At 33.7% G+C, this 57,671-nt stretch carries 59 protein-coding genes and 1 tRNA gene (2 of these 60 cut by a window edge); 32 read left to right on the forward strand and 28 right to left on the reverse strand.

Annotation, left to right across the window (positions count from 1 at the left end):
* The 3 genes from CHLWT_RS07115 to CHLWT_RS07125 all read left to right on the forward strand — a co-directional run.
* On the forward strand, window positions 1-513 hold the 3' end of the coding sequence (locus tag CHLWT_RS07115) for a DUF262 domain-containing protein (RefSeq protein WP_111968553.1). 1,149 nt of this gene lie to the left of the window's left edge; the window shows 513 of its 1,662 coding nt (coding positions 1,150-1,662); its start codon lies beyond the left edge, outside the window; the stop codon is at window positions 511-513.
* Window positions 514-692: 179 nt separating this feature from the next.
* Entirely contained in the window at window positions 693-1,319 is a 627-nt protein-coding gene (locus CHLWT_RS07120; protein ID WP_111999895.1) for a DNA methyltransferase, read from the forward strand.
* A 7-nt stretch (window positions 1,320-1,326) separates the two neighbouring features.
* Window positions 1,327-4,086 carry a DEAD/DEAH box helicase family protein gene (locus CHLWT_RS07125; protein ID WP_111999896.1) on the forward strand — a complete coding sequence of 920 codons (2,760 nt, stop codon included), beginning with the start codon at window positions 1,327-1,329 and terminating at the stop codon, window positions 4,084-4,086.
* A gap of 333 nt (window positions 4,087-4,419) precedes the next feature.
* On the opposite strand, the gene CHLWT_RS07130 is transcribed toward CHLWT_RS07125, so the two are convergent.
* The 5 genes from CHLWT_RS07130 to CHLWT_RS07150 are packed head-to-tail and all read right to left on the reverse strand — an operon-like array spanning window position 4,420 to window position 8,638.
* Window positions 4,420-4,662, reverse strand: a complete 243-nt coding sequence (locus tag CHLWT_RS07130; RefSeq protein ID WP_063997831.1) for a hypothetical protein — start codon at window positions 4,660-4,662, stop codon at window positions 4,420-4,422.
* A 10-nt stretch (window positions 4,663-4,672) separates the two neighbouring features.
* Window positions 4,673-5,491, reverse strand: a complete 819-nt coding sequence (locus CHLWT_RS07135; RefSeq protein ID WP_244948769.1) for a DNA ligase — start codon at window positions 5,489-5,491, stop codon at window positions 4,673-4,675.
* Window positions 5,488-6,546 carry an NAD-dependent epimerase gene (locus CHLWT_RS07140; protein ID WP_112000689.1) on the reverse strand — a complete coding sequence of 353 codons (1,059 nt, stop codon included), beginning with the start codon at window positions 6,544-6,546 and terminating at the stop codon, window positions 5,488-5,490. Before CHLWT_RS07140 ends, CHLWT_RS07135 begins: the two co-directional genes overlap by 4 nt.
* A gap of 9 nt (window positions 6,547-6,555) precedes the next feature.
* Entirely contained in the window at window positions 6,556-7,773 is a 1,218-nt protein-coding gene (locus tag CHLWT_RS07145) for a nucleotide sugar dehydrogenase (protein WP_111985692.1), read from the reverse strand.
* Window positions 7,774-7,828: 55 nt separating this feature from the next.
* Window positions 7,829-8,638 (reverse strand): 3'-5' exonuclease, encoded by an 810-nt coding sequence (locus tag CHLWT_RS07150; RefSeq protein WP_063997828.1) that lies wholly within the window; start codon window positions 8,636-8,638, stop codon window positions 7,829-7,831.
* A gap of 95 nt (window positions 8,639-8,733) precedes the next feature.
* Between CHLWT_RS07150 and CHLWT_RS07155 the strand changes: the two genes are divergently transcribed.
* The 14 genes from CHLWT_RS07155 (at window position 8,734) to CHLWT_RS07220 (ending at window position 21,273) form a co-directional block, all read left to right on the forward strand.
* Window positions 8,734-9,615 carry a lysophospholipid acyltransferase family protein gene (locus tag CHLWT_RS07155; protein WP_111970728.1) on the forward strand — a complete coding sequence of 294 codons (882 nt, stop codon included), beginning with the start codon at window positions 8,734-8,736 and terminating at the stop codon, window positions 9,613-9,615.
* On the forward strand, window positions 9,608-10,504 hold the full coding sequence (locus tag CHLWT_RS07160; protein ID WP_112000688.1) for an ELM1/GtrOC1 family putative glycosyltransferase: 897 nt from the start codon (window positions 9,608-9,610) through the stop codon (window positions 10,502-10,504). The genes CHLWT_RS07155 and CHLWT_RS07160 overlap by 8 nt, the downstream gene beginning before the upstream one ends.
* Window positions 10,501-11,589, forward strand: a complete 1,089-nt coding sequence (locus tag CHLWT_RS07165; RefSeq protein ID WP_112000687.1) for a glycosyltransferase family 4 protein — start codon at window positions 10,501-10,503, stop codon at window positions 11,587-11,589. The genes CHLWT_RS07160 and CHLWT_RS07165 overlap by 4 nt, the downstream gene beginning before the upstream one ends.
* A complete protein-coding gene (locus CHLWT_RS07170; RefSeq protein WP_112000686.1) occupies window positions 11,586-12,758 on the forward strand; it encodes an O-antigen ligase family protein in 1,173 nt (390 codons plus the stop codon). The genes CHLWT_RS07165 and CHLWT_RS07170 overlap by 4 nt, the downstream gene beginning before the upstream one ends.
* Window positions 12,755-13,570, forward strand: coding sequence for a polysaccharide deacetylase family protein (locus CHLWT_RS07175; RefSeq protein WP_111949929.1), 816 nt, complete (start codon window positions 12,755-12,757; stop codon window positions 13,568-13,570). The genes CHLWT_RS07170 and CHLWT_RS07175 overlap by 4 nt, the downstream gene beginning before the upstream one ends.
* Window positions 13,567-14,553 carry a glycosyltransferase gene (locus tag CHLWT_RS07180; protein ID WP_112000685.1) on the forward strand — a complete coding sequence of 329 codons (987 nt, stop codon included), beginning with the start codon at window positions 13,567-13,569 and terminating at the stop codon, window positions 14,551-14,553. The genes CHLWT_RS07175 and CHLWT_RS07180 overlap by 4 nt, the downstream gene beginning before the upstream one ends.
* 9 nt (window positions 14,554-14,562) lie before the next feature.
* Complete coding sequence (locus CHLWT_RS07185) at window positions 14,563-15,768, forward strand: O-antigen ligase family protein (RefSeq protein ID WP_112000684.1); 1,206 nt, start codon at window positions 14,563-14,565, stop codon at window positions 15,766-15,768.
* Between the two features lie 8 nt (window positions 15,769-15,776).
* The gene (locus tag CHLWT_RS07190; RefSeq protein ID WP_176320872.1) at window positions 15,777-16,832 is read left to right on the forward strand and encodes a glycosyltransferase; all 1,056 of its coding nucleotides are present in this window, start codon (window positions 15,777-15,779) and stop codon (window positions 16,830-16,832) included.
* On the forward strand, window positions 16,829-17,812 hold the full coding sequence (locus CHLWT_RS07195; RefSeq protein ID WP_112000682.1) for a glycosyltransferase: 984 nt from the start codon (window positions 16,829-16,831) through the stop codon (window positions 17,810-17,812). The genes CHLWT_RS07190 and CHLWT_RS07195 overlap by 4 nt, the downstream gene beginning before the upstream one ends.
* Complete coding sequence (locus CHLWT_RS07200; protein ID WP_151062143.1) at window positions 17,809-18,588, forward strand: polysaccharide deacetylase family protein; 780 nt, start codon at window positions 17,809-17,811, stop codon at window positions 18,586-18,588. Before CHLWT_RS07195 ends, CHLWT_RS07200 begins: the two co-directional genes overlap by 4 nt.
* On the forward strand, window positions 18,585-19,328 hold the full coding sequence (locus CHLWT_RS07205; RefSeq protein ID WP_111969447.1) for a glycosyltransferase family 2 protein: 744 nt from the start codon (window positions 18,585-18,587) through the stop codon (window positions 19,326-19,328). Before CHLWT_RS07200 ends, CHLWT_RS07205 begins: the two co-directional genes overlap by 4 nt.
* Window positions 19,325-20,365, forward strand: a complete 1,041-nt coding sequence (locus CHLWT_RS07210; RefSeq protein ID WP_112000570.1) for a glycosyltransferase family 4 protein — start codon at window positions 19,325-19,327, stop codon at window positions 20,363-20,365. Before CHLWT_RS07205 ends, CHLWT_RS07210 begins: the two co-directional genes overlap by 4 nt.
* 141 nt (window positions 20,366-20,506) lie before the next feature.
* The gene (locus tag CHLWT_RS07215) at window positions 20,507-20,821 is read left to right on the forward strand and encodes a c-type cytochrome (RefSeq protein WP_112000571.1); all 315 of its coding nucleotides are present in this window, start codon (window positions 20,507-20,509) and stop codon (window positions 20,819-20,821) included.
* Window positions 20,822-20,958: 137 nt separating this feature from the next.
* Window positions 20,959-21,273: a c-type cytochrome gene (locus CHLWT_RS07220; protein WP_063997815.1), complete on the forward strand. Its 315-nt coding sequence runs from the start codon at window positions 20,959-20,961 to the stop codon at window positions 21,271-21,273.
* A gap of 53 nt (window positions 21,274-21,326) precedes the next feature.
* Here CHLWT_RS07220 and ccoS read toward each other — a convergent pair whose 3' ends face one another.
* Together ccoS and CHLWT_RS07230 are read right to left on the reverse strand one after the other, a co-directional pair.
* On the reverse strand, window positions 21,327-21,557 hold the full coding sequence (ccoS, locus tag CHLWT_RS07225) for a cbb3-type cytochrome oxidase assembly protein CcoS (RefSeq protein ID WP_034962355.1): 231 nt from the start codon (window positions 21,555-21,557) through the stop codon (window positions 21,327-21,329).
* Window positions 21,558-21,559: 2 nt separating this feature from the next.
* Window positions 21,560-23,920 carry a heavy metal translocating P-type ATPase gene (locus CHLWT_RS07230; RefSeq protein ID WP_112000572.1) on the reverse strand — a complete coding sequence of 787 codons (2,361 nt, stop codon included), beginning with the start codon at window positions 23,918-23,920 and terminating at the stop codon, window positions 21,560-21,562.
* Between the two features lie 182 nt (window positions 23,921-24,102).
* Here CHLWT_RS07230 and CHLWT_RS07235 point away from each other — a divergent pair, with 182 nt between their 5' ends.
* From CHLWT_RS07235 to CHLWT_RS07255, 5 genes are all read left to right on the forward strand, one after another.
* Window positions 24,103-24,984 (forward strand): aldo/keto reductase, encoded by an 882-nt coding sequence (locus CHLWT_RS07235; RefSeq protein ID WP_244948770.1) that lies wholly within the window; start codon window positions 24,103-24,105, stop codon window positions 24,982-24,984.
* Window positions 24,985-25,164: 180 nt separating this feature from the next.
* On the forward strand, window positions 25,165-26,502 hold the full coding sequence (gene rho / locus CHLWT_RS07240; RefSeq protein ID WP_059425916.1) for a transcription termination factor Rho: 1,338 nt from the start codon (window positions 25,165-25,167) through the stop codon (window positions 26,500-26,502).
* 8 nt (window positions 26,503-26,510) lie between these two features.
* The gene (locus CHLWT_RS07245; protein WP_112000573.1) at window positions 26,511-28,076 is read left to right on the forward strand and encodes a DNA polymerase III subunit gamma/tau; all 1,566 of its coding nucleotides are present in this window, start codon (window positions 26,511-26,513) and stop codon (window positions 28,074-28,076) included.
* Window positions 28,077-28,247: 171 nt separating this feature from the next.
* Window positions 28,248-29,225 carry a permease gene (locus tag CHLWT_RS07250; protein WP_112000574.1) on the forward strand — a complete coding sequence of 326 codons (978 nt, stop codon included), beginning with the start codon at window positions 28,248-28,250 and terminating at the stop codon, window positions 29,223-29,225.
* Window positions 29,213-29,542, forward strand: a complete 330-nt coding sequence (locus CHLWT_RS07255) for an ArsR/SmtB family transcription factor (protein ID WP_063997810.1) — start codon at window positions 29,213-29,215, stop codon at window positions 29,540-29,542. The genes CHLWT_RS07250 and CHLWT_RS07255 overlap by 13 nt, the downstream gene beginning before the upstream one ends.
* 23 nt (window positions 29,543-29,565) lie before the next feature.
* Here CHLWT_RS07255 and fabI read toward each other — a convergent pair whose 3' ends face one another.
* From fabI to gap, 4 genes are read right to left on the reverse strand one after another with little or no spacing between them, the layout of a single operon-like run.
* On the reverse strand, window positions 29,566-30,390 hold the full coding sequence (fabI, locus tag CHLWT_RS07260) for an enoyl-ACP reductase FabI (RefSeq protein WP_112000575.1): 825 nt from the start codon (window positions 30,388-30,390) through the stop codon (window positions 29,566-29,568).
* Between the two features lie 2 nt (window positions 30,391-30,392).
* Window positions 30,393-31,070 carry a triose-phosphate isomerase gene (locus CHLWT_RS07265; protein WP_112000576.1) on the reverse strand — a complete coding sequence of 226 codons (678 nt, stop codon included), beginning with the start codon at window positions 31,068-31,070 and terminating at the stop codon, window positions 30,393-30,395.
* Window positions 31,067-32,275 (reverse strand): phosphoglycerate kinase, encoded by a 1,209-nt coding sequence (locus CHLWT_RS07270; protein WP_112000577.1) that lies wholly within the window; start codon window positions 32,273-32,275, stop codon window positions 31,067-31,069. Before CHLWT_RS07270 ends, CHLWT_RS07265 begins: the two co-directional genes overlap by 4 nt.
* Window position 32,276: 1 nt before the next feature.
* The gene (gene gap / locus CHLWT_RS07275) at window positions 32,277-33,269 is read right to left on the reverse strand and encodes a type I glyceraldehyde-3-phosphate dehydrogenase (protein WP_112000578.1); all 993 of its coding nucleotides are present in this window, start codon (window positions 33,267-33,269) and stop codon (window positions 32,277-32,279) included.
* A gap of 59 nt (window positions 33,270-33,328) precedes the next feature.
* On the opposite strand from gap, the gene nadD reads away from it, so the two are divergent.
* Window positions 33,329-34,183, forward strand: a complete 855-nt coding sequence (gene nadD, locus CHLWT_RS07280; protein WP_111969375.1) for a nicotinate (nicotinamide) nucleotide adenylyltransferase — start codon at window positions 33,329-33,331, stop codon at window positions 34,181-34,183.
* 38 nt (window positions 34,184-34,221) lie between these two features.
* Here nadD and CHLWT_RS07285 read toward each other — a convergent pair whose 3' ends face one another.
* From CHLWT_RS07285 to CHLWT_RS07340, 12 genes are all read right to left on the reverse strand, one after another.
* Entirely contained in the window at window positions 34,222-35,247 is a 1,026-nt protein-coding gene (locus CHLWT_RS07285) for a YeiH family protein (RefSeq protein WP_112000579.1), read from the reverse strand.
* A gap of 455 nt (window positions 35,248-35,702) precedes the next feature.
* Complete coding sequence (gene argS, locus CHLWT_RS07290) at window positions 35,703-37,295, reverse strand: arginine--tRNA ligase (RefSeq protein WP_112000580.1); 1,593 nt, start codon at window positions 37,293-37,295, stop codon at window positions 35,703-35,705.
* Window positions 37,295-37,507, reverse strand: coding sequence for a twin-arginine translocase TatA/TatE family subunit (gene tatA, locus CHLWT_RS07295; protein WP_034962385.1), 213 nt, complete (start codon window positions 37,505-37,507; stop codon window positions 37,295-37,297). The genes argS and tatA overlap by 1 nt, the downstream gene beginning before the upstream one ends.
* 61 nt (window positions 37,508-37,568) lie before the next feature.
* The gene (gmk, locus tag CHLWT_RS07300; RefSeq protein WP_112000581.1) at window positions 37,569-38,180 is read right to left on the reverse strand and encodes a guanylate kinase; all 612 of its coding nucleotides are present in this window, start codon (window positions 38,178-38,180) and stop codon (window positions 37,569-37,571) included.
* The gene (locus CHLWT_RS07305) at window positions 38,177-39,466 is read right to left on the reverse strand and encodes a putative sodium/potassium/calcium exchanger (RefSeq protein ID WP_112000582.1); all 1,290 of its coding nucleotides are present in this window, start codon (window positions 39,464-39,466) and stop codon (window positions 38,177-38,179) included. The genes gmk and CHLWT_RS07305 overlap by 4 nt, the downstream gene beginning before the upstream one ends.
* 62 nt (window positions 39,467-39,528) lie before the next feature.
* Entirely contained in the window at window positions 39,529-40,302 is a 774-nt protein-coding gene (gene fliR, locus CHLWT_RS07310; RefSeq protein WP_112000583.1) for a flagellar biosynthetic protein FliR, read from the reverse strand.
* A gap of 26 nt (window positions 40,303-40,328) precedes the next feature.
* Window positions 40,329-40,967 carry an ABC transporter ATP-binding protein gene (locus CHLWT_RS07315; protein ID WP_151062144.1) on the reverse strand — a complete coding sequence of 213 codons (639 nt, stop codon included), beginning with the start codon at window positions 40,965-40,967 and terminating at the stop codon, window positions 40,329-40,331.
* A 2-nt stretch (window positions 40,968-40,969) separates the two neighbouring features.
* Window positions 40,970-42,034, reverse strand: a complete 1,065-nt coding sequence (gene tsf / locus CHLWT_RS07320) for a translation elongation factor Ts (RefSeq protein WP_112000739.1) — start codon at window positions 42,032-42,034, stop codon at window positions 40,970-40,972.
* The gene (rpsB, locus tag CHLWT_RS07325) at window positions 42,034-42,813 is read right to left on the reverse strand and encodes a 30S ribosomal protein S2 (RefSeq protein ID WP_063997792.1); all 780 of its coding nucleotides are present in this window, start codon (window positions 42,811-42,813) and stop codon (window positions 42,034-42,036) included. Before rpsB ends, tsf begins: the two co-directional genes overlap by 1 nt.
* 144 nt (window positions 42,814-42,957) lie before the next feature.
* A complete protein-coding gene (locus tag CHLWT_RS07330; protein ID WP_034962401.1) occupies window positions 42,958-43,179 on the reverse strand; it encodes a hypothetical protein in 222 nt (73 codons plus the stop codon).
* Between the two features lie 32 nt (window positions 43,180-43,211).
* Window positions 43,212-43,889, reverse strand: a complete 678-nt coding sequence (gene pgeF, locus CHLWT_RS07335; protein ID WP_063997790.1) for a peptidoglycan editing factor PgeF — start codon at window positions 43,887-43,889, stop codon at window positions 43,212-43,214.
* Window positions 43,873-44,493 (reverse strand): riboflavin synthase, encoded by a 621-nt coding sequence (locus tag CHLWT_RS07340; RefSeq protein ID WP_112000740.1) that lies wholly within the window; start codon window positions 44,491-44,493, stop codon window positions 43,873-43,875. Before CHLWT_RS07340 ends, pgeF begins: the two co-directional genes overlap by 17 nt.
* Window positions 44,494-44,595: 102 nt before the next feature.
* Between CHLWT_RS07340 and mnmG the strand changes: the two genes are divergently transcribed.
* From mnmG to CHLWT_RS07370, 6 genes are all read left to right on the forward strand, one after another.
* Entirely contained in the window at window positions 44,596-46,458 is a 1,863-nt protein-coding gene (mnmG, locus tag CHLWT_RS07345) for a tRNA uridine-5-carboxymethylaminomethyl(34) synthesis enzyme MnmG (RefSeq protein ID WP_112000743.1), read from the forward strand.
* 340 nt (window positions 46,459-46,798) lie between these two features.
* A complete protein-coding gene (gene petA, locus CHLWT_RS07350; protein WP_112000741.1) occupies window positions 46,799-47,302 on the forward strand; it encodes a ubiquinol-cytochrome c reductase iron-sulfur subunit in 504 nt (167 codons plus the stop codon).
* Window positions 47,303-47,316: 14 nt separating this feature from the next.
* On the forward strand, window positions 47,317-48,573 hold the full coding sequence (locus tag CHLWT_RS07355; RefSeq protein ID WP_063997787.1) for a cytochrome b: 1,257 nt from the start codon (window positions 47,317-47,319) through the stop codon (window positions 48,571-48,573).
* Window positions 48,574-49,599: a c-type cytochrome gene (locus tag CHLWT_RS07360; protein ID WP_111949635.1), complete on the forward strand. Its 1,026-nt coding sequence runs from the start codon at window positions 48,574-48,576 to the stop codon at window positions 49,597-49,599. It begins immediately after the preceding gene.
* A gap of 134 nt (window positions 49,600-49,733) precedes the next feature.
* Window positions 49,734-50,042 carry a hypothetical protein gene (locus CHLWT_RS07365; protein WP_063997785.1) on the forward strand — a complete coding sequence of 103 codons (309 nt, stop codon included), beginning with the start codon at window positions 49,734-49,736 and terminating at the stop codon, window positions 50,040-50,042.
* 9 nt (window positions 50,043-50,051) lie between these two features.
* Window positions 50,052-50,429, forward strand: a complete 378-nt coding sequence (locus CHLWT_RS07370) for a hypothetical protein (protein ID WP_112000742.1) — start codon at window positions 50,052-50,054, stop codon at window positions 50,427-50,429.
* Here the strand turns inward: CHLWT_RS07370 and CHLWT_RS07375 are convergent.
* Window positions 50,430-50,504, reverse strand: a tRNA-Asn gene (locus CHLWT_RS07375). It lies immediately after the preceding gene.
* Between the two features lie 121 nt (window positions 50,505-50,625).
* Window positions 50,626-51,693, reverse strand: a complete 1,068-nt coding sequence (locus tag CHLWT_RS07380; protein WP_151062145.1) for an epoxyqueuosine reductase QueH — start codon at window positions 51,691-51,693, stop codon at window positions 50,626-50,628.
* Between the two features lie 111 nt (window positions 51,694-51,804).
* On the opposite strand from CHLWT_RS07380, the gene CHLWT_RS07385 reads away from it, so the two are divergent.
* Window positions 51,805-54,870 (forward strand): DUF748 domain-containing protein, encoded by a 3,066-nt coding sequence (locus tag CHLWT_RS07385; protein ID WP_112000704.1) that lies wholly within the window; start codon window positions 51,805-51,807, stop codon window positions 54,868-54,870.
* A gap of 70 nt (window positions 54,871-54,940) precedes the next feature.
* On the opposite strand, the gene bcp is transcribed toward CHLWT_RS07385, so the two are convergent.
* The 3 genes from bcp to CHLWT_RS09625 all read right to left on the reverse strand — a co-directional run bounded on the left by bcp (window position 54,941) and on the right by CHLWT_RS09625 (window position 55,868).
* A complete protein-coding gene (gene bcp, locus CHLWT_RS07390) occupies window positions 54,941-55,450 on the reverse strand; it encodes a thioredoxin-dependent thiol peroxidase (protein ID WP_111996361.1) in 510 nt (169 codons plus the stop codon).
* The gene (locus CHLWT_RS07395; RefSeq protein ID WP_112000703.1) at window positions 55,450-55,650 is read right to left on the reverse strand and encodes a tautomerase family protein; all 201 of its coding nucleotides are present in this window, start codon (window positions 55,648-55,650) and stop codon (window positions 55,450-55,452) included. The genes bcp and CHLWT_RS07395 overlap by 1 nt, the downstream gene beginning before the upstream one ends.
* A gap of 65 nt (window positions 55,651-55,715) precedes the next feature.
* Entirely contained in the window at window positions 55,716-55,868 is a 153-nt protein-coding gene (locus CHLWT_RS09625) for a DNA cytosine methyltransferase (protein WP_373886159.1), read from the reverse strand.
* A 282-nt stretch (window positions 55,869-56,150) separates the two neighbouring features.
* Here CHLWT_RS09625 and CHLWT_RS07410 point away from each other — a divergent pair, with 282 nt between their 5' ends.
* Window positions 56,151-57,074: a branched-chain amino acid transaminase gene (locus CHLWT_RS07410; protein ID WP_063997780.1), complete on the forward strand. Its 924-nt coding sequence runs from the start codon at window positions 56,151-56,153 to the stop codon at window positions 57,072-57,074.
* An 18-nt stretch (window positions 57,075-57,092) separates the two neighbouring features.
* Window positions 57,093-57,671 carry the 5' portion of a prohibitin family protein gene (locus CHLWT_RS07415; RefSeq protein ID WP_111982840.1) on the forward strand. It continues 510 nt past the right edge of the window, so only the first 579 of its 1,089 coding nucleotides appear in the window; it begins with the start codon at window positions 57,093-57,095; its stop codon lies beyond the right edge, outside the window.

Genomic DNA, 57,671 nt, shown 5'->3' on the forward strand with positions numbered 1-57,671 from the left:
AAAGCAGTCAAGGATATTAAACCAATAGATGAGATAAAAAACATTATGCGTGAAAATCTCAAAAAATATGGCACAACAAAAGATTATAAAGAATGGCTAGATGATGCAGATGTTTATGATTTGAAGTGGGTAAAACCAACATTACTTTTGCTTGAATACTTTTCTAAAGATGATGAAATTGGGTTTATAGAAATGGACAATAAGCTTCATACAGAGCATATCCTACCAAGAACTCCCAACGACGATTGGAAAAAAATCTTTAGCGATGAAGAAAGGGATAGCTGGACAAATGCCATAGCTAATCTAACATTGTTAAGATTTAAAAAGAATACTCAAGCTCAAAATAAAAGCTATGAAGAAAAACGCGAAGTCTATCTCAACAAGGATAATGTCAGCACAAGCTTTACTATCACACAAGATATTTTTAAGCATAAGCAATGGAATGTAGAAGCGTTAAAAATGCGAGGTGATGAGATTAAACATAAGATAGAAATACATATTGATATTTTTTAAAATCTCATTGGAATCCTAACATATATAAACAATGCGATTAAGGTAGCTTTAGCTTAATCGCATTTTGCAACCTATATCTAGTCTTTTTGCTTTACATTGTTTAAAATATGTAATTTTTCCATCACATTTCAATCCATTTGTCATAACGCTGTCAAAACATTATATTATACTTATCTAATATGTATATCAAAAAAAGGTTAGGAACTTTATGGGATTTTGCTTTTGCAATGACAAATTTAACAAAAGAAGGAAGTGTGCAGTTTGGCAATGCTAAAAAGCCCGAACAATTAATTTACAGAATTGTAGATATGACAACAAATGAAAACGACTTAGTGATGGACTTTTTTGCCGGCAGTGGGACGACCTTAGCTACCGCTCATAAAATGGGGAGAAAATGGCTAGGCGTAGAAATGGGTGAGCATTTTGACACTGTTATCTTGCCACGTATGAAAAAGGTGCTAAGTGGCGAGCAAGGTGGAATTAGTAAAGCTGCAAATTTTAGCGGTGGTGGGTGCTTTAAATACTATGAGCTTGAAAGCTATGAGCAAATCTTGCGAAATATCAAATTTAGCCCCGTGCCAAAAGACGCAGAAAATTTGCGTGAGAGTGAGCAAGACTGCTTTTTATTTGATGAAAAACTTAGCCGCGCTTATGATGAAAATCTAGCTTTAAATTTAAAAAATCTCGGAGATGAATACGCAAATATTGATCTAAAAGAGAGCTTTTTAAATTACGGTATTAAAGAATTTGACACGCTTAATGATGAAAAAATAATGCAAATTTTGCGTAACTTTTTAGTGTGGTAGGTAAGTAATGGCAAAACAAAAGAAACTAAATCTAAATAACGCTAAAATAGTGCTTGAAAGAGTAGCAAAAGATGAATTTAAAGATGTAGATCTACTAAGCCTTAGCCACGAGTTTAGCGAGTTTAGTGCGGATAAAAAACTATATGATTATCAAAGCGAGTCGCTAAAAAATGCCTTTAAAGTGCTTTTTAAATTTTATAATGATTTTAACGGCGATAAAGAAAAGCTATATGAAATTTATAAAAAATATGAAACGCCAAATTTAGACAAAAAGCTTAGCGAAAACGAGATATTAAAGCCATTTTACGATGACGAAAGAGGCGTGATAAGCTTTGCAAATTTTATAAATAAAATGAGCTTTTATATGACTATGGGTAGCGGTAAAACTATCGTAATAATAAAGCTAATAGAGCTACTTTCAAAGGCGATGAGTGAAAATCTAATCCCAAAGAAAAACATAATGTTTTTTACCGCAAATGAGCATTTACTGCAAAAATTTAAAGATGAAGTAGAGCTTTATAACAAGAGTGCAAAAAGGCAAATTTGTGTTGATAGCTTGAAAAATTACAGCAGTGAAAACTCACTATTTGATGAAATAAATGTATGGGCATATCGTGCGGACTTGCTAAGTGATGATGAGAAAGAAAATAAAATAGACTACGCAAACTATCTAAACAACGCCAATAACTATATAATCCTTGATGAAGCACACAAAGGCGAGAAAAAAACTAGCCAAAAAGAGAACTCAAAACGCCAAAATATCTTTAATATAATGAGCAAAAATGGCTTTTTGTTTAACTTTTCAGCGACATTTGTAAGTGATGAAAACAAAGTAACGGCGATATGCGATATAAGCTTTGCAAAGTGGCAGCAAATGGGCTATGGAAAAAGGATGCTAAATTTTAACGACCTTAATGGCTATAAAACAAATAGCGAATTTAATGAGTTTGAACGCCAAAAAGCCCTTTTAAAGGCTATCACACTATTAGCACTAAGTAAAAAACTAAAAATAAAAGGGGCGTATCATAATCCTATGATGGTAGCCTTTGCAAACTCTGTAAATACTGATGAGAGCGATGCAAAGATACTTTTTAACACGATAAAAAGCGTGGCAAGCAAAAACCTTGATGATGTTTTTAGCGTGGCAAAAGCAGAGCTTTATGATGATCTAAAAAAGGCAAGATTTTTAATAAGCGATAATGAAAGCAGTGATGATATCTTAGGCTTTAAAGAGCTAAGCGATGAAGTTTATAACATAGCAAATAGCGAAATTTTAGAGCTTGTATTTTATGCAAAAAGCGGAAACCTTGAAGCGATATACTTTGAAAATGTAGGCGAGATAGCATTTAAGCTTGATACTGCGGATAAACCGTTTTTGCTAGTCAAATTTGGCGATATAATGCCGTGGATAAAAGAAAAACTAAGCGATATAAAAATCACACGAAGTTTTGAAAACAAAGAGTATTTTAAAAATATCAATGAAAATAGCATAAATATCTTGCTTGGTTCGCGGACATTTTATGAGGGCTGGGATAGCACTAGACCAAATGTTATGTTGTTTTTAAACATAGGCTCAGGCGATGCACAGAAATTTTTAGTGCAAAGTCTTGGGCGTGGGCTAAGAGTGCAAAGCATTGGTGGAGCTAGAAAAAGGCTAAACTACATAGCCATAAGCGATAATGAAAAAGAAAAATATAAAAAATCAGCCTTGATGCTTGAGAGTCTTTTTATATTTTCTACTACAAAAGAGGGGGTAGAAGCGATAGTAAATGCACAAAAAGAGCTAAGCAAAAGTGTAAGCAAAAAAAGTGAAATAGCCCTAAGTAAAAACGAACGCATAACAGGCGAGAAAAGGCTATTTATCCCCGTTTATAAGCCTTTTAAAGTAGCTTTAAATGAGATAGATAAAGATAGCACCATAAAGATGAGTAGCCAAAATAAAGACTATCTCACAAGCATCACTAAAAATATGAAAAATGCTCTAATCGCTCTAAAATACGGCATAACTGGTAGATCAAAGATAGATGAGATAAGAGGGCTAGTGGGGCAAAACAAATTTGGCACTGATGAGAAAATGGATCATAAAAATAGCCAAAATCTAATGGATAAAATCGCACGAAATTTGAAGATAAATAGCGAGAAATTTAGTGAATTTAAAAAGCTTGATGATGAGATAGTGCATTTTAAACATATCGGCGTAGATGATGAGTATAAGGACGGATTAGAGGCTAAAATAAAATCAATAAGGCTAATAGATGAAAACTATAAAGGCGTAACGATAGATCCTGACTTTATCTCTCACTACTTTATGCCTGTTTTACATAGTGAAAATAAATTTGCGTGGATAAGTCACATCATAGACGATGAGAGTGAAACTAAATTTTTAAAACACATAAAAAGACTTACGCCAGTGCTTGATAGCAAGTATGAATGGTGGTTTTTTAGCCGAAATGATGAGAGTCTTGATAATATCTATGTGCCATATATCAAGGACGCAAAAGGGCATAAATTTCACCCTGATTTTATATTTTGGGCGCAAAAAGGCGATACGCAAAAGATAGTTTTGCTTGATCCAAAGGGACTTGTATTTAGCGAGTGGCAGCACAAGATAGATGGCTACAAAAAAATCTTTGATGAGAGCAAGACCTACTACAAAGATGGCATAAATTTGCAAATCGTATGCCGTGTGGTAAATGATACAACCGATGTGCCTGATGAGTATAAAAAATGGCGAATCAAATTTGATGAGATAGCAAGCGTGTTTTAAAGGGTAAAAAACGTGCGCGTTACTAAAAGGCATTTTAATTTATGATAATGCCTTTTAAAAATAAATGTCATCTATATAAGTTGTTTCTAAAGATAAAGAAAATTTAAAGTGCTTTTCTACTTTACTTTTCATCTATAGGCAAAGCGAAATTTAGCTAAATCATATTGAGTCCAACCTTTTTCTAATCGATACTCTTTGGTTTTTTTAGAAAGTCTCATAAATAAGCTATAACTTCAAAATAAACTTAGAAAAGCAAAAAGATAGCTTAGAAGAGCTTTTTGAAGATATAAATGATGAGCAGATGTATTTGTCAAAGCCAAAGTGGTAATATAATCACCAATCCCTCTTCTTACTTTCTAGCTTTTCATCCATATAATTCCAGCCTTTTATGCACCATTCAAGCTGGGCTGAGTCTTTAGCATATCTATCAGTACATTCCCATTTACCTTGTCCTAACTGTCTATAGATAGAGCCTTCATTATGATATTTTCTCTCAAAAGCGTTACTAGCTTCGTTTATAGGCCACGCACCAGCACTCATAGTAAATACTATGGCTAAAAAACATACTTTTTTCATATTTTATCCTTTATCTTGTTAAATTATTATCACTTCTAACACGTAAAAATACAGGAAATCTAGGCTTTTTAAATTTAGTTAAACTTTGGTATTTATATGTGATGATTGAGCCAATTTGTGGCGGGTTTGCCCTTTGCTCATCGCTAAATCCAGAGCCGATCTTAAACTCTACATTACTAAAAATATCAACACAAATAAGCGAACCCAAAAGCCCTTTAAATTTACCTTTACCGCTTTGCAGTTTGACGACTTTGCATTCACTATCTTTAAATTTTTTGAGCTTTAAAATTTCACCACTTCTGCCTTTTTTATAAGGTGCGTTTGCGTTTCTTACGACTACGCCCTCGCCACCGCCATTTGTAATGTCATCTAAAAACGCAAAAGCATCTTCGTTTGAGTTTAGCTTTTTTTGTTCTATTATTTTTATAAATTTATTTGGATTTTGCTTTAAAAACTCACGCAAAATATCTAGTCTCTCAAGCAAATTTCCACTAGCGTTTGGCACGTCAAATATCATAAATTTGATATTTTCCCAACCTTTATCATCAAAAGAGCTTACCACTGAGCTGATAAACTCAAACTCACCTCGCTCACTCCAAAGCTCACCATCTATAGCAAAACTCGGAAAATCTTTTAGCCACCATTTTGGAGCGTTGATGATCTTATCATTTCTGCTTTTTAAATTCTTACCATCCCAAATAGCTCTTATGCCATCATACTTCTCACTAGCATACCAACCACTTAAATTTTCATCATTATACTCTTTTAATAGCATAACTTCGGCTTTTAAACCTAAAAAAAGGGCTAATAACAGGGCTAAAAACTTCAAATTTTTACTTTATAATAATCAACATACCACTTCACAAATCTTGCAACTCCGTCATTTACGCTAGTATTTGGCTTATAGTCAAAGTCCTCTATTAGATCGCTCACATCAGCGTAAGTCGAAGGAACATCACCTGCTTGAAGCGGCATAAAATTTTTCTTGATTTCTCGTCCTAGTTCTGTCTCGATCGCCTTTATGTAGTCCATTAGAGAGGTTGGAGAGTTGTTACCGATATTATAAATTTTATAAGGTGCGCTTGAAGTAGCTGGATCTGGATTTTTAGCATCCCAAGCTAAATTTGGCAAAGCTCTATTATCTACGCATTTTATTATACCTTTTATGATATCAGCCACGTAGGTAAAGTCTCTTTTCATCTTGCCGTAGTTATAAACATCTATAGTTTTGCCCTCTAAGGCAGCTTTGGTAAATAAAAACAGAGCCATATCAGGACGTCCCCACTCGCCATAAACGGTAAAAAATCTTAGTCCGGTCGTGCTAAATCCAAAAAGATGGCTATAAGTGTGAGCCATAAGCTCGTTTGATTTCTTGCTTGCAGCGTATAGACTGATAGGATGATTTACGCTATCGTGAGTGGAAAACGGCATTTTCTCATTTAGTCCATAAACTGAGCTTGAGCTTGCATATACTAGGTTTTTTACGCCATAATTACGGCAGCACTCAAGTATATTTGTAAAGCCTAAAATATTGCTATTTATATAAGCGTGTGGATTGATGAGTGAGTAGCGAACTCCTGCTTGTGCGGCTAAATTTACTATGCAGTCAAACGAGCTCTCTTCAAAAAGCTTTTTCATAGTTTTAAGGTCGCTTAAATCTGCTTTTATGAAGCTTAAATTTGGATAAATACTAGAACCAACGGCTATGTTTTCTTCTATATTTTCACGTTTGATACCAAGTTCGTTTAGCCTTGCGTATTTTAAATTTATATCGTAATAATCATTTATACAGTCAAATCCGACCACTTCATCGCCACGCTTAGCTAGCTCACGGCTTAGATGAAATCCTATAAATCCAGCTGTTCCAGTAACTAAAATCTTCATAAGCAGCCCTTAAATTCGTTTGATTTTATAAGACAAGCATTTGCTAAAATCTACGCTTAAAAACTCTTTGTGTGCTACAGCCAAGATCACGCATTCATATCCATCTAAATTTAAATTTTCTAAAAGCTCCAAGCCGTACTCTTTTTTCACATCATTTGCATCCGCCCAAGGATCATAAACATCTACATTACAACCAAACTCTTTAAGCTCTTTTATCACATCGATAACTCTTGAGTTGCGGATATCAGGGCAGTTTTCTTTAAAAGTGATCCCAAGCACCAAAACTTTAGCACCATTTACTTTCAAACCATTTTTTATCATCATTTTAATAGACTGATTTGCGTGGTAAATTCCCATATTGTCATTTATCCTACGTCCTGCTAAAATGATCTCTGGATGATAGCCGATCTCCTGGGCTTTATGCGTAAGATAGTATGGATCCACGCCTATGCAATGCCCACCCACAAGTCCTGGGCGGAAATTTAAAAAGTTCCACTTAGTCGCGGCCGCATCAAGCACTTCATTCGTGTCTATCTTCATCTTATCAAATATCATAAGTAGCTCATTTACAAAGGCGATATTTATGTCGCGTTGCGTATTTTCTATGACTTTTGCAGCTTCAGCTACTTTTATGCTACTAGCCTTATAAACCCCTGCTTTAATGATCTTGCTATAAACAGCTTCTATGGTTTTAAGAGCTTTAGGACTACTTGCGGATATAATTTTTTTGATTTTTGTAACTGTGTGCTCTTTATCACCCGGATTTATACGCTCAGGACTATATCCGCACTCAAAATCCACACCAAATTTAAGTCCGCTAGTCTCAAGCACAGGCACGCACTCATCTTCAGTAACTCCTGGATAAACCGTGCTTTCATATACTACTATATCGCCTTTTTTAAGCACTTTTGCTAAACTAGCGCTTGATTTATAAAGCGGAGTAAGATCTGGGCGATTATTTTTATCTATCGGTGTTGGAACGGTGACTATGTAAAAGTTACACTCTCTTATGTCGTCTAAATTTATACTAAATTTCATACCATTTTTTAACACTTTAGCCATCTGTTCTTCATCTAATTCAAGAGTTCTATCGATACCATTTTTTAGCTCATTTATTCGTTTTTCATTTAGGTCAAATCCTACAACACTAAAAGCATCGCTAAACGCCGCAGCTAAAGGCATTCCGACGTATCCAAGACCGATAATCCCTATTTTTATATCTTCCATTTTTTCTCCTAAAGTTTTCTCGCCTAAATTTTTTAAAATTATGCCAAAAATAATATTAACTAAGCCTTTTTAGCTCATCTTCTACATATCTGCAAAATACGTCAGTATAGCTCATACCTTGCTTTTGATCATTTAAAAATTCACTCATCACACTTATATAATTAGCGTAATCATCTTTTGTCAAATTTCCTCTTAAAAGCTCGTATTTTAAAAATAACCAGTAAGTATTTAAAGTATCGCTTTCGCAGTATTCATTTATCTTATCAAGCTCTGAATTGTAAAACATATCAAGAACTTGATCGCCATGCACGTCGTACTTTCCGGGTAAATTTAAGCTACTACAAAGATGATCTAGCTTTAGTCCGCTTACTGATCTAAACTCGCTGATATGATCAAGCAAATCTAGATGGAAAATGCCATCATATCTACTTCTGTAATTTGTCCATTTATCTTTGCCGTTTTCTTTATCATTGATATCAAAATACGATGGAGAGGATATATTGTATCGCATCGCCCTAATCATAAGCATAGGGATATCAAATCCACGACCATTAAAGCTAACTAAACGCGGATTAAATTTATTAATAAACTGGATAAATTTAGTTATTCTTTCCTCTTCGTCTTGCCCTTGCATCGTTGAAACTCGCAAAAATCTGCCAAATTTATCAGCCATAACAGCCGATATAGCAACTACTTTATGAAAACAAACTGGTAAAAACTCGCTACCGGTGTTCTCTTTTTGCTCACTCATAGCGCGTTTAGCAACTTCCTTATCGTCTCCTTCATAGCCAAAAACTTTTCTTAAAGTATCACTATCTGGCACAGTTTCACAATCAAATACACAAATATGCTCACTCTTTGTCATTTTACCTACTTTTTTTAAGATTTTTGTTATTTTACTATAAAAAGTTAGTTTTTATAATAGTATAGATATAATATAAATTTTAAAAAAGGTGAAAAATGAGAGAAAAACTTGAATACTTTTTTGTAGTTTTCATAATCAAAACAAGCAAAATCTTACCGATCAAATTTACATATAAAATGTTTGAGTTTATAGGAATACTGCTATTTTATATACTAAAATCAAGAAGAAATTTAGCCATATCAAATTTAAAAAAAGCTCTAAATTTAAATGAAAAAGAAGCATACGAAACTACCAAAAAAACATTCCAAAGTATAGCAAAAACAGCTTGTGAAAGTATTTTGATATACAATGATAAATTTGATTTTGAAAAAAACATAAACGAAAAAGAATTTATAAAAAAATCCTTTAAAGAGATATCTAAGCTTAGCAAAGGCGCCCTACTCATAACAGCTCATTTTGGCAACTGGGAAGCGCTTTCACACTATGTCGCAAAGATAGGATATCCGCAGTTAGTCATAGCTAGAGAAGGCAATAATGAACTCATAGAAACTAAAATCACAAAGCCATCTAGACAAAAATTTGGAAATATTTTAGCCTATAAGCACGAGGCAATGAGTAAAATGGTAAAGCAGCTAAAAAATGGCGGACTTGTGGGTCTCTTGCCTGATCTAAACTCAGGCAAAGGAGCAAATGGTATAAAAAGTAATTTTTTTGGAATGCCTTGCTATACGATAAAATCAGTTGCCGCGATTGTTTTAAAGTATCAAGTGCCAGTCATCGCGATATTTTTAAGAAGAAAAAACGACGGAAGCTATGAACCTATTATAAAAAAACTTGAATTTACACTTAGCAAAGACAACGAAATAGACACAAAAAATATAGTTCAAACTTGCAATGACACCATAGAAAGCGTCATAAGATCAGCACCTGAGCAATGGTTTTGGGTACATAACAGATGGAAAAACTACGATGAATAAAGCCCTAATCTTAAGCGACGATAGAGTAGGACACGAAAATCAGTCGATCGCATTTTGCAAATATCTAAATTTAGACTATGAGATCATAAAGGTTTCTTTTAAAAACAGATGGCTAAAGGCGATCTCTTATATTTTTGATCTTTTAGGGCTGAAATTTAAAATATTTACATCACAAACTCCTACTAAAAATAGCTACGACGTAGTTGTTTCAGCAGGCTCAAATACGTATTATGCACTAAAATATTATGCAAAAAAACTAAACGCAAAAAGCGTCGCTATGATGAGCGTAAAAGGATATAAAAATGATTTTGATCTTATGTTTGTTATGAGCCACGACTACAAAAAAAATTTAAAAAACGCACTTCTTGTGCCAGTAAATTTAAACTATCTATCAAAAAATAGTTTCTATACACCAACAAAAAAGGCGATAGCTTTTATAATCGGCGGCAAAAATAGAAATTTTGACTTTGATGAGAATTTAGTTTTTGATGAGATCAAAGCTATTTGCGATAAATTTCCAAATTACGAAAAGCTCATTACCACATCTCCTCGCACACCAAAAAAGTTAGAAGATAAATTAATGGGTTTAAATTTCGACTTTAGTGTATTTTATTCGCAAAATAAAATTAATCCTATAGCTGATTTTTTAGAGTTTTGCGACTATGTATTTATAACATCAGACTCAACTTCAATGATAAGCCAAGCAGTCTGCAATGGTAAAGCAAACATAGAAATCATCAACTACTCACCTAGCAAAAAAGAAAATAAATATCATAAATTTATAAAAAATCTAGAAACTAGCGGATTTTTGCACGTCTATAACGGCAATATTTCTAATAACTCTTTGAAATTTGATATAAGCAAAGCATTAAAAGAGGTGAAATTATGAAAATAGTTCAAATACTTCCTGAGCTAAACGAAGGCGGCGTAGAACGTGGAGTTATCGATATAAACAGAGCTTTAGCTCAAAATAACTTTAAATCCTTTGTCATAAGCAAAGGTGGAAAACTAGCAGAACATATATCGCGTGATGGTGGAAAACATATTAAATTTAACGTATTTAGTAAAAATATATTTAGTTTTATATTTAGAGTTTTTGGACTTAGAAAAATCCTAAAAGAGATAAGCCCTGACATCATTCACGTTCGCTCTCGCTTACCAGCTTGGCTTATATTTTTTGCAAATAAAACACTTAAACTCAAAGTCGTAAGTACGGTTCATGGACTAAATTCGCCGAATTTTTACAGCAAAATAATGACTAAAGCAGATGCCATCATAGTGCCAAGCAACTGCGTAAAAGAGCATATTTTAAAATATTTTAAAGCTGATATTAAAAAGATTACGATCATTGCGCGCGGTGTCGATCTAAAAACGTTTAATCCTTCAAATTTAGATAAAAATTTCATAGAAGAGTTTAAAGCTAAATTTGGTATCCAAAATGGAGATTTTATCATCACATCAGTAGGCAGGATAACTGAGCTAAAAGACTATGAAACGTTTATAAAAGCAGTATCTTTATTAGCCAAAACTCAAAAAATAAAAGCTCTTATAGTAGGATCGTCTCATAAAAAAAAGCAACGATATTTTAAAAGTCTGCAAGATTTAGTTGTAAATTTAGGGCTTAAAAATAGTGTGATATTTACAGGAAATCAGAGCAAAATAGCAGAAATTTATGCCTTAAGCGATGTAGTAGTAAGTAGCTCAAAAAAGCCAGAAAGTTTTGGAAGAAGTGTGGCTGAGGCTATAGCTTTAAATACTCCAGTTGTCGCAAGTAATCACGGCGGCGTAAAAGACATAATCATAAAAGGACAAAATGGATTTTTCTTTGAAATAGGCGATTTTAATGGACTTGCAAATATGATTTTACAAGCTAGAGAGCTTAAATTTGATGGATTTGAGTATATAAAAAGCAACTTTTCATTTGAACAAATGTTTGATAAAACTATAAAAATTTACGAGGAGACTGCAAAATGACGCACATAAAACAAAGGCTAGAGGACTGGCAAATTTTAGTCTTTAAGACTATTTTATTTATTTGGGTAGTGTCATTGCCGTTTAAAAATGCCATTTATCAGATATCTTTTGTGATGCTAGATCTGTTTTTTATAATACATCTTTTATGCACTCAAAATTTCGGTATCATAAAAGATATTTTATATAAGACAAGATTTTTAGGCTTAGCATTTGCTGGTATAGTGTTGTCGATGGTCATATCAAATTTATTAAATCCAGAGTATTTATCAAGTAAAAGTTGGAGCCACACTATACTTTTTATTTTTAGGTATGGACTGATTTTTGTAGCCTTAGCATACTTTTATAGGCTTGATTATTTTAGCAAAAAAGAGATTATTTATTTTATTTTTGCTGGGCTTATCTTGCTAGGTATGACGGCTGTTTTTTATCTAGCTATGACACCGGGGCTAATTAGCCATATAAGTGGTGGATTGAGCGGGTCTTTAGGGAGTAGAACCGGTTTTGGGCTATTTGTCGGACTTGGTTTTGTTTTAAGCTTTGTTTTAATTAAAAATAAAATTTTAATGCCTTTTTTGGTTATATTTTTTACTTTTTTTACCGTTTTTTCATTTGCAAGGTCATCTTGGGTAGCAAGTGCTACGGCTATAGCCATTTTTTTAATACTTAAATTTAAAAAAATAGAAAAAAAACATATCATACTTCTAATTACACTTGCTATTTTAATAGCCATATTTTATTTGAGTTATAGCTCATTACAAAATAGAGTTGAAGCGCTTATCTCTCTTAATACCACATACAGAACTTTAATATGGCAATATTCATTAGATATGATACTTCAAAATCCACTATTTGGATATGGAATTGGTTCTTTTGGAAATCTTCCAAATAGCCCGATTTTACAATCTCCTGATTGGAATTCCACTCACAATTTAATCTTAGAAGCACTTCTATACACAGGAATATTTGGTTCTATATTTTGCTTGTATATGATCACAATGACTTTCATAAAAGCATTCAAAACAAAAAACTACGAACTTTTTGCAATTTTTACGTATCTGTTTATAATTTCGCAGTTTGATTTTGGTGCATATATGTCAAAAGAACTGCTTAGTTTTATTGTTATTTTCACATTTCTAGCTTACTTAGATGATTTTAAGGAACAAAATTGATTTATCTCATTTTTGCTATACTGCTTATAGCTTTTATTATCTTTTCTATTCGTTTTACGTGGTGGAGAAAAAGTATATCCTATGATTATCCTAGAGTTTTGATGTATCATATGATAAGTCATCATTTACCAAAAAACCAAAGCAAATTTAACCGTCTAAGAGTAAAGCCAGAAGAGTTTGAAAAACAGCTTATTTGGCTTAAAAAAAATGGTTTTACTAGTTTTACTTTAAGCGAACTTGTAAATTTAGAAACAATTCCACCAAAATCAGTAGTTATCACCTTTGATGATGGATACGAAGATAACTTCACAAATGCATTTAGATTGCTAAAAAAGTATAATATGAAAGCCACTATTTTTATAGTTTTAAATAGATTTAACGCCAATTGGGCGACAGATAAAGACCTAAATCAAAGTAGCGATGAGCTAAATAAAGAGAGAATGTTAAGCGATGAGCAAGTTAAAACTATGCTTCAAAGCGGACTTATAGAGATCGGCTCACACACATTAAATCACGTAAATTTACCAAAAATTAGCGACAATGAAAAGCAAAAAGAGATCTTAAATTCAAAAAAAGAGATAGAAAGTAAATTTGGTATAAAATGCGAAAGTTTTGCGTATCCGTTTGGATTTTATGATGAAAAAAGTAGAGATTTTGTGCGAAAATTTGGTTACAAAAGTGCAGTTACTACGCAAAATTCAGTCTATTTTAAAGACAAATTTAACAAATTTGAAATTCCTAGAATTTTAATAAGTGGCAGACAAGGTATGCTTGCATTTATACTGAAAATGAAAAACGGTAGAGTAAGATGAAAATCGCCCTATTTTCGCATTCAACTATCTTTGGTGGAGTTGAAAAAATCGTCGTTGAAACTGCAAACGAATTAAGTAAAACCGATGAAATTTTGCTTATCATTCCGCGCGGCTGTCTTTACAAAGACAAGGTTTGCTCTAATGTGCAAATTTACGAATACAAAAGCTACGACAAACGCTATAACCTATTTTTGTATTTTGAGCTTTTTTTTGTGCTGAAAAAATTTCAAGCTGAGATTTTACATTCACACGGCACAAAAGCTACTCAGATAAGCTTCATAATATCCAAATTTTTACCATTTAAATTTATTGCAACTAAACATAACAACCGCAAAGGAAAGATTTTTAACCGCGTTTCAAACGTCATCGCAGTATCAAAAGCAGTGGCAAAAACGATAAAAAAGCCTTGCAAAGTCATCTATTTTGGTATAAACCCAAAGGAGATTACTCCACATAAAAACGCTATTTTTACCATCACAGCAGTGGGACGACTTGATAAAATCAAAGGTTTTGATATCTTAATAGATGAAGTTTCTAAGCTTAAATTTGATTTTATTTTACAAATAGTTGGCGATGGAAAAGAGAGAGAAAACCTACAAAATCAGATAAAAAGACTAAATTTACAAAGCAAGGTAAAGCTTTTAGGATTTAGAAGTGATATTAGACAAATTTTGGCAAATTCGCATTTGCAAGTCATCAGTTCAAGAAATGAAGGATTACCGATTACTGTGATAGAGGGGATTTTTTATACGCCTATTGTGTTATCAACGCCAGTTGGCGGAATTAGCGAGATTTTAGATGATGAGTTTTTGAGTACTCATACAAACTTAGGTTCTAAAATTGAGCAAATTTATAAAAATTATGATTACTTCAAAGCTCTTTTTACAAAAAAACACGAAAGTTTAAAACAAATTTTAACATTTCAAAATTATATTTTAGAGCTGAGAAAGTATTATTTAGATAAAATAAATAAAAAAATATAGGGAGAGTATATGCTATCAAAGCTAAAATATGAAAATATAATGCAATATTTAATCTACCTACTAACAATAAGTTTTTTTATAGGTAAATCTCATAATGTTGTTGGGGCTTTGGTGGTGCTTTTGTTCTTATTTGACACTATTAGACATCGTAATTTTTATATCTTTAAAGATAAGCTTTTTATATTTTTATCTGTGTGGTGTGGATATTTAGCACTAAGTGTTTTATGGGCAACACATAAGAGTGGAGTTATTTCAGCGGCATTAGTTTTGTTTTTGTGGGTTTTGCTTTATTTGGCGATAAAAACTAGTCTAAATTCAAAAGAAAAACTAGAGAGATTTTTTCAATTTCAAGCATATTTGATACTATTTATAGCCATAAACGCTTTAGTGCAACTTTTCATTGGCTATAATCTTTTTGGAACTGAGATCATGAATGGTAGGGCTACTGATCTATTTAGTAGCAATGATAGAATTTTTCCTTTTATCATCCCGCTTTATGTAGCTGTGTTTGGTGCTATGCTGACACTTCAAAACAGACCAAAAAAGCATTATATTTTATATGGACTAGCTCTATTTAGCATTTTGATAGCATTGCCTATAAGCGGCACTAGAGGGCCTATTGTTGTTTTAGCCATATTTTTACCTATTATAGCTTGGGTAAGTCCATACAGAAAAGCTGCTTTTGCTGGACTAGGCGTGCTTTGTTTATGTATAGCTACTCTCATCGCAACAAATACTAGTATGCAAAATAGGCTCTCAACCCTACTACATCCATTTGAAAATCAAAAGCATACAAGGATACCTGCTTACCTAACAGCCATTGAAATGTTTAAAGACAATCTAGTCATAGGAGTAGGCTTTAAAAACTTTCGTTATAGGGAATTTGACTATTACAAGCCAGAATTCCAAAGCCATGAAATAATCCCAGAAGAAAACAAAATAAATCTCCACGCTCACAGTCCATGGCTAGATATCGCTAGCGAGCAAGGAATGATCGGCATTTGCTTTCTTTTGACTCTATTTGGCAGTATATTTTTAAATGCGTACAAAAAAGGTCCGTTTGTTTTCATTAGTGCTTTTGGGGTTATATATGCATTTTCTTTTTTGAATTCAACACTTGTATTATCAAGTAGTAGGTGGTCGTTTTTTATGATTATGGCTATAGCGTTTTATAGCATACTTACTAATTACTATAAACTCTTAAAAGCAAAATAAGGTTTATCATGAAAAGTTTAAAAATAGTTCATTGTGCAATATTTAACGAAAAAACGAGCGGCAAAGAGTTTTACTCTCAAGACCGCAAAATCACCCATGGACTTAACCAAAATGGACATCTTGTCTATGATTTTAGTTATCGCGATGTTGAGCGAAGTATGCGAATTTTCGGTCTTAAAAAGCTCAGCACCGATAAGATGAACAAAAAACTCATTGAAATATGTAAAAATATAAAAGCCGATCTTTTACTCCTAGGTAAAGCTGAAAAAATTTATCCTAGCACACTAATATCCATCAAAAAAGCATTACCAAATATAAAAATAGCCCTATGGTATGTAGATCATTTGCAAGAAAACAGCGATTTTTTTAAAAAACTAGATTTAATAGACTGCTTCTTTCACGCAAACGCACTAAATTTAAAAGATTTGTCTAAAAAATACAAGGCTAAATTTAGCTTTTTCCCAAATATCAGCGACGATGCGTTTGATAAAAAGTTAAACATTCAAAAAACCACCGATGTGATCTATATAGCTAGAGATTACAAAGAAGATGTTAGATTTAAATTTGCTATGCTTTTAGATGAGTTTTGCAAAAAAGAGAGTATCAATCACAAAATTTACGCAAGTCTTGGAAATCCTGGCGTCTTTGGAAATGAGTTTTTTGAAGCTATAAATAGCTCAAAAATCGCAGTAAATTTTAACCGCGATGACTTGCTAGAATGCTCTAAATCAAACAAACTTTTAGGAGCAAGCGATAGAATGGCTCAATTTATGGGGGGGGGTATTTGTACATTTAGCCCATCGATAAAGGGCTTTGATAAGCTATTTCAAGATGGGGTTCATATAGTCTATTTTGATAGTCCAGATGACTGCTTTAACAAGATAAAAGAATATCTAAAAGATGATAAATTTGAAAAAATAGCACAAAATGGACATAGTAGAGCGTTAGAAATCACAAACGCTAAGCGCGTGAGTAAATTTATGTGCGAGACTATTTTTGAATGCTCTTTTAGCGAGGATTATGAATGGAGAGAATTTATGTTTAAAAATGGAGAAAAGATATGAGGATACTACATACTCTTCACTGGGTGCAGTTTGCAGGAACCGAAAAAGTATGCGTAGATCTATGCAATGAATTTTGCAAATCACACGAAGTTTTTTTAATGACAAATGATAAAATCAAAACATACACAAACGATAAAGTAAATTTAATAGCAGTAGATTTTGAAAAAAATCGTTATAATCCAATTTTCTTGTATAAAATAGCAAAAATTATCAAAGATATAAACCCAGACGTGATCCATTGTCATAACACAAAAGAGCTTGAAATAATGTATAATGCTAGAATTTTTATGAAAAAGAAAATTCCTATCGTGGCAACTAGACACAATGCAGACCTTAAAACCAAATTTTCTTATGCCGATTTAGGCGTTGGTGTTTCTAAGGAAACAATGAATTTTATGAATTCTAAAAAAAATATTCTTATAGAAAATGGAATACCATTTAAAACTCCAAAAAAAATAAATTTAGGTAATCAATTTATAATTTTAGGAGTAGGAAGATTAGCAAAAGTCAAAGGTTGGGATTTGCTAATTCAAGCCTTATCGAAAGTTAATTTTGATTTTAAATTAATTATACTTGGAGAGGGCAACCAAAAAATAGAACTTCAAAATTTATGTAACGAAACAAATATCTCTGATAAGGTCGAATTTAAGTTTGTTACAAATGTAAATGACTACATATTTTCGTCAGATTTACAAGTTATAGCATCGAAAGAAGAAGGATTATCTTTAGCATTAATTGAAGCTATTTTTTATGGAAAAATATTATTAGCCTCAAATATATCAAATCATAGTGATTTAATAGGAACAGAACTTGTTTATGATAGAGATATTAATATATTGACTAATAAATTAAATGATATTTACGAAAACTACGACAAATACAGAGAATTATTCGCAAAAGTAAAAGAAACAAAGGATAATTTTAGCATAGAAAAAATGGCAGAAAAATACATACAAGCATATGAAAGCGTGATAAAATGATCTATTCTATCTCTATACTGCTCATATTTATAGCATTTTTACTTCGTTACAATATATGGCGTATTCCTGTGAGCTACACCAAAGCTCGAATACTTATGTATCACTCTATAAGCAAACATTGTGGGGATAAATTTGATAAATGGCGAGTAGAGCCAAAGGACTTTGAGCGTCAGATCAAATGGATGAAAAATCACGGCTTTACAAGTTATAAGATAAGTGAGCTTGTAAATTCAAAAACTATTAGTAAAAAATCAGTAGCTATAACATTTGATGATGGATACGAAGATAACTTCAAAAATGCGTTTGAGATACTTAAAAAATATGGCTTCAAAGCCACCATTTATCTAGTCCCAAACCAAAACACAAACCACTGGGAAAAAGCGAACACGAATAGCGTCTCAAATATGCTTAACGCAGAGCAAATAGCGCAGATGCAAAACTCAAATTTGATCGAATTTGGATCACATACGCTAAGCCACAAAAACTTATCCACACTAGGTGAGACTGAGCTTAAAAACGAACTACAAAACTCAAAGCTAGAAGTAGAAAAGCTCACTGGGAAGACTTGCAAAGCCTTTGCGTATCCTTATGGTAAATTTAATGAAAAAATCATAACCGCCACAAAAGATGCAGGATACGAAAATGCAGTCATCGTAAAGCGTGGAGTTTTTGAATCAAGAGATGATAAATTTACTATAAAACGTATCGGAGTCTTAGGAACGGAGAGCTTTTTTGATTTTTATTTGAAATTTACTAGGATAAGGAATAAGCTATGATAAAAGCTTCAGTTTATGTCATCTGCTACAACGAAGAAAAGCACATAAGAAGAATGCTTGAAAGTGTCAAAGACTTTGATGAAATCATAGTCGTAGATAGCGGAAGTACAGATGCTACACTTGATATCGCTAAAGAATATACAAGCAAGATTTTTCATCAAGATTTTTTAGGATATGCAGGGCAAAAAGAATTTGCTAAAAATCTATGCCAAAATGAGTGGGTTTTAAATTTAGACGCAGACGAAGAACTAAGCAGTGGGCTAAAAAATGAGATAGAAGAAACTATAAAATCAAATAGCGCAGATGCTTTAGAAGTCAAAATTTCAAGTATATATTTAAATAAATTTCCACATAGTCTTTGCAAGTCTATCACACGAATAAGATTTTTCAAAAAAGAACTTGGATTTTATCCACCAAAACTGGTGCATGAAAGTATCAAATTTACAGGTAGAGTAAAAAATAGCAAACACTTCATATACGACTATGGAACAAATGATCTTAGCACACATATAAATAAAATAAATTTATACTCATCTCTAAGAGCCAAAGAAAAAGCAGAGAAAAACTCATCTATATTTAAGCTTATATTCGTATTTCCTTTGGCGTTTTTTAAATCATACATAATAAAAAGAAATTTTTTAAACGGCGCAGTAGGCTTTATATCAGCTATAAATTTAGCTTTTTACGCATTTTTAAAAGAAGCTAAATTGTATGAGATAAATTTGAAAAATAAAAAATGACAACCATAAAAAAAGTTATATTTCTAAAAAATGTATCAGATCAAGAAGCAGAAATAAAAAGATATCTAAATCATCTTAAAAATGCACTTGATAAGATCGGTATATCAAACCAGATAAAAGATATTGATGAGCAAGATAAATGTCTTAAAAACGCTATGAAATTGAGTACAAAAGTTTGCAAAACAAAAGCAAATGATGAGATATATTTTAGCTTATCAAAAATAACTTGCGCAGATATTTGTAAAGTTAGCGATGGAGTATATAAAATATACCGATTATTAAGACGATTTTGGTTTTTAAATCCTATGAGTTTTATATATGTTTATTTAGAGAAAAAATGCTTTACAAATGCCAAAAAAATCATCGTTAGCTCAAATTTAACCAAACAGCATATCATAAATACATATAAAATAGATGAAAGCAAGATAATAACCATATACAATGGTATAAACTTACCAAGCAAGATAAAAAAAGGAAGTGCAAAAATGAGACTTTGTGCTAAATTTGGTTTGGATTATGAGCTGCCCATAGTGCTATTTGTAAGTGATAAAACAGAAGGGATCAAAGAATTTTTAGAAATTTTAAGTAAATTAAATACAAAATTTAATGCTATTCTTATCAGCAATGATAAAAAATCAAATAAATTTAAAAAACTAGCAACCAAACTTGGTATAAACGCTCTTTTTATCGGCAAACAAAGGATTATTAGCGAGTTTTATGAAGGTTCTGACTTGCTGTTACTTCCTACGTACTATGAGTCATTTTCAAATGCAATCCTAGAAGCACTCAGCTATGGTTGCGTGGCGATAACGACGGCTCAAAACGGAGCTAGCGAGATACTAGAAAATGATTTTATAATGCAAAATCCAAAAGACCACAGCATAACCACATTTATCGATAAATTATTTTTAAACAATGAGTTTATGGCAAACATACAAGCAAAAAATATCGAATTTTCTAAGAATTTTAGCATCGAAAAGAGCATAGATCAAACTGCAAATCTTATAAGCCAAATCGTTTGTCAATCAGATAAATAATAAATCAAATATATTGAGATTTTTCATTAAATTTTTATGATTTATTTTTATTTATCAAAATTTAATCATATCATTTACTATTGATTTTATAAAACAAATATATAATTTTAAAATTAATTTTTTTATTTGAGGGAGATTATTATGAGAAAAATTTTATTTGTTTCTGCACTTGCTGCTTTGAGCTGTAGTATGTATGCTGCTGATGGTGCGACTATTTTTAACAAATGTAAAGCTTGTCACGGCGCAAAAGCTGAGAAAAGCTATCTAAACAAAGTTCCAGTACTTACTACAGTAGATGCTGCTGAGAGACTTGCTCTTATGAAAGAGTATAAGGCTGGCACAGTAGAAGGTGGCAAAGGTAAATTTGGAATGGGCGGTGTAATGAAAGGTCAAATGGCTCCGCTAAGCGAAGCTGATATGGTCGCAGTTAATGACTATATCTCAACTTTAAAATAATATCAAGCAGCGATTTCGCTGCTTTTTTATCCACAATCACCACAAATCTTAAGCATTTATTATACAAATTATATTAAACAAAAATTTAGCCTTTTGTCATTATAATAACGAACATTTCAATTTATTAAGGACAAAAAATGAAAAAGATTTTATTTGTTTCTGTTATAACTGCCTTTGCATGTAGTGCTTTTGCGGCTGATGGTGCTACTATTTTCAAAAAATGTGCAGTTTGCCACGGCGCAAAAGCTGAGAAAAAATACCTAAATAAAGTTCCAGTACTTACTGAGATAGATGCTGCAACACGTCTAGCAGATATGAAAGCATACAAAGACGGAACATTAAATGGCGGTAAAGGTAAAGTTGGTATGGGCGGAATCATGAAAGGTCAAATGGCTCCACTAAGCGAAGCTGATATGGTCGCAGTTAATGACTATATCTCAACTTTAAAATAAGCTTTTAGTCAAATTTGCACCTTAAATTTATCAAATTTGGGTGCAAATTTACTTTAATCAGGTGGGCGATAACCGCTTTCTTTTTTCTTTTTTATAAGCTCTTCTTTTCTTTTTTCCATCTTATATGCATCATTGAGTGAATCCTCGCTATCATACTTTGTACCATCTAAAAATTTGGAATAATCATCAAATTGTCTATTTTTCACACCCCAAATTAGCCCAAAAAGAGCCAAAGCTCCAAGAAATGTAGAAATTCCAAGCATTATAGCTATGATCGCTCCCATATTTAACCTTTAAATTTGATCTTAGATGAGTTTAAAACAACTATTACCGAGCTAAAAGACATAGAAAGTGCAGCAAATAGCGGTATGATGAACCCTGCCATAGCTAGAGGCACGGTTATAGCGTTATAAATAAGCGAAAAAGCGAGATTTTGTTTAATAGCTTTAAATGTATATCTAGAGATATCTATGGCATCTTTTAGGCTACTTAGATTATCATTTAGCAAGATAACATCGCTTTTTTCTACGCTGATAGCAGCGCCACTTCCAAGGCATATACCCACACTTGCCAGGCTCAGCGCAACGCTGTCATTTATACCATCTCCTACCATAACAGTAGGCATATTTAAATTTAACTCTTTTATGATAGCAGATTTTCTAATAGGATCAACTCCAGCATAAAACTCATCTATACCAAGTGTTTTAGCTACTTTTTTAGCTACTTTTTTATCATCTCCAGTCAGCATAACGACCTTAAAACCGCTATCTATCAGCTTTGTTATAACATCTTTTGCATCACTTTTTAGCTCATCTTCTAGCTCAAACAAAGCAACCACTCTACCATTTATCGCAAAACAATAATTCGCATCACTAAAATCTGCATAAATTCCAAGCTCACGCATAAACTCACTACTTCCACCAACTAAGCTAATACCATTAAATTTAGCTTTTACTCCACGAGCCAATACATTTTGCACCTCTTGTAAAGGGTAAATTTTCCCTTCTAATGAGCTTTTAAGTGCAACGCTTACTGGATGAGTAGAGACACTAAGCAAAGAATAAAGCAAATTTTCATCAAATTCTTCAAATTTAGTAGCTTTTACCAAAGTCAGTTTGGCTTTGGTAAGAGTGCCAGTTTTATCAAAAACTATACATTTGCACTTTGCTAAACTCTCTAATATCCTTGCTTCTTTAAATATCACACCTTTTTTCAAGCTCACCCCAAGACCTATCAAGCTAGCTACTGGCGTAGCTAAGCTAAGAGCACAAGGACAAGCGATGATTATAACAGAAACAGCGATGATTACTGCATTTGACACACTAGAGTTAAAGCTCCAAAATATAAATGTAAGCATTCCTAAAAGCAAAATTACAATAGAAAATTTACCCGAAATTTGATTTGCAAACTCTTCGATGCGTGGCTTTTTAAAACTTGCATTTTCAAGCAAAGAGATGATTTTACTAAGCATAGAACTTTCAAAAGTTTTCTTTGCTTCATACTCCAAAGCTCCATCTACACATATCGCCCCGCTTATTATCTCATCACCACTTTTTAAAAGCACAGGTAAGCTCTCACCACTCAAACTCGAATAATCAAAGCTCCCAACTCCACTTTTTACAACACCATCTATCTGAACTCTTTCTGACTGACGCAAAGCTAAGATATCGCCTATTTTTACATCATTGACGCTTTTTAGTTCATAATCATCACCATTTTTCACGCTAACTTCACTAACTAGCATACCGCTTAAACTATCTAAGTTATCAATAGCTCTTTTCTTGCTTATAACCTCTAAAAATTTCCCTATAAACACAAAGGTGATTATCATCGCTACACTATCAAAATATACTTCGCCACTGCGTGAAAGCATCGCATAAACTGAGTAAAAATACGCCATGCTAGCCCCGACAGCTACACTTAAATCCATACCTACTCTTTTGTTTTTCAGTCCCAAATAAGCAGATTTAAAAAACTCGCTACCGGTATAAAAAAGCACAGGGCTAGAAAGAACAAACTCAGCAAAATGCAAGATGTCTTTTATCTCACTACTCATTCCGCTAAAATATCCAGAGTAAAGTGCTACTGCGATCCACATTATATTCATCGTGCAAAAAAGCCCAGTAAGCATTTTTGCATAAAATTCCCTTCTTTTTTGCGAAGCTCTTGCCTCTGCTTTGTTTGGGTCATAAGGCACAGGATTGTAGCCAATAGCCATAATCATATTTAAAATTTCAGGCAATTTTACTATGCTATCGTCCCATTTTATGTGAGCCTTATTTGATGCGGTATTTATTTCTATTTCGACTATGCCATTTAAATTTGATAAAACTTTTTCATTTAGCCATACGCAAGCTGAGCAGTGAATTCCTTCTATGATAAGATAAATTTCGCAAAAGCCGTTGCTATTTTTAACATAATTTTTGTAAAAACTTTTACTAGACTCATCTTTAAACTCTTCTACTTTTTTTGCTTTTATATGCGTCTGTTTTCCAAGCCTATCGTAAAACTCATCAAGCCCATTTGAACTCAAAAAAGCAAATACATTTTTACAACCATTACAGCAAAATTCATTGCCATTTTCGTCTAAAATCGCACCACTAGTATCAAACTCGCTTTTACAATGCAGACATTTAAATTTACCCATAAAGATCCATATTTTAAATTTAGATAATTATATAAAAATATCGCTTAAGGTATAAAATAATCTGTTTTATTTTTGTCACAAATAAATTTAAAAAACGATTTTTATAGGATAAGGCAAGGGATCTGGAGTATCGTTCTACTTTTATTTTTTACTTTTATTGTATAATAAACAAGGGGTGCAAAATGCAAACAAGAAGAGAATTTATATCAAATTTAGTCAAATTTAGCGGAGGATTAGCGCTTATGAACTCAAATTTATTTGCTACAAACAAACCACAAATTCCAAGCGTAAATTTAAACAATGGCGTAAAAATGCCTATTTTAGGCTATGGGACATATGATTTAAGCGATACTACCAAATGCGTTTTAGACGCGCTAAGCGTAGGATATAGGCTTATAGACACAGCCCAAATGTATGGCAATGAAGGAGAGGTAGGAGAAGCTTTGCGCATAAGCAAAGTGCCATTACAAGAGCTCTTCATCACTACAAAACTATCACAAAATATGAGCTATAAAGAGACTTTAAAGTCCATAAATGTAGCCCTTAAAAAGCTTAAGCTCGAGTATATAGACCTACTTCTTATACACGGGGCATATTCTAGCTCAAAACAGATGTATAAAGCTATGGAAGAGCTCTATGAAAACGGCATTTTGAGGGCTATCGGGATTTCAAATTTTACCACTAAAAAATATGTTGATTTTGTAAAAGATGTCAAAATAACGCCTATGATAAACCAAATGGAAACTCATGTGTTTTTTATGCAAAAAGAGCTAAGAGCAGTCATGAAAGATACGCGTTTAGAGGCCTGGAGTCCTTTTGCAAACGGCAAAAACGGGTATTTTTCAAATCTTGTTTTAGACAAAATTGCTAAAAAACATGGTAAAACTATAGCACAAATCGGGCTTAGATACTTGATACAAAACGGCATCATCGCTATCCCAAAAACCAGCAAAAAAAGCAGAATGATAGAAAATATAGATATTTTTGATTTTAGTCTTGATGATGAAGATTTAACTAAAATTTCACACTTAGATACAAACAAATCATTATTTGGATGGTACTAAATCAAAAAATAATTCAGCCGAACTTGTCTTGATTATTAAAATTTAAAATACGGCGTTAATCTGATGATATTAAGGCATCAATCTTGACAAGTTTATATTTTTTGTATAAAATCTCAACTTCAAAACTACATATTTTATTCATTGTGACTGCATATTATCACAAAAATTTAAAGAGGTTTAATGGAAAATAAAGACAATGTCAAAGAGCAATCCTACAACGCAGGGAACAATAAAAAGCAACATTCGCGTACTCACATTCCAGTTGATGGATACAAAATCGAAGAATTAAGACAACTCGACCTTAACAACCTAGTAGCCATAGCAGACGAAGTAGGAGTGGAAAATCCACGCGAATTTCGCCGTCAAGAGCTTGTATTTGAGATACTAAAAGCACAAACAAAACAAGGTGGTTTTATACTATTTACAGGTATTTTAGAAATAGTTCCAGACGGATATGGATTTTTAAGGGCAACAGATGCAAATTTAAGCGACTCGGCAAATGACACATACGTAAGTCTTAGCCAAATCAAAAAATTTGCTCTTCGTGTCGGAGATATCATAACAGGACAAGTTAGAGAGCCAAGAGAACAGGAAAAATATTACGCTCTTTTAAAAATAGAAGCTATAAATTATAAATCTATTCAAGAAGCCAAAGAAAGACCGCTATTTGACAACCTAACACCGATTTTTCCAACTCAAAAATTGAAATTAGAATATGATCCTATGAAGCTAACTGGACGCGTTTTAGACCTTTTTACGCCGATAGGAAAAGGACAGCGCGGACTCATAGTCGCTCCTCCAAGAACAGGTAAAACCGAACTTATGAAAGAACTAGCTCACGGGATAGCTAGAAATCATCCAGAAGTTGAGCTCATAGTTCTTCTTATAGATGAGCGTCCAGAAGAAGTTACTGATATGGAACGCTCAGTTAGAGGAGAGGTATTTAGCTCGACTTTTGACTTGCCTGCGCTAAATCACGTAAGGGTAGCTGAGCTTGTTATAGAAAAAGCAAAACGTTTAGTAGAAATGGGTAAAGATGTAGTAATCTTGCTTGATAGTATCACTCGTTTGGCTCGTGCTTATAACACTGCAACTCCAAGTAGTGGTAAAGTATTAAGTGGTGGCGTAGATGCAAACGCTTTACATAAACCAAAAAGATTTTTCGGTGCAGCAAGAAATATAGAAAATGGAGGAAGCCTAACCATAGTCGCAACAGCTCTAATAGACACCGGCTCACGTATGGATGACGTGATATTTGAAGAGTTTAAGGGTACTGGAAATAGCGAGATAGTATTAGATAGGAACATCAGCGATAGGAGAATTTATCCAGCTATCAACATCTTAAAATCAGGTACTAGAAAAGACGAACTTCTTCAAGGTCCAGACAAATTAGGCAAAATTTGGGCTATAAGAAATATCATAGCAACAATGGAAGATGTAGAAGCGCTCAAATTCTTATACTCAAAAATGCTTAAAACCGCTAGCAACGAAGAGCTTCTTGGAAGTATGAACGATTAGGAAAAAGTTTGAAAGCACTAGCCCTAAAATACCGCCCAAAGAGCTTTGATGAGCTTATCGGTCAAGACGTTGTAGCTAATAGCTTATCTCACGCACTTGACTCTAGCAGACTTGGTCATGCGTATCTTTTTTCAGGATTAAGGGGAAGTGGTAAAACAAGCAGTGCTAGGATATTTGCCAAAGCTTTGCTTTGTGAAAAAGGTATCAGCTCGCATCCTTGTGAGGTTTGTGCAAACTGTATTATGGCAAACGAAGGACGCCACCTAGACATCATCGAGATGGACGCCGCTAGCCACAGAAAAATCGATGATATAAGAGAACTCATCGAACATACAAAATACTCTCCATCAAGTGCTAGATTTAAGATATTTATCATCGACGAAGTTCATATGCTCACAAAAGAAGCATTTAATGCTTTACTAAAAACACTTGAAGAGCCGCCAGAATACATAAAGTTTATACTAGCAACCACCGATCCGCTTAAACTTCCAGCCACGATACTCTCACGCACACAGCACTTTAGATTTAAACCGATATCAAAGTCAAATATACTAAAACATCTTGAGTTTATACTAAACAAAGAAGGTATAAAATACGAACAAAAAGCACTTGAGATACTCTCAAGAAGTGGATCTGGAAGCCTTAGAGATACTCTGACTTTACTTGATCAAGCCATTATATTCTCTCACGAATTCGTTAGTCAAAAATCGGTCGCAGATATGCTTGGACTTCTTGATCCACAAAAGATAGAAGAGATCCTTGAAGTAGTAGTAAGCAGAGATAAAAACGCTCTTTTAAATTTATTAAAAGAACTTAGCCGAAGCGACGCAGAGTTGATCATCGACGAGCTCATTATAAATTTAAAAGATAAATTTATAAATCAAAACTCAAAGTTTTCTATACTTATTTTTGAGCGATTTTTTAGGATATTGTCTGAAACAAAAAATATGCTAGGTCAAGGTAGCGATCCTGAGTTTGCCTTGTATTTAGCGCTTTTTATGATGCTTGAAGCTTTTAATCTAACTAGCATAGATGATGCTATAAAAGAGCTCAAAGAAAGCAAACTAGAGATTGTGCAAACAAGCATACCAGAGCAAATGCAGACAAAGAAAATTCAAACTCCTTATCAAGACTTTTTAAATCAAATTTACGATAGAGATTTTGATCTTGGAAGTTGCTTTGATGAGTGCGTGAAATTTGTCGAATTTAAAAATAATATTTTGATACTAAACTCAAGCGCAAGCGGTAAAAATCAAGAAATTCTTAGAAGGTCATCTGCTATCATAATGGAAATACTGCGCAAATGCTTTGGAGATGGTGCAAAAATAGAGATAAAAAAGGTAGAAGATGAGCAAAAAGAGAACAAAGCAGTTCAAAAACTTTTAGAAAGCGAGCTACCAAAAGCCCTAGATAAAAATTTGGCTATAGAACAATCTCAAAAAGTTGAGACAAAACTCAACATGTCAGTCTTCACAAAAAAAGACGAAGATCCACTTCTAGCACAACTCAACTCAAATGCAAAAGAGCTAAAAAGACTATTTGGCGAACCTGAGATTTTAAAAGATAATGGTTAGATAAATGACGCCCTAATTAGGATACTCCAACTTCCCAAATTTAGTTATTTCTATTTTAATCCAAATTTAATTAAATTTTAATTCAAAAGAAAATTATAATATATCAATATATCTTAATATATTATAATTTTTATGATATGATTACAAAAAATCGATTCTACAAGGAAAAAAATGTTAGAAAAACTTCTTGAAATTTTTAAAATTTTTATATTTTATTTTGTTGAGATTTCTGTTTTATTTATCGCGATTGCTTTTATAGTAGCACTATTAAATCAGAAATTTTCTAAGAAAATGGAGAGATATCTCAGTGCAAACTCTCTTTTGAGCTATATCAAAGCTATGTTTTTAGGAGCTTTAACACCATTTTGTTCTTGTTCTACCATACCTTTGTTAAGCGGTTTGCTAAAATCAGGGGTAAGCTTTGGAGTGAGCGTGGCTTATCTTTTGGTCTCGCCACTTGTAAATCCGATAATCATCGCTATGCTAGTTATATCATTTGGTTTAAAACTTAGCTTATTTTATATATTATTTATTTTCGTTTTTGTTTTTATATTTTCTTTGAGTATTTCTAAATTTGACTCGGATAAATTTTTAAACAATGATTTTATCAAAGAAAAACAAAATACCGCACCAAAATATCACAATATAAGCAAACAAAACTGCTGTCAAACTAAAATAATAAATTTCAGTACTCAAAAACAGAGTTTGAATTCAAATTCGCAAACGAAAAGTAGCTATAAAGATTTATTTTTAAAAGTACTGAAAGATTATAAGAAAATCCTTCCGTATATCGTCATAGGTATGGGCATCGGAGCTCTTATCCACGGTTTTGTGCCAAAAGAATTTTTACAAACTTATCTACAAGAATTCGAGATCTTTAGTGTCGTAATAGCTGCTTTTGTCGGAGTTTTGCTTTATATCAGAGTCGAAGCCATCATCCCTATAGGTCTATCTTTGATGGATTGTGGCGTATCTTTAGGAGCAGTGATGAGTTTTTTAATATCTGGGGGAGGCTGTTCTTTGCCAGAGCTTATCTTACTAAAACGCATTTTTAAAATGAATTTCTTGTTGATATTTATCTCGTGTGTGCTTTTTATCGCTATAATATTTGGAGTATTAATAGATATAGGAATAAAATGGAAAATTTAGATGATTTTTTAAAAATTACCGGGGCTTTGAATGATGAAAGTAGAGTAAAAATTCTAGCTTTTTTACAAAAATACGGTACTCTTTGCGTATGCGATCTACAGAATTCTTTGCAAATGATACAATCTCGCCTTTCAAGACACTTAAAAATCCTAAAAGACGCCGGCTTTTTAAGTGTTGAGAGAAAAGGCGTATGGGCTTACTATGGACTTAATGAAAATATGAACTCACACTGCAAAAATGCTTTAAAAGAAATTCGTGATATAGAGCTAAGCTTACCACAGCTAAATAGAGTTTCTATAGAAGAAAAGTGTTTTTAAAATAAAAAACACTTTTATCAAATTTACTCTTTAAATTTATCCCACGCAAGAATGGTGGTGCCGTTCTCGCCTACTACGGCGTCGCCCATTCCCATTATGTTGTATCCAGCATCGACATAATGAACTTCGCCAGTTACGCCACTAGAAAGATCGCTTAAAAGATACATTCCGCTTTTACCCACATCTTCTATGCTGACATTTCTTTTTAATGGGGCGTTACACTCATTCCAGTGTAAAATCATCTTAAAATCGCCAATTCCACTTGCTGCTAAGGTTTTAATCGGCCCTGCTGAGATAGCATTTACTCTAATATTTTTAGCTCCAAGGTCATGAGCTAGGTAGCGAACTGAGCTCTCAAGAGCCGCTTTAGCTACGCCCATTACATTATAATGTGGGACAAATTTAGCTCCGCCAAGATAGCTTAAAGTCAAAATCGCCCCACCGCTTTTAAGCACAGGCAAAACAGCCCTAGTAAGGCTTATAAGCGAATATACGCTAGTATCCATGGCTATATCGAAAGCCTCTTTTGTAGTATTAATAAATTCACCCTCTAAAGCCTCTTTAGGTGCAAATGCCACCGCATGAACGACAAAATCAATCTGACCAAAATCAGCTTTTATCTTATCAGCCAAAGAGTCAAGATGGGATTGATTATTTACATCTAGCTCATATATAAAATGGCTTTCAAGTTCAGCTGCGATAGGCTCAACACGCTTTTTGATAGCATCATTTAAAAATGTAAAAGCCAAATCCGCCCCTTGGTCTTTACACGCTTTTGCGATACCATAGGCTATACTCATCTTATTTGCTACGCCGACTATTAATCCCTTTTTGCCTTCTAATATCATTTTTATCCTTTATTGATAATCTCTAAAAATTTCTTAGCGTCCCAGCTAGCAGTCCCTACAAGCACACCATCGCACGATTTTATCGCTTTTATCTCATCTATATTTGTGATATTTACACTACCGCCATATAGTAGTGAGGCAGTTGTTTTAGTAGATATAAAATCCAAAATTTCAGCTATGAACTCAGCCTTAGCGCTCTTGCCAGTGCCAATAGCCCAGATCGGCTCATAAGCTATCACTAGATTTTCGTAATTTAAATTTATATTTGATAATTGATCGCTTAAAAACTCTTTGGTGCTACCATTCATGTGAGTTATATCATCTTCGCCGATGCAGTAGATGATATCCCAGCCTTTGCTTTGAGCATAGTCAAATTTCGCTCTTAAAAACGGCTCATCTTCGCCTAGGGCTCTCCTCTCGCTATGACCTATCATAACCATTGTGATATCAAGCTCATCTAGCATATCGCTACCGATTTCACCGGTAAATGAGCCATTAGGTGCGGGGTAGAAGTTTTGTGCGCCTTGGGTGAATTTAAATTTATTTTGAGTTAGAGCTGTAAATGGTGGAAAGACAATCACACTATCGCTATTAGAGCTTAGGGCATTGCTAAGCTCATTAGCGTAGATTTCGTAGCTTTTTTTGGTGTGATTGCATTTTAAATTTGCAGCGTAAATCATATATCATCTTCTCTTAAAAGCACTCTAACTCCAGGTAGCTCCTTGCCCTCTATAAGCTCCAAGCTAGCACCACCGCCTGTTGAGATAAAGGTCATCTCATCAGTATCCCCAGCTCTCTCAACTACATCAGCAGTATCGCCGCCACCAACCACAGTAGTAGCAAAGCTCTCGCCAATAGCGTGGCTCATTTTTATGCTACCTTTGCTGAATTTATCCATCTCAAAAACCCCCATAGGGCCATTCCACCAAATGGTTTGAGCATCGGCAATCGCCTCTTTAAATAGCTTCACACTAGCTGGGCCGATATCTAGCCCCATCCAGCCATTTGGGATCTCTTGAACAGGAACATACTTGATCGCACTATCATTGCTAAAACTTTGAGCCGCTACGACATCAACAGGCAGATAAATTTTCACGCCTAGCTCACGGCCTTTTTTAAGAATGTTTGATGCTTCTTCGACTAACTCTTCTTCTAAAAGGGAATTTCCGATATTTTCACCAAGAGCTTTTAAAAATGTAAATGCCATACCGCCACCGATGATTAATTTATCAATGCGTGGCAAAAGGTTGGTTAGGGCTTGTAGCTTACCGCTTACTTTAGATCCGCCCGTTACTGCGACAAATGGCCGACTTGGATGGCGGATTAGATTTTGACCAAATTCAATCTCTTTAATCAGCAAAAATCCAGCAGCCTTATGCTCGCTATCGTAGCATTGAGTTATAGCATGGACGCTAGAGTGAGCTCTATGACATACGCCAAAAGCGTCATTGACATAGTAATCAGCAAATTCGCTAAGAGATTTAGCTAAGTTTATATCATCTTTTGTCTCGCCCTTTTCAAAGCGTAAATTTTCTAATAACAAAATCTCACCAGATTGTAATTTTTCTACCTTCTCTTTAGCATCATAACCGACTACATCGTGAGCAAATTTAATCTCTCTATCCATCAATCTACCTAGTCTTTTTGCTATAGGAAGAAGTGAATATTTATCTTCGTAGCCATTTTTTGGGCGACCTAAGTGGCTAGCTAAGATAACAGAGCAACCCTGATCTAAAATATATCTGATAGTTGGGATAACTGAGCGGATTCTTCTATCATCTGTGATATTATTAAATTCATCCATAGGTGTGTTAAAATCGCACCTTACAAGAACCTTGCTACCACTTTTAAATTCAATATCTTTTATAGAAATAATCTCACTCATATCACTTCTCGCTTATAAATTTAGCCATTTCAACTAAGCGATTGCTATAGCCCCACTCATTGTCATACCACGCCATTACCTTAATCATATCACCGCAAATTACTTGAGTTAGATCGGCTGCTACTATGCTTGAGTAGCTTGAAGTGATAAAATCGCTACTAACTCTCTCATCAAAATCCACAGCCATAATGCCCTTTAGACTTGTCTTACTAGCATTTACAAAAGCAGCGTTTAGCTCTTCTTTGCTCACACTTTTACCCAAAACCGCAGTAAGATCAACCATAGAAACATTTGGCACAGGAACTCTGACGCTTTGTCCGTGTAGTTTGCCATCTAGGCTAGGCATTACTAATTTCATAGCTTTTGCTGCACCTGTGCTAGTAGGTATTATATTTGCCGCAGCTGCTCTAGAACGCCTAAAATCACGGCATTTGACATCTACTAGGCTTTGACCATTTGTGTAGGCGTGAATGGTAGTCATTAGACCTTTTTTTATACCATAAAGATCTTCTAATACTCTAGTAACAGGACCTAGGCAGTTGGTGGTACAACTTGCGTTGGAGATGATTGTTTGACCTTCGTATTTATCTGAATTTACACCTAAAACAAAGGTTGGAGTGTCATCTTTTGCAGGAGCACTCATAACTACTTTTTTAGCACCTTGTTTTAGATATGCTTCACATTTTTCAGTTGTGAGAAATTTACCTGTACATTCTAAAACAACGTCGATACCATCTAGATCTAAACTCTCAATCTCACGAGTAGAATAAACCCTAATCTTTTTGCCATTTACTTCGATATAATCATCATCTACAACATTTACTTCTTTATCAAATTCACCATGAACGGTATCGTATTTCAGTAGATATCTAGTCATCTTTCGCTCAGCGGTATCGTTTATAACAGCAAGTTCATATTCAGGATTATTTAATATAATCCTAGCAGCACATCTACCGATTCTTCCAAAACCATTGATTGCAATTTTAAGCGCCATTTTATTCCTTTTTTGGGTATAATTAGGGCTTATTTTACTAAAAAAAAGGTTAAAAAAAATTGAATATAGCTATTTTTGGCGGAAGTTTTGATCCTCCTCATAACGGTCATAATGCAATAGTAAAAACCGCTTTGCTGGTTTTAGATATAGATAAGCTCATAATTGTCCCAACATTTTTAAATCCATTTAAATCTAAATTTAATACAGATCCAAAAAAACGCCTTGTTTGGTGCGAAACTCTTTGGGGAAATTTAAAAAAAGTAGAGATCAGTAAGTTTGAAATAGAGCAAAATAGAGCCGTTCCTAGCCTAGAAAGCGTTCTACATTTTAAAAAAATTTATAATCCATCTATAATCTATCTCATCATCGGTGCAGATCAGCTTAAAAATTTAGAAAAATGGTATAAATTTAATATTTTAAACACCTTAGTAAAATTTGTAGTCGCTTCAAGAGATGATATTTATGTACCGCCAAATTTGCAAAAACTAAATTTAAATGTTAAAATCTCATCGACAAAAGTCAGAGACGAGCTTGACTTTTCTAATGTTCCAGAACTTATACGCAGGGACGTTATCAAATTTTACGAGGAAAAACAGATGCAAGATAGAATAAATAGGATCACAAAACTACTTGATGAAAAAAAAGCTGAAAATATCGAAGTTGTAGATATGAGTGGTCTTGAGTATTTAGCTAAATTCGTCATCATAGCCACGACTCTTACTGGTCGCCATGCTTACGCGCTTTTAGACGATTTAAAAACTGAACTTAAGCCAAATGGTGAAGAATTTCTAGGCGTTGAGAGTAGCGATGACTGGACAGTGATCGATCTAGGCGATATTATGATTCATCTTATGAGTGAAACTTACAGAGCAAAATACAATATAGAAGAATTTTTAAAGACCCTTAAAAAATAAATTTGAGCCTTTTAAATTCTTCTATTTTAAAAGGCTTATCAAATAAAACTTTTAGCCAAAATAAATCCTAAAAACATCAACCAAAAAAACAAAATAGTAGCCAATATAAAAGGTATTTTTCCAGCACTTTTTAAAGCGTTTTTCGTGATAGTAAGCCCAAGAGCTCCCATCGCCACGCATAGCATAAAAGTATCAGATAAATTTATCAATGGCATCAGCGTATCTCTAGGAAAAAATGGTAATGAGCCGACCATTAAAGCCACTATAAACCAAACTGCGAAGTAAGGGAAAGACCCTTTTTTATCACCTTTTTTCTTTTCGCATAAAAAATATAAGCTAAACACGCTTAACAAGATCAAAAATGGCACTAGCATCAAAACTCTAAGCATCTTAACAATGACAGCAACTCTAGCGCCGTCTTCTCCTATGGCATTTCCCGCTGCTAGAGCGTGAGCTACTTCGTGCAAGCTAACTCCGCTCATAAACCCTGCTTCTAGCTCACTAAGTCCGCTAAAACCAAGATTGTAGATCAAAGGATATAGAAACATTCCCAAACTTCCAAAGACGACAACAGTGCAAATCGCCACGGCGACTCTGTTTGAATCAGCGTTTGCTACACTATTTGTAGCCAAGACAGCCGCAGCGCCACATATGCTAGAGCCTGAGCTAATAAGAACTGCCGATTTTTTATCAAGCCCAAGTTTTATGCCTATAAAATACCCAAGTAAAAATGTACTAAAAACAATGATCGCGGCAGAGACAACACCGCCAAACCCTACGCTTAAAGCTTCATTCATAGTAATACGAAAGCCGTAAAATATAACGCCAAGTCTTAAAATTTGCTTCGTACAAACAGCTAAAACTCCTGTTTTACTCACAAGAGTGACTAAAGAATGAGCGGTATTTCCAAAAAAAGCACCCAAAACTACAGCTATGATGAGTGCTGATATACCAAGTTTTGCAAATAGTTCTGTTAGTGAAAGACTATAAGCACAAACTCCAAGTATCATCATAAAAATCCAAGCTTTTACCCGTCTTTTGGTATAAATATCTTTATGAGTCATATTTTTCCCTTTTTTATGAATTATACTAAAAATGGCTTTAATATATATTTTTTATATGGATAAATAATAGATAGAACACTTCTTAAGGCTATGTTGGCTAAAAAATGTAAGCATAGGTGCAAAGGAATTCTTTCAAACTCCATAAAAGAGCTAGAAAAATCGTTAAACGGGCTACTTTTTGATAGAAATCTCATCTTAAATCAAAAAAGGTAAAGCATTTCTCAAAATGATAACGCTGATATAACTCTCTTAAAGAAGCAAGGCTTAAAATGCAAAGCAGATCTATTTTAAATTTAAATATTTTATCCAGCCAAAATATAAAAAACTATCTTTTAGCAGAGCAGCGCTAAATGATAAATTTAATATCAAATTCAACATAAAACTATACAAATGAGTTGTTAGAGTATAAATATGAGTGAATCTACGATAAAAATATCTCAAAAATAGCATCAAACTCAATGCTCCATCTTCTCTTTTGCCTTGATCCCCATAAGATTTAGAGCTACTTTAATGCTTAGAGCCACGACTGAAAATAGCTTTAAGTACTCATTTTCATTACTAGTGCCTACCACGCGATTTTCATTATAAAATTTATGGAAACTCGCACTTAAAGTTTTAAGATAATCAGGCAGCTTATGTAAAGATCTTGAACTAAACGCATCTTCTAAAACCTCAGGCAATAAAAGAGCTTCAAAAAGGAGATTTTTCGCATTTTCATCCAAGCTTGAAAGATCGGCATTTATGACGTCGCTAGGTGATTTTTTGGCTTTTGAGAAAATTTGATTTATTCTAGCGTGTGCGTAATTTATATAAAAAATAGGATTTGAGCTATCTTGCTTTTTAAGCTCATCTATATCAAACTCAAGACTGCTCGTATTTGCTTTTGAGATAAATATAAATCTAAGCGCGTCACTTCCTATCTCGCTTAAGATATCGCTCATAAGCACACTAGTTCCTGCTCGCTTACTCATCTTAAATGGTTTTCCGTCTTTTAATAAGCTAACCATCTGCATCAATATAACTTCAAGACGATTTTCATCATAACCTAAAAAATGTATAGCAGCTTTTAGCCTAGCTATATATCCGTGATGATCTGCCCCCCAAATATTTATATAATGATCAAAATTCTTCTCAAATTTAGCATTGTGATAAACTATATCTCCAGCTAGATATGTAGGTCTGCCGTCATTTCTTACTACAACTCTATCGTTGTCATCGCCTAGTTTTGTAGAGGCTATATAGATAGTGCCTTCTTTTTCATACATCTCACCACTATTTTCAAGCTTTTTTATAGTTGGCTCAAGACAATTATAAAGCGCTTTTTCACTAGCCCAACTTTCTATAAATATACCAACGTCGCTGAGATCTTTTTTAATGACCTTCAAAACCTCATCTTTACCAAATTCTGCAAGCTCTAGATTTCTACTTTCATCATAAAATATCTCTTTGCCAAATTTATCAAGCGCAAGTCTAGCGATATCTTCGATATATTCGCCACGATAATATTTCTCAGGATACTGCACATTTTCACCAAATAAAACTTCACGGGCAAAAAGACTTATTGATACACCAAGTAGATCTATCTGATTTCCTGCATCATTTATATAGTACTCTGTAAAAACATCTTTTCCTATATGTCTAGCTATCCTTGCTAATGTATCGCCATAAACCGCGCCTCTTACATGCCCTATATGCAAAGGTCCGGTTGGATTTGCGCTGATATACTCAATAAAGATGCTTTCTTTATTTGATATATTAGTGCCAAAAGCGTTATCAAGTTTTAAAGCTTTAGTTGCTAAATCATCTAAAAACTCACCTTTGAGCTTTAAATTTAGATATCCGTTTATCGAGATAGCATCAAATAACTTGCTATTTTTAAATTTATTTGCAATTTCTTCTGCTATAAGCATAGGAGATTTTTTAAGCTCTTTAGCCAAGCTAAATGCAAGTGGAGTTGCATAGTGGGCTAAATTTTTATCTTTTGGTTTTTCTAAGATAAAGTCACGCTCTAAAATACTATAAATTTCAGCTTTAACACTATTTTTCATCAAACGTTCTTTGTGGTTTCATTTTGTTTTTGAACGTTCTGTGTATCTTCAGCTTTTTCTATTTTTTCTACTGGCTCATCTTCCATCTCTTTTTTAAAACTTTTTATACCTTTACCGACACCTTTTGCTAGTTCTGGTATCTTTTTTGCTCCAAATAATAAAACGACTATAGCAAGTACTATTAGCCAGTGTCCCATACTAAAACTACCCATATTTTCTCCTTAATTTTAAAAATATTCTAACATAAAATTATAAATTTAACAAACAGATAAATTACTGATTGCACCAATCATCAATCACTTGATTTACGGCATAATTTTCGACTTTTACTAAAAGAGAGCTAAAAATAGCCCTTAAATCTAGATATGATTTTTCTAAATTTTCATTGATGATTAAGTAGTCATATTCACTTATGTGAGCCATCTCGGTAGCAGCGTTAAAAAGCCTATTTTCTATAACTTCATCGCTATCAGTACCTCTAAGTTTTAGTCGTTTTTTTAGTTCGTCTCTATTTTTGGTAGTGACAAAAACTGATGTTATAATTTCGCCGTATTTTTTTTGTGCTAGATGAAAACCTTGCACGTCTATATCAAAGATGACGATCTTTCCAGCTTTTAGAGCTGCTTCAACTGGCTCAAGACTAGTTCCATAATAATTCTTATGCACTTGCGCCCACTCTAAAAATTTACCCTCATCTATACCTCTTTTAAATTCATCTTCGCTGATATAATGATAGCTTACCCCAGGAATCTCGCCTTCTCTTATACTTCTAGTAGTGCTTGAAATGGAAAAATAAATATCATCAAATTCACTCATCAATCTTGATAAAAGCGTACTTTTTCCACTTCCACTAGGACCACTTAAGATAAGAATTTGTCCGCTCACTCTTTTTCCTCAAAACTGATATTTATCTTTATATTTAGTCCTTTTAAGACCTCTTTTAAAGATCCACTACTTAGCAGAGTTTCTAGCTCTTTTCCTATATTTTGTGCTAATTCGCCTGACAACACATCTTTTGTCTGTGGTAGATTTTGCGTTGTCTCAATGATAGGCTCATCTAAAGCTTCTTTTATCTCATCTTCTTTTATCTCATCAAGATTTTTTAAATTTTCATTTGGTTCCATATCTTCTTCTAAATCTTTCAAATTTTGAGTATCATCATCTATATTTTCTTGTTCTTCTTCATCTGATATAGCTTGTTTTTCATCTTCTATATCTTGTAAATCAAGATCTTCTTTTAAGCTGTCTATATCTTCAAAGGTAAGCTCATCTTGCTCTTTTATATCGCTATACTCTTCTATATCGTTTTCATCAAGATCTTTAGCATCTAGATCCATTTGGTCTATCTCATCGATCATACTACTAAGTTCATCAAGCTCTTTGTCGCTATTTTTAGTTTGGATATTCTCTTTAACATCTTCATCATTTAGCTCATCAAGCTCATCTTCTTTTATAAACTCATCATCTTTTTCGCCATTCTCATCTATCTTTTCACTTTCAAGATCATCTAAATTTAAATCACCATCTAGCTCATCTTTCGCGTTGTCGTCTTCTTTTATTTGTATTTGAGTATTTTGAGCTTGATCGTTTTGTATTTCATCTGGTTCTGATTTTTCATTTGATTTTTCATTTGATTTTTCATTTGATTTTTCATCTGATTTTTCATCAGTTAAAGCGTTATTAGTCGCTTTATCGTCATCATCAAGATCTAAAAAGCTATCATCTAAAGCTTCTATCTCATCTTGATTATCTTCAAAATCAGCGTCTTTAATATCTTCAAACTCTCCAAATTCATTTCCTAGCTTTACGTTATCATAAGCATCTAGATCGTTAAAATCGCTATTTTTATCTTCAGCTTTATCGTGATTTTTAGGGCTGATTATTTTTTCTACAGTCTCTATAAAATCCGTTGGCAAAAATGGTTTTTCCAATATTTGAGCATTTTCATCTATTTTGTTACCTCTAGGAACCAAATATAAAATATTTTTAGCATAAGAACTATAATCTACGTCTTTATCAAAAAGAGAGCTATCACATATTAGTAGCTCATTATCCTTACTAGTTATATCTTCTAGATTTTTGACTTCGTTAAATTCATAGCCAAGTCTTGTAAGACTTATATTGATAAGACGAGAAACAGCTGGATTATCATTTACTACAATAACTTTCATTTTAGCCCCTTACACAATAATTTTATGTATTTTACGCTATTTTTCATTATTAAAAGCTTTATTTAAAAAAATAAGCCTGGTAAATCATTAAAAACTCTCATCATTAAAGTGGTAAAAAGTTTTACTAAAGCAGAGATTATAGCTGCTAAAACTACAAATCCTATTGCGATCTTTATAGGGAAACCTACGACTAAAAGGTTAAACTGCGGCATAGTTTTCATAAGCATACCAAAGATAAGATCGGCTAAAAGAGACAGTGCCAAAATAGGAAACGATATAATAAAACCAAATAAAAATAGATTCATAACACCTTTTGCGGTATATCTTACTATATTTTCATCTGGATAAAATCCACCAAGTGGAATGAAATTTAGCGAATAAGCTATAAATTGCAATATGATATGATGTCCATCAAATAGCAAAAATGCAAGTAAAACTATGAAATTTAGTATATTTGAGATAAGCGGTGAGTTCATACCGCTTTGTGGATCTATAACGCTAGCCATAGAAAAACCCATTATCATTGATATCTGTTCGCCTGCTAGCTGGATAGCTCCAAAAACAAGCATCAAAAGCACTCCGGCACAAAGTCCAAACATAAGCTCAGCAAATGTTTCTAATATGAGATATTCTATTTGCAAATTAGTAACATCGACAGATAAACTAGCTAAAGGAAATAAAAAAATAGTAAGCATAAAAGCTAAAGCGGTTTTTACAACAACTGGAATTTGCATATGGCTAAAAAATGGAAAAAATATCATCAATGCACCAGTTCTTACAAAAAGAAGAAAAAACGTTACTACATTATTTTGACCTAAGAAATTGACAAACTCCATAATTTTGCTCTAAATTTTTTATAAATTTAGCTTAATTGCTCTAATTTTTGCTCACTTAGTCTAAATTTAAAATCACACTTGCTTGCTAAATCTTCATCGTGAGTTACTATCACAAGCGCAGCATTTTCATTTTTAACGTAGTCAAATATCACGTCTATAACTTCATTTGCCGTATTTTTATCTAAATTTCCAGTCGGCTCATCTGCAAATATAATACGCGGTTTTTTGCTCATAACTCTTGCTATGCTAACTCTTTGTTGCTGTCCGCCACTAAGTTCGCCGATTTTTTGGTTTATGACGTGGTCTATTTTTAACTTTTTTAAAAGCTCTATATTGATCTTGTGTCCGCTTAGTACGTTTGCAAGCTCGATATTTTCGTAAGCATTAAAACCCTTAAAAAGATAGTGTGCTTGAAATATTATCCCAAATTCTAAACGCCTGATTTTTAAAAGCTCATTTTCATTTATATTATAAATTGATTTTTCATTGTATATAACTTCGCCACTAGCAGGTTTTAAAAGCGTGGAAAGAATATGTAAGATAGTAGATTTCCCGCTACCACTCACGCCTGTTATGGCTGTGGTAGTGGCGGGATTTATATCTAAATTTAGATTACTAAAAAGCGGATAATCAAATTTATGGGATAAATTTACCGCTTTTAGCATTATTAAGCCATTTGAGCTGCTACTTCAGCTGCAAAGTCTTCGCTCTTTTTCTCTAAGCCTTCGCCTACTTCAAATCTTACATAGCTTACGATCTCGATGCTACCGCCAAGTTTTTTTGCTTCTTCAGCTATAACTTGTTCGATAGTTTTTTTATCGTCCATTACATAAAATTGTCCTAAAAGAGTAAGGCGTTGGTCTAGTTGAGTATTATCTGCTATATATCTATCGATTTGTCCTGGAAGGATTTTATCCCAGATAGCTTCAGGTTTGCCTTGTTTTTTAAGCTCTTCTTTTAATTTTTCAGTTGCTTTAGCTATCACTTCATCGCTTAGTTGTGCTCTACTAGCAAATTCAGGTATTTTGTGAAGTGGCTTTTTAAGGCGGACTAGCTCTTCATTTTCTTTTTCAAGCTCACCTTTTAGAGCTAGATACTCTTTTTCTACAAATTCAGGATCAAACTCTTTATAGCTTATAACTTGAGGCTTCATAGCAGCTGCGTGCATACAAAGATTTCTTAGGAAATCGCCGATTTTACTAGCTGTCGCCTCAGAATCACAAGCAGCACCTATCAAAACGCCCACACGGCTATTTGAGTGAATATATCCGGCAACTGCGCCATTTGCTCCAGCTTTGATAGTTTCAAATCTTCTTACAACCAAATTTTCGCCGATAGTTGCGATCTGGCTTTGGAAATACTCTTCAAATTTAACCCCGTTGATAGAACTCTCTTTTAGCTCATCAATTGTAGTGATTGAGTTTGATTGCACATGCAAAGTTGTGTTTTTAACTAGATCTACAAAAGTCGCATTTTTAGCCACAAAGTCAGTTTCAGAGTTAATCTCAGTTATGGTAGCTGTTTTATTATCACTACTTACAACTACGCTTACAAGACCTTCACTCGCTAGGCGATCAGCTTTTTTAGCAGCCTTGCCAAGACCTTTTTCTCTTAGTATATCAACTGCTTTTTGCATATCACCATTAGCTTCTTGAAGGGCTTTTTTGCAGTCCATCATACCAGCTCCGGTACTTTCACGGAGCTCTTTTACCATACTTGCGCTTATTTCCATTATTGCTCCTCAAAATCAGCTTCGCTCATAGCCTCAGCCACGACTTCATCTTTTTCTTCTTGACTTACTAGAGCTATTTCTTGCTCTGTTTCGTCTTGATCTCTTAAGGCTTTACCTTCATTGATAGCTTCAGCCATCTCTTGGCAGAATAACTGAACGCTTCTTATAGCATCGTCATTTCCAGGTATCGGGAAGTCGATAGTGTCTGGATCGCAGTTTGTATCGATAGGAGCAACTACTGGCATTCTTAGTTTGTTTGCCTCAGCAACTGCTATTTTCTCTTTTACAGTGTCAATTACAAACATCATATCAGGTAAGCTTTTCATATTTCTGATACCGCCTAAAGTTGCTAAAAGCTTCTCTTTTTTGCGTCTTAGCATCAAAGCTTCTTTTTTAGTAAGTAAATTTATAGAGCCATCTTCTTCCATAGCTTCTATAACTTCAAGTTTTCTTATTGATTGTTTAATTGTTCCAAAATTTGTCATCATACCGCCAAGCCATCTGTGATTTACATAAGGCATTCCGCATTTTTCAGCATACTCTTTTACTGCTATACCAGCTTGTTTTTTTGTGCCAACAAATAGTATAGTTTTACCCTCAGCCGCAGCGTCTCTAACAACATTATATGTGTATCTGAAGTATCTAATAGTCTTTTGCAAATCTATTATATAGATACCTTTTCTCTCGCCAAAAATGAATTTTTTCATCTTTGGATTCCAACGTCTTGTTTGGTGACCAAAATGCACACCACACTCTAGTAAATCTCTCATAGTAACCATGAGTTCTCCTTTGAAAATATTTTAGTTTATTCCTCTGTGCTCCTTAATGTCAAAATGACACAACTAAATAAGGATTAGCACATGTGAAATGAAGTCTGGATTTTATCTTTTTTTTGCTTATATTTTTATAAATTTAAATATGATTTAAGGTTTATTGCTTAGCTGACTATTTTGTTTGATACGTTCTAAAACTTCAAATATATGAGATAAAGCTTCTAAATTTGGCTGAGCGATCTTTGTCTGTTTTTTGGAAAATAATAGTTCTAAAGTACGTGGATTGCTCATAAAATCGATACCAAATTTTTTGGCATTTTGAGCTATAAGTATCAAATTTAAATCACTAGGCTTAAACTCGTCATAATGCATTGTATTCCTTTAATCTATATTTTTAAATTTACCTATTTTAGGTAGATAAACCCGCAAAATCTTCCTGTCACACCATCTCTTCTGTATGAAAAAAATCTCTCGTCGCAATGTGTGCAAATATCACTAAACTCATAATCTCTCACACCCAAACTATCAAGCTCACATTTTAAAGCCGCATTCATATCAAATTTAACTCCATTTTTAAATTTATTAAACTCCCCTAGATCTAAATTTCCTATATCATAACATTTCCCGCTTATATTTGCACCTACTACTACTTTTAAATTTATAGCCTTTGATCCCATTTTTTTGATCGTTTTTGTAACTATTTGAAGTGTTACTCCAGCGCGTCCTGCATGGATAGCAGCTATTTTACCTTGAAGCTTATCATATATCAGCACAGGCGAACAATCAGCCACCAAGACGCATAATGCTACGTTTTTTAGACTAGTGATAAGAGCATCGCAAGGCGGAATTTCATCATCTAAACTTAATACTTCAAAAATCTCATCGCAGTGAATTTGATCCATAAAAATCAGCTTTTTCGCGCCGATTTTACGCCTTAAAATTTCTCTATTTTCAAGTACGTTTTGTCTGTCATCGCCAACATGAGTAGCTAAATTTAAGCTTTCATAAACGCCGCTCGAAACACCACCTTTTTTAGTGCTAAATCCGGCTAAAACGTCATTATTTTCAATACAAACTAGCATAAAAATCCGCTTCTTGCCACGATAGTTTTTTGTTGTAGCTATTTTTGATACCCAAAATCCGCTCTACATATCTAGCCAAAAGGTCGGTTTCGATATTTACTCGCCTACCTACTTTAAACTCGCCAAAAAGTGTATCTCTAAAGCTAATAGGTATGATAGTAAGTCTTATGCTATCTTCAAAAACTTCATTTATCGTAAGACTCACACCATCAACTGCGATGCTTCCTTTATTTGCCACTAAATGCATAATATCTTTTGGGAGTTTTATAAAAAAATCAGTCCCGCTTAGCAACTTTTTGATAGTTATTATCTCACCTACAGCGTCAATATGACCTTGCAACAAATGCCCATCTATCCTATCGCCTATCTTCATCGCAGGCTCTATATGGACTTTATCTTTATAATTTTCTATGGCTAAACTCTTAGAACTTTCGCTACTAAGCTCTACGCTAAAACCATCATTTTGAATGCTAACGACACTCAAACAAGCTCCATTTATCGCTATGCTGTCACCTAAACTCGGTCTAAATTTAGCTTCCAAACTTAAAAATTTACCATCAAAACTTTTAACTTTTGCAATCTCTCTAATCAGCCCATTAAACATTATCTTATCCTAAATTTAATCGTGCAATTATATGGAATTTATACTTTTTTTACACTAAATTTGATACAATCCTTGGCTTAAAAAACAACAAGGTTTAAAATGATGAATTATGATGTGATAGTCGTGGGCGGAGGACACGCCGGTATAGAAGCCTCTTTAGCAGCGGCAAGAATGGGCGCTAAAACAATGCTTATAACCATACTTGCAGAGCAAATCGGTGCAGCTAGCTGTAACCCAGCAATTGGCGGTCTAGCCAAAGGTCACTTAGTAAAAGAGATAGACGCTTTAGGCGGTCAAATGGCACTTACAACAGATGCTTGCGGGATTCAATTTCGTCTTTTAAATGAGAGCAAAGGTCCAGCAGTACGCGGAAGTAGAGCTCAAATCGATATGGATAAATACAGAGTTTATATGCGAAATTTACTTTTAAATACTCCAAATTTAGAAGTCACTCAAGAGATAGCTACTGAGATTTTGACACAGAACGGAAAAATCACAGGCGTAAAAACTCACTTAGACAATAGATACAAAACAGAAAAACTCATCATCACTACAGGAACATTTTTAAATGGGCTCATCCACGTAGGACTAGCCAAACTTGAAGCCGGACGTGTCGGAGAACTAAGCAGTAAAAATCTCTCAAGCTCACTAAAAGGCTTAAATTTAGAAATGGGCAGACTAAAAACCGGCACTTGCCCTAGAGTACTTGCTAGTAGCATAGATTTTAGCGTTTTAGAAGTTCAAGAAGGCGACGCAAATCCAGCCCAGTTTAGCTTCCGTACAAAAGATTTCAATCCAACTCAACTACCTTGTTATATAGCCTATACAAATGAAACTACTCACGATATCATAAGATCAAATTTTGATAGAGCCCCGCTATTTACAGGTCAGATAGAAGGGATCGGTCCTAGATATTGTCCTAGCATAGAAGACAAGATAAATCGTTTTGGGGATAGAGATCGCCATCATCTTTTCATCGAACCTCAGACTCTAGAAGCTACAGAGTACTATGTAAATGGTTTTTCGACAAGTTTGCCTTATGATGCTCAAGTAGATATGCTACACTCTGTTAAGGGCTTTGAAAATGCTAAAATAGTTCGCCACGGATACGCCATAGAGTATGACTACGTGATGCCTACAGAGCTTAAACATAGCTTGGAAACAAAAAAAGTTAGCGGACTTTACCTAGCAGGACAGATAAATGGTACCACAGGATACGAAGAAGCCGCGGCTCAAGGGCTAATGGCTGGAATAAACGCTACTTTAAGTTTGCAAGGAAAAGATCCGCTAGTTTTGCGCCGTGATGAGAGCTATATAGGCGTTCTTATCGACGATCTAGTCACAAAAGGTACAAAAGAGCCATATAGAATGTTTACATCTAGAGCCGAGTATCGTTTACTTTTACGTGAAGATAATGCAAACTTGCGTCTTAGCGAGTATGGATTTAACATAGGGCTTTTACCAAAAGATGCTTACGAAGATATGTTAAATTTGCGTTCAAATTTAAAAAAAGGTATGGAAATCTTGCTTACAAAAGAGCTAAGTCCTACAAAACAAAATTTAGAGTTTTTAGCAAGTTTAAACGAAGACAATATCAACGAAAAAATGCCACTACAAAAGATAGTCGCACGCAAAACATTTACTATAGAAAAGTTAAAAAAGCTAGATGATTTTTTTGCAAATTTAGATGAAAATAGTCTAAACCAAATTCTAACTGAGGCAAAATACTACCATTACATTTCTCAACAACGCCTTGAAGTAGAAAAGATGAAAGGACTTTTAAATGTTGAAATTCCTAAAGATCTTGAGTTTAAAAGCATAAGCGGACTAAGTAATGAAGTCGTCGAAAAACTAAATAAATTTACTCCGCCTACGCTAGCTGCAGCTTCAAACATCAGCGGTATAACTCCAGCAGCCATCGATATACTTCATATAGCCATAAAATCGAGGCAAAATAAGCGATAAACGCGTTTATATCTAGAGAGTTATGAGTGCTTTTATTGTTTTTCTTTGGCTTAATGGCGCTAGAGTGTTGATAATAGGGCGTTATTATGATAATTTTAGCTTTTAAATTTTGTTTTTATATGAGCGTTAAAAATTTAAATAATATTAATATGCAATGAATTTGCTCCTATATATAAAATTTAAATAAACAGATTAAATAATTTTTTAATTTTAAAATACTATAATTACAAGTTATCAGGTGATTTTGCATTACTATTATTTAAATTTAGTATTACGTGATGAGCTTGACTAAAACCAAATTTGATTAAAACAAATAATAAATCAAATCGAAAGGAAATAAATGTCTGTAGAAAAGCAAAGACGTGATTTCATAGGCATGGCATTTGGCGCAGTCGCTGCGGTGGGTGGCGCATTTGCTCTTGTTGGTATGAAAAAAACATGGGATCCGCTTCCTAGTGTAAAGGCAGCAGGATTTACGACTGTTGATCTAAGCCCTATGCAAGCTGGAGAGTTCCGCCAAGTAGAATGGCGTAAAAAACCTATTTTCATCATCAAAAAAAATGATGAAATGAAAGCAAATCCAAATAGAGATATAGTTATCGGTAACGATAGATATATGGTAGCTATCGGACTTTGCACACATCTTGGCTGTATCCCTAGCTGGTCAGCTAGTCAAAATATGTTTAAATGTGCGTGTCACGGAGGTGAGTTTGACGCAAGTGGAGTGAATACTTTTGGACCGCCACCACGCCCACTAGATATCCCACCATTTAGAATCGACGGTACAAAACTTGTTTTAGGCGAAGAAGGTCCTGAATACAAGAAACTAGCCGGCTTAGCTTAAGAGAAAGGGAGAAAATGGCACATATTACAAAAGCTACTAGCGTTTATGATTGGTTTGAGCAACGTATCGCTATCACTAAGTTATGGAATGTTTTAGCTGGACAATACTGGATCCCAAAAAATATAAATTTCCTTTGGGCAATGGGTGTTATCCTTACGACGTTATTTACAGTTTTGTTTGTAACTGGTCTTTTGCTAGTTATGTATTATAAACCAGATGCAAATTTGGCTTTTGATAGCGTAAATTACACTATTATGAAAGAAGTTGAGTATGGTTGGCTATGGCGTCATATGCACGCAGTTGCCGCTTCGGTTATATTTTTGATACTTTATATCCACGCATTTGTAGGAATTTATTACGGCTCATACAAAAAAGGTCGCGAGATGATATGGGTAAGCGGTATGCTTCTTTTCCTTATATTTTCAGCTGAAGCATTCAGCGGATATATGTTGCCTTGGGGACAAATGAGCTACTGGGCAGCACAAGTTATCACTCAACTTTTTGGCGGTATTCCAGTCATTGGTGAGGCGCTTGTTGAATGGATAAGAGGAGATTACGCAGTTAGCGATCCTACTCTTACTAGATTTTTTATGTTACACGTTTGCTTACTTCCTATAGTAATCATCATGGTTATAGTTATCCACTTCTACACTCTAAGAGTTCCTCATGTAAATAATCTAGAAGGTGAAGAGATAGACTTTGAGCTTGAGGCTGAAAAATACTTGAGCGGTGACACAAAAAATTCAAAAGTCATACCATTTTGGCCTGGATTTTTAAGTAAAGACTTTATGTATATATCATTTTTTATGATTTTCTTTACTTATTTGGTAACTTTCCATTTTAACTTTGCTATGGATCCTATAAACTTTGATCCTGCAAACGCTTCAAAAACTCCTACTCACATCTATCCTGAGTGGTATTTCTTGTGGCAATATGAAATTTTACGGGGATTTTTCTTTGATATCCCACTAGGTTTTACAACATTAAAAGCAGCAGATCTTGGCTCACTAGCGATGGGATTTGCTGGAATTTCTCTATTCTTTATGCCATTATATGATAGAAGCAATGTAGTTGCTCCAGCCCACAAAAGACCAGCGTTTTTTGTATGGTTTTGGCTACTTATTATTGATCTAATCGTTTTAACGATATATGGAAAACTTCCTCCAACAGGCTTTAATGCTTGGATAGGATTTTATGCTTCTATTAGCTATTTAGCTTTATTATTAGTGGTGTTACCTATCATTACAATACGCGAAAGAAAAGGGGAATAAATGAAAGAATTAAAGGCGTTTATCATAGTTCTCGTAGTAACTGGCGTCATATACTGGGGAGTTGAGCCTTACGCACATTCAGTTTTGAACCCTCACGTAGAACCGGCAAATTTTGATTTTGCAAAAGAAGATATAAATCTTGCTAAATCAAACGTGGCAAATTCTCAAGCCACCTTGCAAGAAGCACAAGCAAGTGGCGATAAAGAAGCTATCAAATCAGCTCAAAAAATAGTAGATATAAACAAAGCTACTTTGGACAAATATACAGCATTTTGGGCTGATATAAACTCTATAGATCTTGCTAAAGGCGACGCAAACAGAGGTGCTGAGCTCGTAAATGCAGCAGGTTGTACAGGATGTCATGGCATAGCATCAGCAAATATTCCTGAGCCTATGGATCCAAAAGCCGCTAGTGAAAGCTTTGGCGTAGCTCCTCCTGATCTTAGCACTGCTGGATATCTTTATGATTCTAAATTCCTAGCTGCTCTTATCAAAGATCCAGTTACCGCACTAAAAGTCGGTCATAAATTCGGCGATGAAAATCCATTTCCTATGACTGCGTTTATGGGTGCTGGCGGTGATCTAAATAGTGAGATTGCTGACCTAGTAGCTTACTTTAAAAGTATAGCTCCAAAAGAGATGAGCGATAAAGAAGTATTTGTAAATGCTTGTGCGAGATGTCATGATATGAAATATGAGGGCGTTTATGCAAACGGCAATAAACAAAGCATAGCAAGCTATCTTGGCACTACGCCTCCTGATCTTTCTATGTATATCCGTTCAAGAAGTATTGATTACTTGCATAACTTTATAAACGATACTCAAAAACTTCTTCCTGGCACTTCTATGCCACGTGTCGGACTAAATGAGAAAGCTCAAAATCAAGCAGTTGCTTATATGAGTAAAGCAGGAGATAGCAAAAAAGCTGAGCGTGAAACAACTGGTCTATATATGATGGGTTATTTCTTTATACTTGGTATATTTGCACTACTTTGGAAGAAGAAAATTTGGTCTAAATTACACTAATATTTTGCCCCTTTTTATAGGGGCAATTTTGCTTTTATTATCTATTTTTATCATACCAAAACAGAGCATTATTATCCCAAACTATAAATATTTACACTTTTAAAATATAATTTTAAAAATTTAAAGGTCGAATTTTGAATATAACTAAAAAAATAAAAGCAAACAGAGCTATAAAAGCAGCAAGTTCAAAACTACAAAAAACATTTGATTATGCAAAGCTTAGCGGTAGCAAACTTAAAAATAGAGTAGATGCAAAGATACAAGAAAAAGCAGTTCTTGCTCTAAAAGCCAAACTGACTATGAATCACAAAAGTTTTGATGATTTTAACGATGATGAGCTTGAGATAATGCTAATAGATGAAAAAAGTCGCATAGTAGATAGTTTAAAAAACAAAACCATAGTAGCGGCTTTAGCTATACTAGGACTTGATTTTCTAGTCTAGGAAAAACAAGTGATAAAAGGTATAAAATCAGCCATATTTTGGACGTTTATTTACAAATTTAGAAAACGACTTGCACTGATCTTGATGCTTATATTTTTAGTGCTAATTTCACAATTCATATATACCGACGTAGTAGAATATCTCAAGCTAACAAAGCAAGAAGATATCATAGGATACGCACTTTTTGCAAAGTGGATATTGTCTATATCTTGTATATCTTTTGTGGTATATATTTTATTTGGACTATCAAAACAAAGAGTGCAAAAACCAAAACCACTAAAAGAAGATGAAGATAGCAAACTAATTGATAGAGAGAAAAGATTTATAAATAAAAAGCTTAGAACAAAAACTGAAATAATAATGGGATCAAAAAAAGATGATAGATAGTGGCTCCGGATGCTGGATTCGAACCAGCGACCAATCGGTTAACAGCCGACTACTCTACCGCTGAGCTAATCCGGAATGTATATAAAAAAGAGTTTGAATTATATCTAAAAACCTTTTATTTGTCAATAAAAATTAGCTTAAATAAAATCCTGTTTGATCTTAATAATCATAAGATTATATAAATTTAAAAGCCTTTTTAAATTTTCACCTTTTCTATGATCTGCGGATAGATAACACTACTAGCTTGTACTTCAAACTTCCCAGCCCTTATCTCATCAAGTACGATGATAGGAGATAAGCTAAAACCGACTTCTATAAGTTTTCTTACTTTTAGTTCGCGTCCTAATTTAGGCGGACATTTCATAAGCTCCAAAACATCTTTATAGCCAAATCCGCCAAGCTCATTAAACTTAGCAAGACTTAAGAGTTTAGCACCATCATTTGTTACATTTATCAGCTCACCACCGCTATGAAGAGTAAATTTAAGCATATTTCTACCAAAATGTGAATAAAACAGGATATAGCTAGGCACAAAAACACCATCAACACAAACTTTTGCAAATTTAAGACGATAGTTTAGTATTTTTTTTCTCACCAGATCAAATTCTATGCCGTTTTTTTCATATTTTCTAACTTTTTTATATAATTTTAAACGGCTTTTTATAGAGCCAAACTGAACCTGCCCGCCCAAAGGCTCAAAAAGCTCGTCTAAGATCTCATCTTTGGCTCTTTGTTTTTCTAGAGCAAATACACAACCGCAGTAATTTTGATGATAAAGCTTATCTTTTTTAGCCAGATCAAACTGCTCCATTGTCCCGCCATTTTTACGGAAATCCACCGCCACAGGCTCTAAACTAGTATCTTTTATGGCATTGTTTAGTGCATTTTTTAGCTGATTAAAATCTTTTTTTGGGCTCATCAAAAGCGTTGTAGTAAGCCTTTTACAGCCTAAATTTACCGCCATTTTAGCAGAATTTCCTACACGAAAATCAAAACAATACTCGCACCTTTTACCTTTTTCAGGCTCTTTTTCAAGCCCTTTTGTGCCACTAAGCCAACTTTCATAATCATAGTCTCCACATATAAGCTTAATCCCTAGCTTTTTACAGCTTCTTTTTACGTCTTTATAACGCAACGAAAACTCGCTATAAGGATGAATGTTTGGATCATAAAAATAACCGATAATTCGCTCATTTGGATATACTTTTTTAAGCTTTTGTAAAAAGTAGTGGCTATCGACACTACAGCATATATGAACTAACAAATTTAAACCTTTTTTGTTTTTATGATAGCAAAATGCGGTTTTTAAATTTATTAAATTTATCTATTTTGTACTCATTTTTTTATATAATTAAGCACTAAAAAGGAGAGGTCTATGAAAACTAAAATAACTGCAGTGATTATCTGCTTTGTCGCTACTTTGTACGTGATATTTGGCTTTTTTATAGCCCCAAAACTTATAGCTCACTACGCTACAAAAATCGCTATTGAAAAAGATCTAAATTTAACCATAAAAGATATCAAGATAAATCCTTTCACATTTGAAGCAAACATCACCGGTGTAGAGGTTTTGCAAAAATTGCCTATCATTAGATTTGATGCTATTTATGTAGATTTTGAACCATCAAATTTATTTGATAAAACCATAAATATAAAAACGTTAAAACTTCAAAATCCTCAAGTATTTATCCAAAAAGATGAAAATAACACCTTTAATTTTTCATTTTTACTCCAAAATGATCTTAATCAAACAAGCAAAAGTGAGCCGCAAAGCGACAAACTCAACTTTGAGTATAAGATAAAAAACCTCGAGATAACAAACGCAATGTTTGACTATCTAGATCTAAAGAGTGGTTTTAAGCTTAATTTGCAAAATATGAACTATAAATTATCAAATTTATCCACAAAAGATAAAAAGCTAGGATTTCACTCTCTATTAGCTGATTCAAACCTGGCAAATCACATAATTATTGATGCAAATGCTAGTTTTAATCCTGTGAAAATAGATGGAATTTTAGAAATTAAAGAATTAGATATAAACCCTATTTGGGTCTCATTTTTACAAGATATGCCTCTTAGCATTGAGAGTGCGACTTTAAGCTCAAAGATAGATTATAAGCTGGTTTTTGATGAAAACTTAAGTATAAAAGCAGATGTAAATACACTCATAAAAGACTTAAATATCTCTCAAAATACAAATAAATTTGCTCTTAGCTCTTTTTATGTCCCGCACTTTAGCCTTGAGCTTGAAAATAGCAGTGAAGATTTCAACATAAAAGTCCAAGCAAAAGAGATCATAGCTTCTAAATTTAAAACTAAATTTGAAGAATTTGATGCAAAACTAGGTGATATGAACTTAACAAACCAAACTATAACATATAGCCAAAAGTTCGGCACCAATATAAATTTAGATCTACTAAAGCTAGGAAATTTTAACGCCGCAAAACAAGGATTAAATTTAGATATAAGCAAGCTTAATCTAAATAAATTTGAGTTAAAAAACGAACTTATAAGCACAAAAAATATCTCCATTTTAGAAGCAAATTCGCATCTAGATGAGAAAAATTATCTAGAACTTAAATCATTTATCATAGATGATCTAAATTTTTTAGATAACAATCTTTCTATAAAAAACATAAGCGTTCAAAAGCCAAATTTTGCTAGTTTTATAGACGATAAAGGCCCTAAACTTATAAATTCTTTTTTAAATTTAATACCTAAAAGTAGCAATAAAACAAGCAAAAATAGTAAAGAATTTGACTACAACATACAAAATTTCACTCTAAAAAACGGCTCACTAAACCTAAGCGATCCATTTAGCCAAAACAGACTAAAAAATATAGAAATAACGGCAAAAAATATCCAAAATAAAGATAAGTTTGAATTAAATTTAGACATAAAAGATCAGATTTTGGATCTAAAAAGTAGTAATTCAATAGATACTAGCAAGTTAAAATTCGACTCAAACTTAAAGCTTAGGCTACACAACTTGCATTTTCTCAAACCATACTTAAAAGAACATATAAACACGCAAAATTTAAATGCGAATTTAAGCCTAAATGCAAAGACAAGCTTTGATAAATTTATAAAAACAAAAGCAGACCTTGCCATAAATAATTTTTCTATAAATGATGAGAAAAACGAGCTTTTAGGTTCGTTCAAAAGCCTTACGGGGCATATAAATTTCCAAGAAAACAACCTTTTTATATCAAATATCAAACTAGAAAATCCTAATCTTAAATTAGCAATTTCAAAGCAAAAAGAGCTAAATATCTTAAATCTCATCAAAACAAAAGATGCAAAGCAAACTAGCAATGATAATCCAGCTTTAAACATAAATTTAAAAAACATCAATATAAAAAATGGTTCTTTGGAGTTTAAAGATGAAAGCTTACCTATAGTTTTTGATACAAATATAACTAAAATTTCAACAACCATAAACGAGATATCAAACAACAAGACTAGCAATATCGCACTTCACGGAGTTGTTGCAAACTACGGATTTAGCGAGATCTTGGTCACCACTATGCCTTTTAACCCTACTTCTAATACAGATCTTATATTGCGATTTAAAAATATAAATTTGAAAAACATTACGCCATATTCGGTCAAATTTTTAGGATATGAGATAGATGATGGCAGACTAAACGTAAATCTAAACTATAAGATAAAAAATTCCATTTTAAATGCCTCAAACTCACTAAATTTCGATAACCTTACTCTAGGACGCGAAATTCCTAGCAAAGACGCCGTAAGTCTTCCTTTAAAGTTAGCCATATCCATACTAAGGGACTCAAACAACCAAATAGACATCAATCTACCTATCAATGGCGATCTAAACAGCCCTGAGTTTAGCTATGCAAGTATAGTATGGAAAGCTATTTTTCAGCTATTTAGCGATATAGTTACTAGCCCGTTTAGATTTATAGGAAACGCACTTAACATAAGCGTAGATGAGCTTAGCAGTATAGACTTTGCTCCTGGAAGTGCATTTTTACTAGAGACAAGCGAAAATAAAATCAAAAAATTAGCAGATATCGCTCAGAAAAAACCAGATATCGTATTTACTTTATCACCTACATACAGCACTAAAACAGACACTTACGCCATAGCAAGTAGAGCCGTACAAAGAGAGATAGCCCTAGCTATGAATACTAAAGATCTAAACTATGAAAATGCTACAAAAATGCTCTTTAGACAAAAAATAAACAACGAAAACTTTGTAAATGCCGATGTTGCCATAGAAAAGCTCATAAATTTGACAAAAGTCTCAGAAAACAAGATCTTAAATATAGCAGCAAAAAGAGTGGAAAATCTACGTAAAAGATTGCTAGAAAGCGGTGTAGATGAAAGTCAGATAGAAGTCCTTGATATCACTGATGCTAACGGAGCTAAAAAAGATAAAAAAGTATCTATGAAAATAAATATAAAAACAAAGTGAAAAAATCGTTTTGGTTACGCAATGACATATGATTTAAAGCACTTTAAAGGCGCTTTAAATCTTTTTAAAATTATTTTACTAAATCTGCTAAGACTTTAAGAGCGTGACCGGCAGCTTTTACGCTTTTATAGACTTTTGAGATTTTCCCATCTTTGTCTATCACAAAAGTCGTGCGAACTATCCCCAAATACTCTTTTCCATAGTTTTTTCTAACTTGCCAAACTCCATAAGCCTTAGCCACTTCTTTATCTGGATCGCTTAAAAGTATGTGTTTAAGACTCTGTTTTTGTATGAAATTTGAGTGTGATTTGACGCTATCAGGGCTTATGCCTACAATCACGCAATCATTAGCGATAAACTCATCATAATTAGCGCTAAATTCACACGCCTCAGTCGTGCAACCTGGGGTATTATCCTTTGGATAAAAATACAAAATCACATTTTTACCCTTAAAATCTTTAAGCGAAATTTTAACCCCATCGGCATTTTCTAGCTCAAATTCAGGCGCCTTATCACCGGCTTTTAAGGTAACTTTACGCTCTAAATCCTCTTGAGTGAAATTTGGATTTTTAGCCTCCATTATTTGCCCTCCTTTATAGCTTGGACTGATTTGGCTCCAAAATACGTCGCATCACTTCTAATCTCATCAAAATTTATAACCACACGCTCAGGCTTTTTGCCTAGATCATTTACCATAATATCAGTGATTTTCACAGCGATTTCATCGAGTTTTTGGCGACTTGGCATAGGGTCAGCTAGTTTGATATTTATAATTGGCATATCTTTCCTTTGTGAATAAAATTTGGCAAATTATATCTAAATTTAAATTATGGATTTATTTATAATTAATTTAATCTTTGTGCTATTCTTTTTATCACATTTACACAAACCGAATTTCCTGATTGCTTATACAGATGACTATCGGCTATATTTGGCAGATTAAATTCCTTTGGAAAACCTTGTAAGTTAAAGCACTCTTTAGGTGTTAATTTCCAAATTTACTTAAAATCAACGGGACATTAATCCCCCTAGAAGTTTAATTGAGTTATTTAGGTCTTTCCAAATAAAATAAAGCCTACAAACTTCTACAAATCTAGCTTCATCAATTTTTACAAAATCTACTTTAGCCATATTTTTAATAAAGCGTTGTATTATAATAAATTAGCCTAAAAAATTTATCATATAAGTTCATCTGACTTGAAAGAAAAAATCAAAATTCAAAAGATATTAATTAAATTTAGATAAAATATTTCCTAAAAATTTTTCACAAAGGGGCTACAATGGCACTACCAGAAGCAGAGCATATATGGTTTGATGGTAAATTAATAGCTTGGAAAGACGCGACCGTTCACGTTTTGTCACACTCACTACACTACGGAAATGCCGTATTTGAAGGCGTAAGGGCGTATCAAACTCCAAAAGGTTTGGCTATCTTTAAACTCGCCGAACATACAAAAAGACTTTTTGAGTCTGCAAAGGCTTGTGGGATAAAAATACCTTTTACGCAAGAAGAGATAAATAAAGCCCACGTAGAACTTCTAAAAAGCAACACCTACACCGATAATGTCTATATCCGCCCACTTGTATTTTTAGGGTATGGTAAAATGGGCGTTAGTCATATCGGATGCCCTGTAAATGTCGCTATAGCAGCGTGGCAATGGGGTGCTTATATGGGCGAAGATGCACTTGAAAAAGGTATCAAAGTCAAAATCTCATCTTGGATGAAGCCAGCTCCATTTTCTATGATGGCAAAAGCAAAAGCAAGCGCAAATTACTTCAACTCTCAAATGGCAAATTTCGAAGCTTTAGAGGCTGGTTGCGATGAAGCTTTACTTCTTGATCCGCAAGGATTTATCGCTGAGGGCAGTGGCGAATGCTTCTTTATAGTAAGAGATGGCGTTATAATCACTCCACCAAACGATACAAGCTTAGAGAGCATCACTCAAAAAACAGTCATAGCCATAGCAAAAGACCTAGGATACGAAGTCGTGCGTAACCGTATCACTAGAGATGAAGCCTACAATGCAGATGAAGCATTCTTTACAGGAACAGCAGCAGAAGTCACTCCGATAAGCAATATAGATAGCAGAATCATCGGTAGTGGCAAAAGAGGCGAAGTAGCCACAAGATTACAACAAGCGTATTTTGACGTTGTAATGGGTAAAAATCCAAAATATGAGCATTTCTTAACATATGCAAAATAAATTTAAAAAGGAAACGATTTGCCAGCAGATTTAAATGATTATTTTAATAAAAAAAACGGAAACGGTGGCGGAGGCGATAATAAGCCAAATTTTAACTTTAAAAAACCAAATATTCCAAATTTAAGCGGTGGTTTAGGTAAATTTAGTGGCGTTATATATGCTTTGATCGCTATTATTGTGATTTTGGTAGTTGCAAAGCCATTTGTCGTCATCAACTCAGGTGAAGTCGGTATCAAATCCACAGCAGGTAAGTTTGATCCAAGCCCACTTCAACCAGGCTTTCACTTTTTTGTGCCTTTCATACAAGAAGTTAGGATCGTCGATACTAAAGTTCGTATCATAAACTATACTTCAAGCGAAGGCAGAAATGAAGCAAATTATCGTGGTAGCGGTATCGAGACTAAAGATACAATTTCAGTTCTTGATTCAAGGGGGCTTCCTGTTAGTATGGATATAACAGTCCAGTACAGACTAAATCCCTTAAACGCACCTCAAACTATCGCTGCGTGGGGCTTTAGCTGGGAGAGTAAGATCATAGATCCAGTCGTTAGAAATGTCGTTAGAAACGTGACAGGTAAATACACTGCAGAAGAGCTT

Source organism: Campylobacter hyointestinalis subsp. lawsonii (genome assembly GCF_013372165.1).
Classification (GTDB): Bacteria; Campylobacterota; Campylobacteria; order Campylobacterales; family Campylobacteraceae; genus Campylobacter; species Campylobacter lawsonii.

What these genes read in the sequence shown, in the direction of transcription:
- CHLWT_RS07180 (WP_112000685.1), top strand. Translation starts at nt 13,567, where the DNA reads ATGAAAATCGCCCTATTTTCGCATTCAACTATCTTTGGTGGAGTTGAA.
- CHLWT_RS07185 (WP_112000684.1), top strand. Translation starts at nt 14,563, where the DNA reads ATGCTATCAAAGCTAAAATATGAAAATATAATGCAATATTTAATCTAC.
- gap (WP_112000578.1), bottom strand. Translation starts at nt 33,269, where the DNA reads ATGGCGCTTAAAATTGCAATCAATGGTTTTGGAAGAATCGGTAGATGT.
- CHLWT_RS07125 (WP_111999896.1), top strand. Translation starts at nt 1,327, where the DNA reads ATGGCAAAACAAAAGAAACTAAATCTAAATAACGCTAAAATAGTGCTT.
- CHLWT_RS07395 (WP_112000703.1), bottom strand. Translation starts at nt 55,650, where the DNA reads ATGCCAATTATAAATATCAAACTAGCTGACCCTATGCCAAGTCGCCAA.
- CHLWT_RS07190 (WP_176320872.1), top strand. Translation starts at nt 15,777, where the DNA reads ATGAAAAGTTTAAAAATAGTTCATTGTGCAATATTTAACGAAAAAACG.
- fabI (WP_112000575.1), bottom strand. Translation starts at nt 30,390, where the DNA reads ATGATATTAGAAGGCAAAAAGGGATTAATAGTCGGCGTAGCAAATAAG.
- petA (WP_112000741.1), top strand. Translation starts at nt 46,799, where the DNA reads ATGTCTGTAGAAAAGCAAAGACGTGATTTCATAGGCATGGCATTTGGC.
- CHLWT_RS07220 (WP_063997815.1), top strand. Translation starts at nt 20,959, where the DNA reads ATGAAAAAGATTTTATTTGTTTCTGTTATAACTGCCTTTGCATGTAGT.
- CHLWT_RS07155 (WP_111970728.1), top strand. Translation starts at nt 8,734, where the DNA reads ATGAGAGAAAAACTTGAATACTTTTTTGTAGTTTTCATAATCAAAACA.
- bcp (WP_111996361.1), bottom strand. Translation starts at nt 55,450, where the DNA reads ATGGAGGCTAAAAATCCAAATTTCACTCAAGAGGATTTAGAGCGTAAA.
- pgeF (WP_063997790.1), bottom strand. Translation starts at nt 43,889, where the DNA reads ATGCTAGTTTGTATTGAAAATAATGACGTTTTAGCCGGATTTAGCACT.
- CHLWT_RS07230 (WP_112000572.1), bottom strand. Translation starts at nt 23,920, where the DNA reads ATGGGTAAATTTAAATGTCTGCATTGTAAAAGCGAGTTTGATACTAGT.
- CHLWT_RS07130 (WP_063997831.1), bottom strand. Translation starts at nt 4,662, where the DNA reads ATGAAAAAAGTATGTTTTTTAGCCATAGTATTTACTATGAGTGCTGGT.
- CHLWT_RS07165 (WP_112000687.1), top strand. Translation starts at nt 10,501, where the DNA reads ATGAAAATAGTTCAAATACTTCCTGAGCTAAACGAAGGCGGCGTAGAA.
- CHLWT_RS07140 (WP_112000689.1), bottom strand. Translation starts at nt 6,546, where the DNA reads ATGAAGATTTTAGTTACTGGAACAGCTGGATTTATAGGATTTCATCTA.
- CHLWT_RS07215 (WP_112000571.1), top strand. Translation starts at nt 20,507, where the DNA reads ATGAGAAAAATTTTATTTGTTTCTGCACTTGCTGCTTTGAGCTGTAGT.
- CHLWT_RS07170 (WP_112000686.1), top strand. Translation starts at nt 11,586, where the DNA reads ATGACGCACATAAAACAAAGGCTAGAGGACTGGCAAATTTTAGTCTTT.
- CHLWT_RS07265 (WP_112000576.1), bottom strand. Translation starts at nt 31,070, where the DNA reads ATGATTTACGCTGCAAATTTAAAATGCAATCACACCAAAAAAAGCTAC.
- CHLWT_RS07385 (WP_112000704.1), top strand. Translation starts at nt 51,805, where the DNA reads ATGAAAACTAAAATAACTGCAGTGATTATCTGCTTTGTCGCTACTTTG.
- mnmG (WP_112000743.1), top strand. Translation starts at nt 44,596, where the DNA reads ATGAATTATGATGTGATAGTCGTGGGCGGAGGACACGCCGGTATAGAA.
- CHLWT_RS07120 (WP_111999895.1), top strand. Translation starts at nt 693, where the DNA reads ATGTATATCAAAAAAAGGTTAGGAACTTTATGGGATTTTGCTTTTGCA.
- CHLWT_RS07285 (WP_112000579.1), bottom strand. Translation starts at nt 35,247, where the DNA reads ATGACTCATAAAGATATTTATACCAAAAGACGGGTAAAAGCTTGGATT.
- CHLWT_RS07315 (WP_151062144.1), bottom strand. Translation starts at nt 40,967, where the DNA reads ATGCTAAAAGCGGTAAATTTATCCCATAAATTTGATTATCCGCTTTTT.
- CHLWT_RS07410 (WP_063997780.1), top strand. Translation starts at nt 56,151, where the DNA reads ATGGCACTACCAGAAGCAGAGCATATATGGTTTGATGGTAAATTAATA.
- tatA (WP_034962385.1), bottom strand. Translation starts at nt 37,507, where the DNA reads ATGGGTAGTTTTAGTATGGGACACTGGCTAATAGTACTTGCTATAGTC.
- CHLWT_RS07330 (WP_034962401.1), bottom strand. Translation starts at nt 43,179, where the DNA reads ATGCATTATGACGAGTTTAAGCCTAGTGATTTAAATTTGATACTTATA.
- CHLWT_RS07340 (WP_112000740.1), bottom strand. Translation starts at nt 44,493, where the DNA reads ATGTTTAATGGGCTGATTAGAGAGATTGCAAAAGTTAAAAGTTTTGAT.
- CHLWT_RS07210 (WP_112000570.1), top strand. Translation starts at nt 19,325, where the DNA reads ATGACAACCATAAAAAAAGTTATATTTCTAAAAAATGTATCAGATCAA.
- rpsB (WP_063997792.1), bottom strand. Translation starts at nt 42,813, where the DNA reads ATGGTTACTATGAGAGATTTACTAGAGTGTGGTGTGCATTTTGGTCAC.
- ccoS (WP_034962355.1), bottom strand. Translation starts at nt 21,557, where the DNA reads ATGGGAGCGATCATAGCTATAATGCTTGGAATTTCTACATTTCTTGGA.
- CHLWT_RS07195 (WP_112000682.1), top strand. Translation starts at nt 16,829, where the DNA reads ATGAGGATACTACATACTCTTCACTGGGTGCAGTTTGCAGGAACCGAA.
- rho (WP_059425916.1), top strand. Translation starts at nt 25,165, where the DNA reads ATGGAAAATAAAGACAATGTCAAAGAGCAATCCTACAACGCAGGGAAC.
- CHLWT_RS07150 (WP_063997828.1), bottom strand. Translation starts at nt 8,638, where the DNA reads ATGACAAAGAGTGAGCATATTTGTGTATTTGATTGTGAAACTGTGCCA.
- CHLWT_RS07270 (WP_112000577.1), bottom strand. Translation starts at nt 32,275, where the DNA reads ATGAGTGAGATTATTTCTATAAAAGATATTGAATTTAAAAGTGGTAGC.
- CHLWT_RS07355 (WP_063997787.1), top strand. Translation starts at nt 47,317, where the DNA reads ATGGCACATATTACAAAAGCTACTAGCGTTTATGATTGGTTTGAGCAA.
- tsf (WP_112000739.1), bottom strand. Translation starts at nt 42,034, where the DNA reads ATGGAAATAAGCGCAAGTATGGTAAAAGAGCTCCGTGAAAGTACCGGA.
- CHLWT_RS07360 (WP_111949635.1), top strand. Translation starts at nt 48,574, where the DNA reads ATGAAAGAATTAAAGGCGTTTATCATAGTTCTCGTAGTAACTGGCGTC.
- CHLWT_RS07205 (WP_111969447.1), top strand. Translation starts at nt 18,585, where the DNA reads ATGATAAAAGCTTCAGTTTATGTCATCTGCTACAACGAAGAAAAGCAC.
- CHLWT_RS07250 (WP_112000574.1), top strand. Translation starts at nt 28,248, where the DNA reads ATGTTAGAAAAACTTCTTGAAATTTTTAAAATTTTTATATTTTATTTT.
- CHLWT_RS07235 (WP_244948770.1), top strand. Translation starts at nt 24,103, where the DNA reads ATGCAAACAAGAAGAGAATTTATATCAAATTTAGTCAAATTTAGCGGA.
- argS (WP_112000580.1), bottom strand. Translation starts at nt 37,295, where the DNA reads ATGAAAAATAGTGTTAAAGCTGAAATTTATAGTATTTTAGAGCGTGAC.
- fliR (WP_112000583.1), bottom strand. Translation starts at nt 40,302, where the DNA reads ATGGAGTTTGTCAATTTCTTAGGTCAAAATAATGTAGTAACGTTTTTT.
- CHLWT_RS07160 (WP_112000688.1), top strand. Translation starts at nt 9,608, where the DNA reads ATGAATAAAGCCCTAATCTTAAGCGACGATAGAGTAGGACACGAAAAT.
- CHLWT_RS07200 (WP_151062143.1), top strand. Translation starts at nt 17,809, where the DNA reads ATGATCTATTCTATCTCTATACTGCTCATATTTATAGCATTTTTACTT.
- CHLWT_RS07145 (WP_111985692.1), bottom strand. Translation starts at nt 7,773, where the DNA reads ATGGAAGATATAAAAATAGGGATTATCGGTCTTGGATACGTCGGAATG.
- CHLWT_RS07255 (WP_063997810.1), top strand. Translation starts at nt 29,213, where the DNA reads ATGGAAAATTTAGATGATTTTTTAAAAATTACCGGGGCTTTGAATGAT.
- CHLWT_RS07305 (WP_112000582.1), bottom strand. Translation starts at nt 39,466, where the DNA reads ATGAAAGTTATTGTAGTAAATGATAATCCAGCTGTTTCTCGTCTTATC.